The following is a 57671-nucleotide window of genomic DNA, read 5'->3' as shown; positions in this document are numbered from 1 at the left end:
GCTGAAGCTCGGCACCTCCCTGCATGCGCTCGGGGCCAAGGCCCAGGCCTGCGCCACGCTGGCCGAGGTCGAGCGGAAGTTTCCGAGCGCCGGCGCCAACGTGCGCCAGGGCGTCGAGCGCGAGCAGAAGCGCGCCCGCTGCGCCGCTTGAGCGCGACGCTCCTCGACGAACGCCTCGCCCGCGCCCTCGCACCCTTCCTCGACGATTCCGCTCGCCCGGCGCTGCTCGCCGTCTCGGGCGGCCCCGATTCCACGGCGCTGATGCACGCGGCGGCCCGATCGGGGAACGACCGGGTCTGCGTCGCGACAGTGGACCACGCCCTCCGACCGGGTTCGGTCGAAGAGGCGATCGGAGTCGGGCACCTCGCCGCCGAACTCGGCCTCATCCACACGATTCTGACCTGGGATGCGCCGCGACACGGCAGCCGTATCCAGGCTGCCGCACGCGGCGCCCGCTACAGGCTCCTTGCGGACCATGCCGCGCGGATCGGCGCCCACCTCGTTCTCACGGCTCACACGCTCGACGATCAGGCCGAGACCGTGCTGATGCGTCTCATCGCCGGAAGTGGGCCCTCCGGTCTCGCCGGGATGCGGAACGAGCGCCCGCTGGCACCGGGCATCCGATTGGCGCGGCCCTTCCTCAGCATCCCTAAGGCCGACCTCGTGGCCTATTGCGAGCGGCACCAGCTTCCGTTCTTGCGCGATCCCTCCAACACGGACGAGCGCTTCACCCGAGCCCGGTTGCGCCGCCTTCTACCGCTGCTCGCGGAGGAGGGCCTGAACGCAGCGCGACTCGGCCGCCTTGCCGCTCGGGCCGGGCGGGACGACGCGGCGCTGAGGCAGCGTGCCGAGGCCGTGTTGTCGCGGATCACGCGCACCGATGAGCGGAGCCTGCGACTCGACGGCGATCGCCTGCGCCGCGAACCAAGCGCCATCGTCTTACGCGTCATCGACGCAGCGTTCGATATGGTCGCGCTAGCGCACGAGCCACCCGTCCCGAAACGCCTGGAACGGCTCGAGACCCTCGTTCTTGACGCGCTGCTGCCGGCTCTGGCCGAGGGGAGGGCGGTGCGTCGCACCCTCCGCGGCGTGCTGATCGCGGCGGACGGGGAGGGGACGATCCGCCTTGCCGCGGCACCGCCGCGAAGGGCGCCGGACCGCCGCCGCTAACGTTATGCGGTCGCCCTCGCCGCAGGTGAAGCCGATTTACTTGGCAACCGGTGGGGCGCCGCCTACATTGGCGGGGAGTGCGTGGGGTATGCCGCGACATTGCGGGACGACGCTCGCACGCCTCCCAGGACCGATCGATGAACCCGAATTTCCGCAATTTCGCCCTGTGGGTCGTCATCTTCCTGCTGGTGCTCGCCCTCGTGACCCTGTTCCAGAACCCGGGTCACCGTGGCGGCGGCAGTGAGATCGCCTACAGCCAGCTCCTGAACGATGCCGACGCCGGCAAGATTCAGTCCGTCACGATTTCCGGCCAGGACGTGAGCGGCACCTATGTGGGCGGCGGCAACTTCACCAGCTACGCCCCGAACGACCCGAGCCTGGTCTCGAAGCTCCAGGGCAAGGGTGTGCAGATCACCGCGCGTCCGCCCTCCGACAACACGCCCTGGTTCATCCAGCTTCTCGTGAGCTGGCTGCCGATCCTCGTGTTCATCGGCGCCTGGATCTTCCTTTCGCGCCAGATGCAGTCCGGCGCCGGGCGCGCCATGGGCTTCGGCAAGTCGAAGGCCAAGCTCCTCAACGAGGCGCATGGGCGCGTCTCCTTCGACGACGTGGCCGGCGTCGAGGAAGCCAAGGAGGACCTTCAGGAGATCGTCGAGTTCCTGCGCGATCCCCAGAAGTTCCAGCGCCTCGGCGGCCGCATCCCGCGCGGCGTGCTGCTCGTCGGCCCGCCCGGCACCGGGAAGACCCTGATCGCCCGCGCGGTCGCGGGTGAGGCCAACGTGCCCTTCTTCACGATCTCCGGTTCGGACTTCGTCGAGATGTTCGTTGGCGTCGGCGCGAGCCGTGTCCGCGACATGTTCGAGCAGGCGAAGAAGAACGCGCCCTGCATCATCTTCATCGACGAGATCGACGCGGTCGGCCGCCATCGCGGCGCCGGCCTCGGCGGCGGCAATGACGAGCGCGAGCAGACCCTCAACCAGCTCCTCGTGGAGATGGACGGATTCGAGGCCAACGAGGGCGTCATCATCATCGCGGCGACCAACCGCCCCGACGTGCTCGACCCGGCCCTGCTGCGTCCCGGCCGTTTCGACCGCCAGATCATGGTGCCGAACCCGGACGTGACGGGCCGCGAGCGCATCCTGCGCGTTCACGTCCGCAAGGTGCCGCTGGCGCCCGATGTCGATCTCAAGGTCATTGCCCGCGGCACGCCCGGCTTCTCGGGTGCCGACCTGATGAACCTCGTCAACGAGTCGGCCTTGCTTGCCGCACGCCGCGGCAAGCGCATCGTCACGATGCACGAGTTCGAGGACGCCAAGGACAAGGTGATGATGGGCGCCGAGCGGCGCACCCTGGTCATGACCGAGGACGAGAAGCGGCTCACCGCCTACCACGAAGGCGGCCATGCCATCGTCGCCTTCAACGTCCCGGCCACCGATCCCGTGCACAAGGCGACAATCATTCCCCGCGGTCGGGCGCTCGGCATGGTCATGCAGTTGCCCGAGCGCGACAAGCTGTCGATGTCGTTCGAGCAGATGACCTCGCGGCTGGCGATCATGATGGGCGGCCGCATCGCCGAGGAGATGATCTTCGGCAAGGATAAGGTGACCTCCGGCGCCCAGTCCGACATCGAGCAGGCGACGCGGCTGGCCAAGATGATGGTCACCCGCTGGGGCTTCTCGCCGGAGCTCGGCACCGTCGCCTACGGCGACAACAACGACGAGGTCTTCCTCGGCATGTCGATGGGCCGCCAGCAGACGGTCTCGGAGGCCACCGCCCAGAAGATCGATGCGGAAGTGCGCCGCCTCGTCGAGGCGGGCCTGGAGGAGGCGCGCCGCATCCTCGCGGAGCGCAAGGATGATCTCGAGGCGCTGGCGCAGGGCCTGCTCGAATACGAGACCCTGTCCGGCGACGAGATCCGCAAGCTGCTCCAGGGCGAGCCGCCGGTGCGCGACTCGGGCGACGTCCCGCCGACCCCGGCGCGCGGTTCGCCGGTGCCCTCGACCGGCCGTGGCCGCCCGCGCGGCAGCGACGGCGGGTTGGAGCCGAGCCCGCAGCCGCAGGGCTGATCGCCAGACCCAAGTTGGAGAAGGGGCGCTGCGAGGCGCCCCTTTTTCGTGGCCATCGCGCAGCAACGCACCGACAGGCCGTTCCTCAAGACAAGCGTGTAGCGACCCGGCGCATGTCGAGTTCGGTCTATCTCATCGTCGCCTTCGGCGCGGCCATCGCCGGCTTCGTGCAAGGATTGTCGGGCTTCGCGTTCGGCCTCGTCGCCATGTCGATCTGGGCTTGGGTGATCGACCCACAGCTCGCAGCGGCGTTGGCCGTCACCGGCGCCCTCACGGGGCAGATCATCGCTGCCGTCACCATGCGCCGGGGCTTCGAGATCCGCCTCCTCGCGCCGTTCGTGCTCGGCGGTCTGGCCGGTGTGCCGCTCGGGACGCTCCTGCTGCCGCAGCTCGACATGCACTGGCTCAAGACGATCCTCGGCGCCCTTCTCGTGCTCTGGTGCCCCGCGATGCTCCTGTCGAAGGAGCTGCCACGGATCACCGTCGGCGGCCGGATCGCCGACGCCGCCGTCGGCCTCGGCGGCGGCATCCTCGGCGGTCTCGGTGGCTTCACGGGCACGCTGCCGACGCTCTGGTGCACGCTCCGCGGCTACGAGCGTGACGTGCAGCGCGCCGTCATCCAGAACTTCAATCTGTCGATGCTGGCCGTCACGCTGACCCTCTACGTCGCGTCCGGGATCGTCACACGAAGCACGCTGCCGATGCTTATGGTGGTGCTGCCGGCGATGCTGATCCCCACCATCATCGGCACGCGTGTCTATATCGGCTTGAGCGAGACCGGGTTTCGCCGGCTCGTCCTCGGCCTCCTCACCGTCTCGGGCATCGCCCTGCTGCTCTCGGGCCTGCCGCACCTTCTTCGATAGAGATGATGCTTTCGCCGCCGGCTAAACAGGCTGGGCCGCCGCATTTCGACCGCCTTTGTCGCGGAGCAACCGGTTCACGATACCCGCGATCCGCCCAGCCGGCCGGGTTCCATTCTGATAATGTGCCTGGCTGCGAACCACGCCGAGCGCGGAGAAGCGACGTTGCGCAAACACTTCGGAACCGACGGCATCCGCGGACGGGCCAACGGCGTCATCACGCCGGAACTGGCCCTCAAGGTCGGGCAGGCCGCGGGCGTGATCTTCCAGCGCGGCGACCATCGCCACCGCGTCGTGATCGGCAAGGATACCCGACTCTCGGGATACATGATCGAGACCGCGCTCGTCGCCGGCTTCACCTCCGTCGGCATGGACGTGCTGCTGCTCGGGCCGATGCCGACCCCCGCCGTCGCCATGCTGACCCGCTCGATGCGTGCCGATATCGGCGTGATGATCTCGGCCTCGCACAATCCGTTCGAGGATAACGGCATCAAGCTGTTCGGCCCCGACGGCTTCAAGCTCAACGACGAGCTCGAACTCGAGATCGAGAGCCTGATCGACGGCGACATGCGCAACCGCCTCTCCGCCTCGCGCGACCTCGGCCGGGCCAAGCGGATCGAGAGCGTGCATGCCCGGTACATCGAGTTCGCCAAACGCACGCTGCCGCGCCACGTCACCCTGGACGGCCTGCGGGTCGTCGTGGATTGCGCCAACGGCGCGGCCTATCGCGTCGCCCCGGAGACCCTTTGGGAACTGGGCGCCGAAGTGATCTCCATCGGCGTCGAGCCGGACGGGTTCAACATCAATCACGATGTCGGCTCGACCGCACCCGAATCCCTCGTTCAGAAGGTGCGGGAGCTGCGCGCCGATGTCGGGATCGCCCTCGATGGCGATGCCGACCGTGTGCTGATCGTCGATGAGAAGGGCCAGAAGGTCGATGGCGACCAGCTCATGGCAGCCGTGGCCCGCTCCTGGCAGGAGGATGAGCGCCTGACCCAGCCGGGGCTGGTCGCGACGATCATGTCGAATCTCGGCCTCGAACGCTACATCAACAGCATCGGTCTCACGCTCGCCCGCACGGCGGTCGGCGATCGCTACGTGCTCGAACATATGCGCCAGCACGGCTACAATCTCGGCGGAGAACAATCCGGCCACATCATCATGTCGGACTACGCGACCACGGGCGACGGACTGGTGGCCGCGCTTCAGCTCCTCAGCGTCGTCAAGCGCCGCAACCTCCCGGTGAGCGAAGTGTGCCACTGCTTCGAGCCGCTGCCGCAGATCCTCAAGAACGTCCGCTTCCGCTCCGGTGAGCCCCTGCGCGCGGATTCGGTCGTCACCGCCATCGCCCATGCCAAGGACCGGCTCGGCCAGTCGGGCCGCCTCGTGATCCGCCCCTCCGGCACCGAGCCCGTCATCCGGGTGATGGCCGAGGGAGACGACCGTGATCTCGTCGCCGAGGTGGTGGACGAAGTCGTGGACGCCGTCACCCGCGCGGCGGCCTGAAGGCGCCCGCCGCCGATCTCCGGCAAAGCCGGACCCTCCCACCCGTCGCCGGACCCGGAATCGGTTCGGCGACGGGTGAGACCGAACCGTTACCAGCGGCAGCACAAGCAGCGATGGTACTGATTTTCCGACAGCTTTGCCAATCACGGCAATAGATCGGCAAGGCTAACTTTTTACGTTAAGGCCGACTTAACCTTCCTCGATCATCCTTGCCTTCGCATCTCGGGCCGGCCTGCAACTTTCGGCGCGCTCGATGGGTCAAGGAAATCGTAATGCGCCGCCGCACCAAAATTCTCGCATTGGCGCGCTCCCTCACGCTCCTTGCGAGCGTCGGGGTGCCCTGCCTCGCACAAGCCGCCGACCTGCTGCCGCCTCCGCCGCCCATGCCCGAGCCGCTCCCCGAACCGGAGGTGTTCGCGGGCGGGTGGTATCTTCGGGTCGATGGCGGCTACGGGTCGCTTGACCTGCGCAAGAGCATCGCCGAAGACGTCTCGCATCCGCCCAAGCCGTACGACTACGCCGTCCTGCAGGACAAGGTCTCCAACCAGTACTTCGTCGGCGGCGGCGTCGGTTATCAGATCAATCCCTGGCTGCGCGTCGATGCCACCGGTGAATACCGCTTCCGCAGCAAGTGGTCGTTCGTGGCAGAGGACAAGACCTTCGGCGAGACCGGCGGCTACAACGTCACCAGCGGGAAGTTCGATTCCATCGTCGGCCTCGCCAACGGCTACGTCGATCTCGGCACCTGGTACGGCGTGACGCCGTTCGTCGGCGCCGGCGTCGGTGTCGCCCATCACAGCTTCGGCGGCGTGACCGACAAGGGCTTCGGTGCCTATGAGGGCGGCTACGGCATCGGTCGCCACAACGAGCGGACGAACTTTGCCTGGGCGCTTCATGCCGGTCTCGGCTACGCCGTGACGCAGAACATCCGGTTCGAGGCGGCCTATCGCTACCTCAACATGGGCGAGGCCGCGACCGGCGTCGTGACCTGCGCCCCGGATTGTCCGAAGACCGTCTACCGCGTGAAGGAACTGGAAGCCCACGACGTCAAGGTCGGCCTGCGCTACCTGTTCGGCGCCCCGGTCGCCGTCGCGGCGGTCGACTATGCACCGCCGCCTCCGCTGGTGCGCAAGTACTGATTTATTTAAACCTTCGATTGCATTACGACGGCGCGGACACTTTCCGCGCCGTCATTGTTTTCAAGGGCTGAATCTCTGCAACCGGCCGGTTAAGGTTAAGCCGTTCATAACCTTTATCGGGAAAACTGCTGGTCAATCGAGGCGCGGGCCCCTCCTGCCGCCGCCTCCGACGAGGCTTCCCATGATCGTATCGCATCGTCTGGCGCTGGCGGCCACGCTCGCGACCGGCACCCTCTTCGGGGTTCTGACCGGCTCCTTCGCGTCCCCTGCCGCCGCCGCGGATCTGCTTCCGCCGCCCCCGCCGCCGCCCGTCCAAGTCGAACCGGTGGCCATCGGCAGCGGCTGGTATCTGCGCGGCGACTTCACGAAAAGCTGGTACGACCACCCGCGCGACGACGCCATTCTCGACCCGAACGACCCCGGCATGCCGCCGCTCGTCGGGCTGCGCCTGAGCTCCGAGGCCGGTTACGGCGGCGGCGTCGGTTATCAGATCAATCCGTGGCTGCGCGTCGATGCCACCATCGACCATCGCGCCACCTCGTCCTTCCGAGGCTATTCCTCGCGCTCGGTGTTCGAGACCGGCTACAATGTCGAAGCCGGCAAGGTCGATGTGCTGACCGGCCTCGTCAACGTCTACGCCGACATCGGAACGTGGTACGGCTTCACGCCTTACGTCGGCGCCGGCGTCGGCTTCGCCGACAAGCGCATGAGCCGCAACTACACCCAGACCACCTGCCTGATCGACGGCTGCGACGGGTCCGACGGCACGGGACCGCGCAATGCCGCCTTCCGCGCCAACCACTCGGTCATGACCTTCGCCTGGGCTCTGACCGCCGGTCTGTCCTATGACATCGGCGCCGGCTTCAGTGTGGATGCGGCCTACCGCTACATCGATCTCGGCCGGATCCGCAGCGGACTGGACGAGTTCGGCGGTCTCACCCGCGTGAAGGATTTGGCCGCCAGCGAATTCCGGGTCGGCCTGCGCTACCGCTTCGCCGACGGCCTGCTCGCTTCGCCCGCTCGAAGCTTCGGCCACTGAGTCGATCCAAATCGTTCCTCAGGAACGTGACGGCGTCCGGGCTTGCCCCCGGGCGCCGTTCTCGTTTGGAGCGTCGCCAAAGGCGCCGAAGGCTCGCTCATCGCGTCAGGACCGGTGTGCAGGGGCCTGAACTACCGATCTCGGGACGCCATCCAATGTTGGTCCGGCACGAAAAATTAAGGTTACTGAATTAGGACAAAGGGGTCAGCCCGGCGCAGCAATGGCCCGGTGCGTGAGGACGACGACGATGCGTATCGCGACCCTGGCTCTTCTGACTACCATTCTCGCGTCACCCGCGCTCGCCGCCGATCTCGATTACGGCGTGCTGCGCGGCTACGACGATGATTACCCGGCACCGGCTCCGGTCATTGATTGGAGCGGGTTCTATGTCGGTGGCCATGGCGGATACTCTTCGGCCTCGATGGGGTTCACAAACGTCTTCTCGAAGCCTTACAGTCAATATTTTCGCGCCCGAGACATCGAGACAGAATTCGGTGTTTCATCACTTCTGAGCTTCCCGTCCCAACGGGTGCATGGCCTTACATACGGAGCCTTTGCCGGCTACAACATTCAGATCGACGATGCTATTTTTGGCGTGGAAGTCGATTACACAAGATTTAACAAGGCCGGAACATCGTATAACGAAATCAGCCGCTTTGTAACGACCAAAGGAAATATGTTCGAAACCGTGTACTTACGTGGGTTTTCAAGGACTGAACTGGAGGATTACGGGACGATCCGAGGCCGTGCGGGCTATGCGTTTGGCAGCTTCCTTCCGTTCGTTACTGCAGGTTTAGCCATTGGCCGAGCAACCATCTTGGACCAGCCTGAAGTCCAAAACTATGGCTATGACACAACAGCCGCCGCGGCTTACCAAATTAATCCGAAAGCCGGGACCCCAGTAACTCACCACGGTTACGCCAACGGCAATACTGCCTTCGATCCAGGCGCGCCTCAGGATCCGCAGAAATCGATACCTGACGGATTCTATCAGATCCCGGCGAAACCGAAGAGCAAAGCTATGGCCGGCGTCGCCCTTGGTGCAGGCCTTGAATATGCAATCACGCCAAACTTCCTTCTACGCGGAGAGTACCAATACGTCCTCTTCGATGATTTTGACGGGCATAAGGTCAACGTGAACACCGTCCGCGGTGGCGCCGCCATCAAATTTTGACGCGCCCTCAAACCCAAAGGGCAGACATGCGCCATCTGCTTCCGCTCGTCGCCGTCGGTCTCGCCATCACACCCGCATACGCAGAAGCCGATGAGCACCATCGGCGCTTGGCACCTCGCCCCACCGTCACGACACTCCCACCGGACATGCCCTACCGCGATCCGCGCCCGCGCTTCCGCGCGGCGCCGCCGGGCGAGCGGTTCGCCGTCCGGGCCTACGTGCCGCGGTCGACCAACCAGCCGATGTTCAACGAGCCGCCGCAGCCGTTGCGCTGAGGCGGGGTCAACTGTCGAGCTCGCTGTCCCAGTAGAGATAGTCGAGCCAGGTGTGGTGATACTGGCGGTGGTCGAATTCCGGTTGGCGGCGGTGCAACTCGTGCCGCGTCGGCCGGTGCGGTTCGTTGAGCAGGGGCATCTCGGCCTCGTGCGGCGTGCGGTTGGCCTTGCGCAGATTGCAGGGCGAGCAGGCCGCCACGACGTTCTCCCAGGTGGAGAGGCCGCCGCGGGAGCGGGGAACGACGTGATCGAAGGTCAGCCCCCCCGAGGGGAGACGCAGGCCGCAATATTGGCATGAGAAGGTGTCGCGCAGGTAGATGTTGTAGCGGGTGAAGGCGGGGCTGCGGGCCAGGGCCACGTAGCTCTTGAGGGCGACCACGCTCGGCACCTTGAGGGACCGGCTGGGACTGTGCGCCTCGACATCGTAGTTCGCGACCAAGGTGACGCGGTCGAGGAACAACGCCGTGAATGCGTCCTTCCAGGACCACAAGGACAGCGGGTTGTAGGAAAGCGGCCTGTAATCCGCGTTGAGCACCAGGGTCTGCAGATCGATCATCGACGCCACTCACTGCTCGTGACGGCGCCCCTCGGGCGCCTCGGCCTCGGACGTCGAAGGTCCGAAGGGCCATGCCGTACCCGCGACAGCCGGAGCCCAGGGGGCGCCTCGGAACCGTGCCGGTGGGCATGACGCCCCGGCACGGCCACGAGTCCACGGGCTGTTGCGCGCGCTCGCGCCGAACCCGCAGCCTCAGCGCGTCGCGCTCGGGCAGGTCGGCGGGAATCGAAAAGCGGAGAGGGATCTTGACGCCAACAGCTTCCCCGACCGGCGAATCCTGCCGGTTCGATCCGAAGCGTGGCGGGGCGGACGATCAGCGCCGCCTCCTCGCTGCGTGAGGATATGGCCAAGTCCATCGCGGCTTAGTGTAATATCAGCGTGACAAGCTTGTGAAGGCGAACCGACCGTCCGTGACGTCGCGGCCGGTGATTTTCCTTTGAATTGGCCTCCATCGCGCCCTTCCGCACGCTTTTGCCCCATTACACGGGCAAACAGCGTGAGCCAGCGCGCCGTTGTGCGTTGCAAAAAGTCACGCGGCGCGCCTCTCGGCAAGCCGTGCCATGGCCCTAGCTCAGGGGCGGCGCGGGATGCCAAGTCTATTGAGCGCGGCCCAGACGGCTGCGGTCGCGCGACGCCATCCGCGAACCGGCCGGCCAGTTTGCCCTGGCGCCGATCACCCGACGCGATCCCATTCCCCCGCGAAGGACGACGATGTTACGAGACTCTCTTCTCACCCGTGTCCGCCACATGGTTCGCAGCAAGGCCCTGATCGCGGCGCTGACCGCGGCGGCCCTGCTGCCGAATGCGGCCATCGGGCAGGGGAGTCCGCCCGGAACGCAAGCGCCGGCCGCGCACACGTCACCGGCCGCGAAGCCGAATGCGGCGCCGCCGCCGGCGAATGGACAGCCGGCTGCGACCGAGGGCCAGGCGGCGCCCAAGCCGGCAGCGCCCAAGGTCCCCGTCTCGGAAGCGCTGCAAACGCTTCGCGACCGGCTCGACGCCATCAAGGCGGATCTCGAAGCGCGGGAAAAGGCGATCTCCGGGCAGAATGTCGGCCCGGGCGACCTGACCCGCGCCCGCGACGGGCTCGACCCGCTCGCCGACCGGCTGCGCTCCGTGATCGAGCTGCTCGGACCGCGGCTCGAGGCGGCGCGCGAGCGCCTGACGCAAATCGGCCCCAAGCCGAAGGAGGGCGAGGAGAGCGAGGAGGTCGCCCGTGAGCGGGCCGAGCGCGAGCAGGCCGTCAACGATATCGACGGCACCCAGCGGCTGGCCAAATCGCTGCTGGTGCAGAGCGACCAGATCGTCGATCAGATCTCGAATCGCCGCCGCGCCGCCTTCACCCGCGGCTTGTTCGAGCGCAGCTCCTCGCTGTTGAGCCCGGACCTGTGGATGCGGGTTGCCGCCGACATACCGCGGGACATCAGCTCGCTGCGCAGCGGTGTCGACGACACGGTCTCGCTGTTCCGCCGCAACGGCACCCTGTGGAACCTGCTGGTTCTCGGCCTCGCTTTCGGCTTGTCCTTCGCCCTGTATTTCGGACGCCGCAACATCGCCCCGGCCCTCGGCCGCCGGGACATCAACGTCACCGCGCCGTCGAAGCGGGCCAAGCTTCTGGGGGCGTGGCGCGTGCTCCTTCTCGGCACGCTGCCGGCCGTCGCGGGCAGCTACGCGGTCTATTACGCCCTCGACGTCACCGAGTTGCTGCCCGCCCGGTTCCTCCCGGTCGCCAGCATCATTCTCGGCGGCATTGCCTTCATCGCCTTCGTCGAGGCAACCGCCGACGCGTTGCTCGCGGTCAACAAGCCGGCTTGGCGTCCGGCGCCTGTCTCGGACGCCGCCGCATGGCGGATCAACGCGCTCGCCGTCAGCATCGCCGTGGTCATCACGGTGTCGAAATCGACGGAGGCGCTGAATTCGGCGATCTACGCCGCGCTGCCGATCTCGATCGCCACCCGCGGAATCGGCGCCGTCACGGCCGCGCTGCTGCTCGCCATCGGCCTCCATCGCTTCGCCGACACGGCGGAGAAGGAGGAAGAGTGCTTCGGTCCCTATGTCGGCACCGATACCACGGCCAATGTTGGCGGCCCGTTGCGACTGCTCGGCTGGGCCGCGGTCGCCGTGATCGCGGCAGCCCCCCTCGTGGGATACGTCGCCCTCTCGGCCTTCCTCGTCGATCAGCTGATCTGGAGTGCGAGCGTCCTCGTCCTGCTCTGGCTCCTCATCATGAGCGTCGATGTGCTGATCGGCGGCTCGCTGTGCGAGGAGACCCGCCTCGCCACCACGCTCCAGGCCAATACCGGGCTGCGCAAGCGCTCGCTCAACCAGATCGCGGTGCTGGTGACGGGCTTTGGCCGGGTCGTGCTGATCGCCGTCGCGGCGCTCCTGACGCTCGCGCCCTGGGGGCTCGATTCGACGGACGTGTTCTCTTCGATCCGCACGGCCTTCTTCGGCTTCAAGATCGGCGACGTCACGATCTCGCTGTCGTCGATCGCCTACGGCGTCGGCATCCTCGGGGTCGGCGTGTTCATCACCCGCGGCGTACAGCGCTGGCTGGAGAACACCTACCTGCCGGCGACCGATCTCGATGCGGGCCTGCGCAACTCGATCTCGACGGTCGCGGGGTATGTCGGCTTCCTGCTCGCCCTGGCCCTGTCCTTCTCGTATCTCGGCTTCAGTCTCGAGAAGCTGACCATCGTCGCCGGTGCGCTTTCCGTCGGTATCGGTTTCGGTCTTCAGTCGATCGTCAACAACTTCGTCTCGGGCCTGCTGCTGCTCTGGGAGCGCCCGATCCGGGTCGGCGATCAGGTGCTGATCGGCGACAGCGAGGGCATCGTGAAGCGGATCTCGGTGCGCTCCACCGAGATCCAGACCTTCGACCGCTCGGCCGTGATCGTGCCGAACTCGAACCTGATCTCGGGGATCGTGAAGAATCGGGTGCGCGGCGACCGCACCGGCCGGGTCATCCTCTCGGTCAACGTCCTGCGCAGCAAGGATCCGGTCGGCGCGGCCGAGATGATGGTCGCCTGCGCCAAGGCCCATCCCGACGTGCTCAAGGAGCCGCCGCCGCGGGTGGTGTTCAAGAAGATCGGCGATCCCTTCCTGGAGTTCGAGCTGATCGCCATGGTGGTCGACGTCAATCTCGGCCAGAAGGTGCAGAGCGACCTCAATTTCTCGGTGTTCAAGACCCTGGCCGATGCCGAGTTCATCCCGCCGATGGGCCCGCCTTCGAGCTTCATCACCGTTCAGGGACTGGAACCGGTGCGCGACGCGCTCGGACAGATCGCGCACGCGGTCGGCAGCTCGGCCACGCAGGTGCTCGCACCCGCGGCCTCCGGGGCGGACGCCGACAAGAAGAGTTCGGCGGCCGACGAAACCGCTCCTCGCAGCCCGGCCAACGAATCGCAGGATGTGACCCGTCGGCGCCACGGATAGGCGGGCGCAGCCTTCGGAAAAATCCGCGCCGGCCCTGAGGATATCGGGGCCGGCCGCACCGATACACTTGAGTTTACCGGGGGCAGGGGCCACCTCATCCTTCTGCTCACCGGAAAGCCGTTGTCGTGCTCGGACGTCAGACCCTCGGACACAAGACTTTCGTCGCCGCTCCGGCGGTCCTCGCGCTCGTTGGCCTGCTCCAGGGTTGCGCGGGGAAGATGACGCCGGACACGACCGGGCTGCCGAGCATGTACCTGCCGCTCACCACCGGCAGCACCGCGGTGGATACGGCGGAGGCGCGCGACATGATCTCGGCCTATCGCCGCAACAACGGCGCCGCCCCGCTCGTCATCGACCCCGAATTGCAGCGGCTCGCTGAGACCGAGGCCGCCGCCATGGCCGCCTCCGACCGGCCGAGCAAGAGCCAGACCGTGCGCGCCGCCGTGACCCGGCTCGGCTATGACGGGGCGGATGCCAACCTATCGGCGGGCTACCATACGCTTGCAGAAGCGTTCTCGGGCTGGCGCGACAGCCCTCCGCACCGGGCCGTGATGCTGTCTCCGGAAGCGACGCGGATGGGGATCGCCACCGCCTACGCGCCGGGCTCGAAATACAAGGTCTATTGGGCGCTGCTGGTGGCCAAGTAAACGCGGACGGCGAACGCGGCCTTAGGGCAGGACTTTGCCGTTCGGCGTCGGCGGAGGCTCAGAAAGCAGCGTGACCGTCACCCGGCGGTTCGCTGCGAGATAGGGGTTGTCGGGAAACATCGGCTCGGTATCCGCCTTGCCCGTCACCGAGGCGAAGCGGTCGTCCGGCAGGCCGGCGCCGGCCAGGACGTCGCGAACGCTCAGGGCGCGGTTGGCCGAGAGTTCCCAGGGCGGGGCGGTGTCGCGCGTGCCGGGGCGGGCGGTCGCGGTGAAGCCGGTGACGGCGATGCGGTTCGGCAGCTTCATCAGCGTCGGCGCCAGCCGTTCGAGCAGCCGGCGGGTGCGGTCGTTGGGGCGGCTCGATCCTTCGGGGAACATCGAGCGCCCGTCCTGATCGACGATGGAGACGTCGAGCCCCTTCCGGGTCGGTGCGATGACGACGTTCTTCGACAGTTCCGCCACTTCCGGCATGTCCTGCATCGCCTGCCGCAGGGAAGCGGCGGCCTGCCCGAAGGCATCGGGATAGCCGCGGTCGGGGATGCCGTCGTCGAGGCCGCTGTCGATCTGCGGCGGCGTCGTGCGATCGGTGGCGCGCTCGGGCGGCACGTCACGCAGGTGCTTGAACTTGTCGGCGCTCGGGATCCCTTCGCTTTCCAGGATGCCGGCGAACTTCGATTCCTTGTTCACGCCGAAGGCGTCGCGCATCGAGCCGGCGACGACCTGAAGCTTCTTCTGATCCTGCGTCGAGTAGGCGGCGATCATGACGAAGAAGCTCATCAGGAGCGCCATCAGGTCGGCGAAGGTCACGAACCAGCCGTGACCGCCGTGGGCGCCGCCGCGCTTCTTCTTGGCCACCGCTCAAGCCCCCGTTACGCCGCTTCCGCAGCGAGTTCTTCGCGGTGGTTGGCGGGCAGGTAGGCGATGAGCATCTCGCGCACCAGCGAGGGGCTCTTCTGATCGCGGATCAGCAGGATGCCGTCGATGATGAGGGAGCGCGACACGTCCTCCTCCTCGAGCTTGACGTGCAGCTTGTCGGCGATCGGCAGGGTGATCATGTTGGCGATCAGCGCGCCGTAGAGGGTGGCGAGCAGCGCGGTCGCCATGGCGGGCCCGAGCTTCGAGGGGTCGGACATGTTGGCGAACATGGTCACCATGCCGAGGATGGTGCCGATCATGCCCCAGGCCGGGGCGCAGTCGCCGAAGGCGCGGTAGATCTTCGAGCCCTCGTCGAGATGCATCAGGAAGTTGTCGCGGTCGCGCTCCATCGTGTCGCGAATGAAGTCGCGATCGTAGCCGTCGGCGATGTAGCGCGCGCCCTGGGCGAGGAACGGATCGGAAATCTCCATGTTTTCCAGGGCGATCGGGCCGGACTTGCGCACGACGTCGGCGATCTTGGTGATCTCTTCGATCAGATCGTGCGGCTTCACCGAGCGCATGGTGAAGGCGTAGCGCAGGCCCATCGGCAGGCCGTGCAGCATGGTCGAGAACGGAAAGCGGATCATCGTCGCGGCGATGGCGCCGCCGAAGATGACGATCACCGCGTGTTTGTCGAAGTAGGCGGCGAAGTTGCCGCCGTCGATCATGATCAGCGTGAACACCACGCCGACCCCGCCGACAAGCCCGATACCGGTTGCGAGATCCATGACGCCGATGTCCGAAGCCCGGCCCATCCATGCAGGCCGTCCCCAACTTCTAAAAAAACAGGCTGAAGGAACGGTAAAGGGGCTTGGAGGAAGCGACCGTTCCCCGTCATGTGCCGTTCAGGGGCGAGGAGCCATAAGTCCCCGTGCCGATTGACCGAGTGACCCTGCGCGGAGAACCGCAGGCTCTCGGTGGGGCGGCGCCGGGACGTTCCGGTTCCAACGTCGAGATCCCCACGGCTTGTGGCCGGACGGGGCGGGGAGCGAAAGCACGATGTCGATGATTCGCCTCTATGCGCGGGTGCTCGGCCTGCTAGGAGCGGAAAAGCGGCTGGCCGCCGGCTTGATCGCGGCCAATGTCGCGCTCGCGGTGGCAGCCTTTGCCGAGCCGCTGATCATGGGCCGCATCATCGACGGCCTGACCCATCTCTCCAAGGACGCGCCCGCCACCGCGCTGGCGCCCTGGATCATCGCATGGGTCGTGTTCGGCCTTTTCACCATCGGAGCGGGCGTCGCGATCGCCCTGCACTCGGACCGGCTCGCCCACCGCAACCGGCTCTCGACCATGGCGAACTTCTTCGAGCACGTGCTCGAACTGCCGATCGCCTTCCACTCGTCCAACCATTCCGGCCGCGTGCTGAAGGCGATGCTGGAAGGCACGAGTGCGATGGCCTGGGTCTGGCTCAACTTCTTCCGCGAGCATTTCTCCGCGCTGCTCTCCGTCGGCGTGCTCCTGCCGCTGACGCTGTTCGTGAACTGGCGGCTCGGCGCGATCCTCGTCGTGCTGGTTCTCGCCTTCACGGCCCTCGCCAGCTACGTCCTGCGCCGGACCGAGACGCTCCAGGGCGAGGTCGAGGAGTTCCAGTCGGGGCTGGCCGCCCACGCCTCCGACGCGCTCGGCAACGTCGCGGTGATTCAGTCCTTCACCCGTGCGCGCGCCGAGAAGGAGGCGATGCGCACCATCATCCACGACTTGCTCCGGGTGCAGATCCCGGTTCTGTCGTGGTGGGCGCTGGCCAACGTCGCCACCCGCGCCTCCGGCACGTTGACCATGACCGCGATCTTCATCACCGGCATCGCCCTGCACCAGAAGGGTGCGGCCACGGTCGGCGAGATCGTCGCCTTCATGAGCCTCGCCACCATGCTCGTGACCAAGCTCGACCACGTCGTGACCTTCGTGAACGGCGTGTTCATGCAGGCCCCGAAGATGCGCGAGTTCTTCGAGGTGTTCGACACGGTGCCGACCGTCCGCGACCGGCCGCATGCCAAGCAGGTCGCCCGGTTCGAGGGCGAGGTGATCTTCGACGAGGTCGCCTTCTCCTATGACGGCCGTCGCAGCGCGCTGGACGGCGTGTCCTTCGCGGCCCGCCCGGGCGAGACCGTGGCGCTCGTCGGCACCACGGGTTCGGGCAAGTCCACCACGCTCGGCCTGCTGCACCGGACCTTCGATCCGGATGCCGGCGCCATCCGCATCGACGGCATCGACATCCGCGACATCGGCCTCTCGAGCCTGCGCCACAACATCGGTGTCGTTTTCCAGGAGCCGATGCTGTTCAACCGCTCGATCCGCGAGAACCTCCAGGTCGGCCGCCCCGATGCGAGTGATGCCGAGATGCTCGACGCCCTCGAGCGCGCTCAGGCCAGCGAGTTCATGGCGCGCCAGCCCGATGGGCTCGACACGATCATCGGCGAGCGCGGCCGCTCCTTGTCGGGTGGCGAGCGCCAGCGGCTCTCGATCGCGCGGGCGCTGCTGAAGAACCCGCCGATGCTGATCCTCGACGAGGCGACCAGCGCCCTCGACGCGGCGACCGAGCGCAAGCTGCAGCAGGCGCTGGAGACGGTGATGGAGGGGCGCACTACCTTCGTGATCGCCCACCGCCTCGCCACGATCCGCAACGCCGACCGCATCCTCGTGTTCGAGGACGGCAAGATCGTCGAGGCCGGCAATTTCGACGAACTCGTCGCGCTCAATCAGCGATTCGCGGAGCTTGCTCGGGCTCAGTTCATGGCCGCAGAGGCCGAGGACGACATGCCGCTGGCCGCCTGAAGCGCGCTAGACAAAAACGAAAAGTCCGGCGCGATCGAAGCGCCGGACTGAAGACGGTCAAACGAATTCGCCCCCGCTCGCATCACGATCGGGGGCGTTCTTGTTTCAGGCTCGGATTTTACGGCCCCGCCAGCGTCCGCGTGCCGGCGCGGGCGGGGTTCTCCGAAACCGGAGGCTGCATGGCGTCGAACGTCGTCTCGTCGAGTTCCAGAATCGGCAGCGCGCCGAGTTCGGCCGGAGGGGCGGCGACGGGCTTCGGAGCCGGCGCAACCGCCACGGCGGCGGCCGGTGGCGACTCCTCGGAATGCTCAACGATGGGCGCCGCCGGGGAGGGCGTTTCGACCGCAAGCGGCCGTTCGGGCGCCGGCGCGACCTGCGGTGCCAGCGCGGCGCCGACGATGCGGACAGGCTGCGAGACTTCCGCAACCGGCTCGGCGGTCGGCGCAGCGGCGATGGGCGGCGCATCGACGGGGTTCGATCGGATCTGCGAGGCGATCGCCCAGGTCGCGACGAGCGAGAGGCCCACCACGCCGACGCTTACGGCCCAGACCGGCCTGCGGCTGCGCCGTTCGAGCGATTTGAGCGGCCCAGGCAGGATACGGCCACGCCGCAGAACGGGGCGCGGCTGACGAAGCTGCGGCCAGGAATCCCGCATCGTGGCGTGGTCGGCTCCTACCATCGGAGTACTCCGGTTGATCGAGGTCGGCCGTTCATACACGGGTAAGTTCGACGTCGGAAATGAGGCGGAAGCGCCGGCCTCCAGGGACGTCGCGCGACCGAGCGGGTTCGGCATGCCGAGCGGCAGCCGACCTATTCCGCAGCCGCTCAGGCGGCGGCCGCCTCGCGATCGATGTACCACGTCACTCGCCCGGCACTGGCGACGTGCCGCGCCGGCAGATCCTCGCCGTCGGCGAGCCGTTGCAGCGGTTCGCGCTTGCTGGCGCCGTTAACGAGAAACAGCACCGAGCGCGACGAAGCCAAAGCCGGCAAGGTCAGGGTGATGCGCGGCACGAACGGTTCCATTCCCGCTTCGGGGACCGGCGCGACCCAGGCCTTGCGTTCAGCGAGAGCTGGCTTGCCCGGAAACAGCGAGGCGGTATGGCCATCGCTGCCGAGGCCGAGCAGCACGAGATCGAATAGCGGCCGGTCAGGGTCGAGGTGGTCAGCCCCGTAGAACTCGCGCAGCGTCTTCTCGTAGGCGCGGGCGCCAGCCTCGGCCCCGTGATCGGAGGGGATGAAGTACAGATGCGTCGCCGGCACCGGCGCGGCATGGCCGAACGCCTCGCGAACCATGCGGACATTGCTCAGCGCATCGTCCCACGGCACTACGCGGTCGTCGCCGAAGAACCAGTGGATGCGCGCCCACGGCACCCGCTCGACAAAGCCGGGGGAGGCCAGCAGCGCGTAGAGCCGCTTCGGGGTCGAGCCGCCGGAGAGGCAGATCGCAATGCGCTCGCCCTCCGCACGCTCGGCCATCGCCAAAAGATGCTCCGCCGCCGCACGGGCCGTCGCCTCGGCATCGGCCATCAACTCGGTGTTCGGCGGAAGCGCAATCATGGCGCGGGCCCCCGGCGCGGCGGCTCCTTGTGGCCGCCGAAGCCCTGGCGCATCGCCGAGAGCAGCTTGTCGGCGTAGCTCTCGTCCTCGCGGGAGCGGAAGCGGCGGTAGAGAGCACTCGAGAGCACGGTGGCCGGCACGGCCTCCTCGATCGCGGCGTTGATGGTCCAGCGGCCCTCGCCGGAATCCTCGACGTAGCCCGAAAACCCTTCCAGGCGCTCGTCGCCCGCCAAAGCCGAGGCGGTGAGATCGAGCAGCCAGGAGGAGACCACGCTGCCCCGCCGCCAGACCTCGGCGACGTCGCCGAGATTGAGGTCGAACCGGCGTTCCTCGGGAATGTTGGGGGCGTTGGCGTGGCGAAGGATGTCGAAGCCCTCGGCATAGGCCTGCATCAGACCGTACTCGATGCCGTTATGGACCATCTTCACGAAGTGACCGGCGCCGCTCGGACCGGCATGGATGTAGCCCTGTTCGGCGCGCGGATCGCGATCCTCCCGGCCGGGGGTGCGCGGAATCTCGCCGATACCCGGCGCCAGCGTGCGGAAGATCGGGTCGAGCCGATCGACCGCCTCCTTATGGCCGCCGATCATCATGCAATAGCCGCGCTCCAGGCCCCACACCCCGCCGGACGTACCGACATCGATGTAGTGGATTCCCTTGGCGTCGAGGTCGCGCGCCCGGCGTACATCGTCCTGATAGAACGAGTTACCGCCATCGATGATGCAGTCGTCGGCACTCAGGAGGCCGCCGAGGGCGGTCACGGTTTCCTCGGTGATCTGGCCGGCCGGCAGCATCACCCAGGCGGTGCGCGGCGCTTCGAGCTTGGCGGCGAGATCTTCCAGGCTGGAGGCGCGCGTTGCGCCCTCGGCGGCCAGGGCCTCCACCGCTTTCGGATCGCGGTCGTAGACGACGGCCGTGTGGCCGTCGCGCAGGAGGCGGCGGACGATGTTGCCGCCCATCCGGCCGAGGCCGATCATGCCGAGTTGCATAGGCTCGCACTCCCATCGAGGCTTTTGCATTTGCATCATTTTTTTCCGAAAGCCGGCAACCACCTTTCGGGACGATGCTCAATCAGGATCCGTCGTGCGAACCCTCGCGGTTCACCGTCCGCGCGTGACGGAACGGTGAACCGCACTCGGCAATGGTAGTGCGGAAAAACCGGAATCAAGGCTTCGCCGGTGTCGTCCCCGTGGCCGGCGGCTGGCCGGGCATGGCTTCCACCCGCTTCTCCGGGTTCTTGACCTGACTATAGGCGACGTTGCCGAACGTACCGATGGTCACCGACCAGGGCAGCGGCTCCACATCCTGGTCGTTGCGATTTGCCTTGCAGAAGGTCGAGAGCAGCCCGTTGACCACGGCGTCGTCACCGGCCTCGGGCGCGGCGGCCTTCACCTTCGATGCGACGCGGGCGAGGACCGGAACGAAGTCGCTCTGCTTCAGCCCCTTCAGCGCATCACCGCCGGTGGCCTCGTCGATGCTGGCCTTCAGCCCCTCGTTCTCGATGGTCGAGCAGGGCGCATTGCCGGCCATCATCGTCTTGATCTTCCCCCGCGCGGCCGCGACGACACCGGCTTCCGACACGACCGGCGCCTTGTTGCCCCAGGAGTTGCGGATGTAGTCGGTGACGTCCTTAATCTGCTGGTCGGTCATCTCCTGGCCGATGGCCGGCATCGGCGCGTAGCCGCTCTGCGCCGAAAGACCGCCGACGATCACGTTAATGATGGTCTCCGGGCCGCCGGACTGGATCGAGGTGTTGCCGGCGAGCGCCGGAATCGCGCCCTCGACGCCCTTGCCGTCGGGCTGGTGACAGGAGGAGCAATAGGTGAGGTAGGTGTCCGCCCCCGGCGCGCCGGGCTGGTTGAAGGCCTGGAGATCCTTCTCCTTGTAGGTCTGCTTGGCGGGGATCGTGCGCAAATAGGCGACCATCGCCTTCAGGTCGGCATCGGTCATCTTGGAGAGCGATTCTTCGATGGTCTGGCGCATCGGGCCGGCGGCCACGCCCGGCCGGTTGCCGGGGGCCGTGCCGGTCTTGAGGTAGCTCACGACCTCCGCGTCGCTCCAGGCGCCGATGCCCTGATGCCCGTCCGGGGTAATGTTGGGCGCGTACCAGCCGTCGATGACGCCGCCGCCGAACCGGCCGGCCAGACTCGAATTGCCGACGAGCTTGCGCTCGTTGTGGCACATGCCGCAATGGCCGAGGCCTTCGACCAGATACCCGCCGCGGTTCACCTCCGCGCTGGCCTTCGGATCGGGCTCGAAGCGCCCTTCGGTGAAGAAGGCCGTGCGCCACGTGATCAGGGCAGTGCGGACGTTGAAGGGGAAGGGGATCTCGTTGTCCTCCCGCTTCTCCTTCACCGGCGTCAGAGACTTGAGGTAGGCGAAGATCGCCTTCGTGTCGTCGTCCGAAACCTTGGTGTACCAAGAGAAGGGGAAGGCCGGGTAGAGATACTCGCCCTCGTCGCCGATGCCGTGGCGGAACGCCTTCTCGAAGGTCTCGTAGCTCCACTTGCCGATGCCGGTCTCGTCGTCGGGAGTAAGATTGGGGGTCTTGATCGCCCCGATCGGCGTATCGAGCTTGAAGTTGCCCGCCATGAACTGGCCGCCGGCCTTGGTATGGCAGGCGGTGCAATCACCCGCCGTCGCCAGATATTCGCCGCGCTTGATCAGATCGGCGTCAGCCTCCTGCGCTTGGGCCGTGCCGACCGAGAGGAGGGCGGCAAGGGCGAGCCAACCGGAGCCCAGGGCAGTGAGGCGTGTCATGAACCCGATCTCCAGATGTCGAAGGCCTCGATAAAGAATAGTTCTAAGTCATCGGCGGACGCGCACCGAACGTTCGCCACTTTCGGTTGTTCCATGCCAGCTTGTCACAGCCTGGCGAAGCCGCGGCGCCCGCACGACGAAAGCGGATCACCATCTCGGTGAGATGCGCCGCGAGCGCCGCAGCCAGCCAAGCCGCGACGCCGGGCCACGCCGTGCCGGTGAGCGCCGCCCGCAGGGCCAGCATCAGCGCCGCACCGGAGGCGAGGTTGCTCAGCAGCGCCCCCGGTGCCGGGCCGCGTCCCCAGCGGGCGCGCATGCCGAGCAGCACCAGCGCCTCCAGGGCCACCAGAACGAGGATGACATCGATGATCCGCCCGGAGGCGAAGAGCGGGGCGAAGAACCCGTCCACCGCTCACGCGCTCCCGAAACGCGGCCCGAAGCGCGGATTGAGCCGGACGATGGTGAGGTTCAGGAGGGCGGCGACGCTGACCCAGGCGAGATAGGGAAGGTTGAGCAGGGCGGCGGGCGTCGAGACCTGACCGACGGTGACCATCACGGCGAGGATGGAGAGCCACAGCAGCAGCACCTCGGCGAAGGCCCAATCGGGCCGCTGCAGCCGGAAGAAGATCACGCTCCAGGCGATGTTGAGCACGCCGTTGACGGCAAGGACCGCCACGAGCCGGCCCCGCGCGGCCGGGTCCGGATCGGCGTTCCAGGCGATGATCGCGGAGGCGGTGGTAAGGACGAAGATGATGGTCCAGACCGGACCGAACGCCCAATCCGGCGGCTTCCAACCGGGCACGCGCAGGCGGCGATACCAAGCGTCCGTCCGGGTCGCGACGCCGCCCGCCGCCGCGACAGCGAGGGCCACCAGGGCGGCGACAATGGGCGGTCCCCAGCCGCCGGCCAGCAGGCCGCTCACGGCGAGACCCAGCGGAACAGATGCGCGAGATCCTTGAAGAAGATCCGTGCATGCGCGGCGGGTTTGGCGCGCACCAGCTCCTTGTTCATGTAGGCGTCCCAGGTGAGCTGCTGGACGTCCTTGTCCTTGCAGATCGAGACGAAGCGCTCCCGCAGGGTGTCGCTGCGATACCAAACCCACTGCATCATCCCGAGGATCCAGAAGACGCGTCCGTGCAGCCGCATGAACCGCTTCCGCGCCTGGGCGAGGGCGCGGGCATCGCCGGTTGCGAGGAAGGCGCCCGCAGCCTCGGCGGCGAGGCGACCACCGAGCATCGCGTAGTAGATGCCCTCGCCGGAGGCCGGCGCGACGACGCCCGCCGCATCGCCCGCGAGGAGCACGTCGCGTCCGTTGTCCCAGCGCCGCAGCGGCTTGAGCGGCAGCGGCGCGCCTTCCCGGCGGATCGTCTCGCAGGCATCGAGGCCGGTATCGGCGCGCAGATCGCGGATCGCGGATCGCAGGGAGAAGCCCTTGCGGGCGCTGCCGGTGCCGACGCTGACGGTGTCGCCATGGGGAAAGATCCAGGCGTAGAAATCCGGCGAGAGGCGGCCCTGGTAGTAGACGTCGCAGCGCGCGCCGTCGTGCCCGGCCTCCGCTGGGCGCCGGATGATCTCGTGATAGGCGAAGACCTGGCGCATCCGGGCATGCCCCGGAATCTCGGCGCGTCCGACCGTGGAGGTCGCCCCGTCGGCACCGATGACAAGGCGGGCCTGCGCCCGGTGTTCCGCGCCGCCTTTGCCGGAGCGGTAATGCACCGTGGCGGAACCTGTGCGATCGCGGGTGATGCGTTCGAACAGGCCGTCGCGCAGATCCGCCCCGGCGAGCGCGGCCCGCTCGCGCAGATACGGATCGAAATGCTCGCGATCGACCATGCCGACGAAGCCGTCGCCGACCGGCATATCGACCGCGCGGGCGCTCGGCGCCACCATCCGGGCGCACCGGATGCGGGCGACGAGTTGCGCGTCGGGAATCGCGAAGTCGCGGATCAGCCGCGGCGGGATCGCGCCGCCGCAGGGCTTGATCCGCCCCGCCTTGTCGAGGAGCAGCACCCGCCGCCCGGAGGCGGCAAGGTCGGCGGCTGCGATCGACCCCGCGGGGCCGCCCCCCACCACCACGACGTCGAAGGTTTCGGAAGCGTCGTGGTCTGTCATGGCGTTACCGCGCCTCGAAGCCGGGGTTGAGCTGGAAGGAGGCCGTCTCGGTCAGCGGGTTGTGCCGCCGGCCGACGGTGACATGCTCGACGCGCAGGCTGATGAGCAGGGCGACGAGGAACAGGACGCCTTCCGCCGCGAACACCGTGGCGTAGGCGTAGACGGGTTCGGCGGTGACGAGGCGGGCGAGATCGACCGCGAGCGTGCCGAGGAAGCCGCCGGCACCGAAGGCCACGCCCTGAGCCGCACCCCAGACGCCCATGCGGGTGCCGCGCTCGGCCTCGCCGCCGCGCCCGGCCAGCGCCATCATCGAGCCGATCGCCGCCACGGCGTAGACGCCGTTGCCGAAGCCGAGGCCAGCCACCGCCGCGCGCAAGGGGAAGTCGGGCCCGACCGGACCGCCAAGGGCGATCGTCCCGAGCGCCAGAGCCGAGAGCCCGCAGCCGATGGCCGTCCAGAGCTTCAGCGAACCCAGCACCGGCCCGCCGATGAATACGGTGACGCCGGCCACGAACAGCATGCCGGCGAGCACGCCGCCGTGCTGGAGCCCGGCCAGCTTGGTCGTCGCCCCCGGCGTCATCGCGAAGACGAGGCCGGCATAGGGCTCGAGGATCAGCTCTTGGGCGCTGTAGGCGAGCATCGAAACGAAGATGAAGACAGTGAAGCGCCGGGCCGCGGGCTCGGCCAGCACCTGCGCCAGCACCGCGCGGAAGGGCGGCTTCGTCTCGGCCCGGCCGGCAGCGGCCTCGCGGCGGCGCGGTTCGATGCCGGCCACCGCCAGCACAGCCACGGCGAAGGCGATGAGGGAGACGGTGCCCGACACGGCGACGAGCCGCGCGCCCGAGAACGGATCGAGGAAGTGGCCGGCCAGCGGCGCGGTGACGGCAAAGCCGGCGATCATCAGCACCCAGACGATGGTCGCCGCCGCGCCCCGGCGCGCGGGTTCCACCCCGGTCGCGAGCAGGACGAGGAGCAAGGTGCCCGCGGCCCCCGCGCCCATGCCGACGAAGAGAAAGGACAGGACGGCGAGCGCGAGGCCGGCGGCGAGGTGGCTTGCCGCGAGCGCGGTCGCCGCCGCGGCGCCGAAACCGCCGAGGCAGAGCGCGGCCATGCCGCCGACGATCCACGGCGTGCGACGCCCCCCGACATCGGAGCCGTAACCCCAGCGCGGACGCAGCACCTGCGTGGCGTAGTGCAGGGCAACGAGGGCGCCGGGCACCATCGCGGGCAGCGCCAGCTCCACCACCATCACCCGGTTGATGGTCGATGTCATGAGAACCACGACCGCCCCGAGCGCGGTCTGGACGAGGCCGAGCCGGACGATCTGGAGCCACGAGAACGATCGAGAAAACGATCGAGAGACGGCGGCGGGCGCGTGGGTCATGGCGCCAGCCCTTGCACGAGCGGGCGAAGGGCGAAAGCCGAGGCCAACATGCCGAAGACGTAGAGCGTCGTGCCGGTGCCGTTGTACCAAGCGGCGCGAGCGCGGGGCGCCTTCAGGAAATGCGTCATCAGGACGAGTTGCCCGACGAGCAGGACGCCGATCAAAGCCGCATGCCAGGGACGCTCCCAATGGAGGAGGAGCGCGACCACCACCATCTGCGGCAGGGCCATGACGAGGCAGGCGAAGCGCGCCGCGCGGTCGGAGCCGAGTTGCACCGGCAGCGAGCGCAGGCCCATGGCCCGGTCCCCCTCCACCGACTTGAAGTCGTTGAGGGTCATGATGCCGTGCGCGCCGACCGAGTAGAGCAGGGCGACGAGAAGCACCCGCCGGTCGGGCATCGCGGCGGCCATCACGGCGGCGCCCGTGAACCAGGGCAACCCCTCGTAGCAGAGCGCCACCGCCGAATTGCCCCACCAGCCGTTCTGCTTCAGCCGGAACGGGGGCGCCGAGTAGATCCAAGCGAGCACGAGGCCGAACAGGGCCGCACCGAGGATCCAGGGACCGAGCATCGCGGCCACAGCCAGCGACAGGACCGTCCAGCCGGCGGCGAGGTAAAGGCCCCAACGGCCGGGAATGCGCCCCGAGGGGATCGGCCGGTGCGGCTCGTTGATCGCATCGACATGGCGGTCGAACCAATCGTTGGCCGCTTGGCTCGTGGCGCAGACCAGGGGCCCGGCGAGCAGCACACCCGCGGCAATGACCAACCACTGCCCGGAGGGCGTCTGACCGGAGGAGACCACCCCGCAGCCGAAAGCCCACATCGGTGCGAACCACGTGATGGGCTTGAGGAGCTCGAGGATGGCGCTCGGCGCGGGGGTTGCCATGCCCGAAAGCTATCGGCGCCCCGCCGCGTGTGTCAAGCAAGCTTTACACACGACCTAAAATAAGAGGGTGGTGTCAGCCTTTTTTGCTCGATGCACTATAGCGCCGATCACCGAAAAATGACCTAGGACGTCAACTCAGGGTCGTTGCCGTCGAGGTCGCCGATACCGTAGCGGCGCATCTTCGCGTAGAGGCCCTGACGGCTCAGGCCGAGCATCTCCGCCGCCGAAGCGCGGTTGTCGCGCGTGATGCGTAGCGCCGCCTCGATGCACAGCTTCTCGATGAGGTCGGTCGTCTCGCGCACCAGGGCCTTCATGGACACGCGGCCCACGAGTTCGGTCATCTGCTCGACCGAGCGGGGCAGGTCGTGCCCGCCGCTGGCGTGGACCGGGGCCGCCCGCCGCGGCGTCGCGCGGACGGTGAAGCCGAAACAGGGCTGATCGGCGTGAGAGGTGGAGACGGCGGCAACCTCCACCTCCTCCACGGAGCCGTACTGGCCGCGCATCGCCGTCGAGAAATGGCGCACCGAGCCGTGATCGCGCAGCATCGCGAACAGCGCGAGCGCATCCGTTTCCCCACGGCCGAGCCAGTTGTCGAGGGTCCGGCCGCGGACCTGCTCCTCGGTGGCGTGCTGGGTGAGATCGAGGAAGGCGGTGTTGGCGGTGAGGATACGGCGCGAAGCGTCGGTGACGACGAAGCCCTCCGGCATCCGCTGGATGATATCGAGTGCGCCCCGTCCGAACTCGATGCGCTCCGGCGCCGCCGCAACGAGCGTGGCGAGGCGCAGCAGCACCGAGGTCGTGCCCTCGCCACGGAACAGGGAGGCGGAGACCCGGACGTCACCCCGGCCGCCGGCCAAGGGCGCGACGAGATCCGTCGCCTGCCCGGTGACGCGCAGGCCGGCAAACAGGTTCTGCAAATCCCGCAGGCTGCCCGCGTCGAACAGGTCCGCCGCATCCTGGCCGATCACGCGCTTCTGCGGCCGGCCGAGCAGCCGCATCGCCGCCGGGTTGATCTCCGTCACCCGCCGTGTGCCGGCATCGACCACCAGAACCGGTTCACCGGAGAGCTGGAACAGGAGTTTGTAGCGGGTCTCGGCGGTGCGCAGCCGGTCGTAGTCCCGCTCCAACGCCTGCTGCGTCTCGGCCAGACGCCGCTGCAACGCCGCGATCGTCCGCAGATCCTGACCGACCACGATGATCGGCCCATCCTGGCGCGGACGCAAAGTGGCGTAGCGAATCGGCAGGTCGGTGCCGGTGGGGGAGGGATGGTTGACCTGCCGCCAGCGGGTCATCGTGCCGGGCGCCGCATCGCGCAGCAGCGCATCGATCTTGGGCCGGCTCTCGACCGTGACGGTGTCGATCCAGGGCTTCCCGAGCCAGGTTTCGATGCCCTGTCCCTCAAGGTCGGCCCGGCCGGTCATCGTATCGCGGATGATCCCGTGATGATCGACCACGAGGGAGAGATCGGAGGTTGCAGCAATCAGCAGCCCGGCCGCCTCGCCATCGAGGAGACCGGCTGCCTGTTGCAGCGCCGGAGAGGGGCGCCGGGGAGAGGGGCTCGCCAAGCTGCTCAAGGTCAACACTTCGTAATGGCGCTGAAAGCGCCCTTATCAACAGGCTCGCGTCCGCATTTCAAGCAAGCTTTCCGCAATGAGCGGTGCAAGACGCCCATCTTCCGCTGTGCCATCCGCGCCGACAAGGCGGACGTGATCAGGATTCCGGGCAAAATAGGGGCCGCCGACCAAGACTTTGATCCGCGTGTTGCACGAAGCGGCGCGCAGGGCACGAATCCGGTCGGTGAGGGCGGGCAGGAATACGTCGCAGGACAAAGTCAGCCCGAGGATGTCGAACCATTCCATGCGGACGAGATCCGCCGCGTCGAGGCTCGATTGAGTGCCGGTAGTGGTCACGTCCCACCCCGATTCGCGGAAGATGGTGGCGACCAGCGACAGGCAGAACACATGTGTCTCCCCCGGCCCCGGCAGCAAGAGGATGCTCCGCCCCGCGGGATCGACCGCATCGCTCTCGAACCGCGCGCACAGGTCGCGCGTCGCCGCCTGGAGGCGCCCGAGGGCCACGGTCACGTCGACGAAATCGCAGGCATCCTCCTCCCAGAGCCAGCCGAGATGCCGCGCCACCGGCGCCAGCAGATCGACAAGCATGCCTTCGAGGGTCAGCCCCTCGTCGAGGATGCGTAGGAGATGGGGGGCGAGGTCCGTATCCGTGCGGGCGAGCAACAGGTCGCTGAGCCGCTGGACTTCTTCTGATGTCGGCTGGCGACCGGCGACCGGGGGCCGAGGCGCCGCCCGATCCCGGTGAGCCAGCATCAGCCGGGGCAGGATCTCCGCCTCGACCACGCTCGCCAATTGTCGGCGCATCCCGACTCCATCGGGCTGCAGCTCGAACGCTGAGGGGACAAGCGGCTCGGCCACGACACCGCATTCCGGTGACACGGCAGGATATTCGAGACGCTCGCCGAAATGCCTCCAGTCGCCCATGGGCGTCTCCCTGAGGATGCGGCTCGGTGGATGCAGCGTGCAATTTAATGCGCTGAATCGGCACCAGGGCAACGGACGCGTGTAGCACAACGATACGCTTCCGCTCACGATTGGCAATCCCCGGCCCCATCGACCCAATGAGAAATGTAATCTGGAACGACCGTCAACTTGGATTGACACTTTTAGGCGACGCGGCCTAGGCTCAGGGCGTCGAGGTCTCCGAAGACGGGGCCGAAGGGCGAGCGAGGGCGGACGCCATGCGTCAGCACCAGGGCCGGCAACAACCGCTCTACACGAGCGCTCAGCGTCAGCGCCGCGACGCGTCGCGCTGGACGCTGGTGCAGGGGATCCTGGCGCCGCTGCAATTTCTCGTCTTCGCGGTGAGTCTCGGCCTCGTCCTGCGCACGCTCGCCACCGGCGAGGGGGCCGAGGCCGCCAACGCCTCCGTCGTCGCCAAGACCCTCGTTCTCTACGCGATCATGGTCACGGGCTCGATCTGGGAGAAGGTCGTGTTCGGCCGCTACCTGTTCGCGCCGTCCTTCTTCTGGGAGGACGTGTTCAGCATGCTCGTGCTGGCGCTGCACACGGCCTATCTCGCCGCGCTCGGTTTCGGCTGGCTCGATACGCAGGGATTGCTGGTCCTCGCGCTCGCCGCCTACGCCACCTACCTCATCAATGCCGGCCAGTTCCTCCTGAAGCTTCGGGCGGCACGGCTCGAAGCCCCGGCCTCCCTCTCTTTCGCAGGTGAGGTGGCCCGGTGAACGCCCACGCGCCCCTTCCTTCCACCGAATGCGGCGTCTCGGTCCGCGCCGAGCACGGCCAGCGGGCGGTGTTCTGCGGCCTCACCGGCATCGTCTGGCTCCACCGGAAGATCCAGGACGCGTTCTTCCTCGTCGTCGGCTCACGCACCTGCGCCCACCTGATCCAGTCGGCGGCGGGCGTGATGATCTTCGCCGAGCCGCGCTTTGCCACCGCCATCATCGACGAGCGCGATCTCGCAGGCCTCGCCGACATGAACGAGGAACTCGACCGGGTGGTGACGCGGCTGATCGAGCGGCGGCCCGACATCCGGCTGCTGTTCCTCGTCGGCTCCTGTCCCTCGGAGGTGATCAAGCTCGACCTGTCGCGGGCGGCCCTGCGGCTGTCGCGGCGACTCGCCCCGGACGTGCGGGTGCTGAACTATTCGGGCTCCGGCATCGAGACGACCTTCACCCAGGGCGAGGATGCCTGCCTCGCCTCCCTGGTGCCGGAACTGCCGGAGGCGGCGACGACGGACGAACTCCTCGTCGTCGGCGCGCTGGCCGACGTGGTCGAGGATCAATTCGCCCGGTTGTTCTCCGATTTCGGCATCGCCGCCCGCTTCCTGCCGGCGCGGCGCGCCGGCCAGATGCCCCCGGTCGGGCGCGGCACGCGCTTTCTCCTCGCTCAACCCTTCCTCGCCGACACCGCGCGAGCCTTGGAAGAGCGCGGGGCCCGGCGCATCGCCGCCCCGTTCCCGCTGGGGGCTGAGGGCACGACCGAGTGGCTCCGCGCGGCGGCCGAAGCCTTCGGCGTCGATCCCGCCCGGTTCGAGGCTGTGACGGCGCCGGGCCTGCGCCGCTCCCGTCAGGCGCTGGCGGCCTATGCCGAGAAGCTCGCGGGCAAGCGGGTGTTCTTCTTTCCCGATTCGCAGCTCGAAGTGCCGCTCGCCCGCTTCCTGTCGCGGGAGATGGGCGCGGAGCTGATCGAGGTCGGCACGCCCTATCTGCATCGCGGCCACCTCGCCGCCGAACTCGAATGGCTCCCCGACGGCACCGCCGTGGTGGAGGGCCAGAGCCTCGACGACGGGCTCGACCGCTGCCGGCTCGCGCGGCCGGACCTGACGGTGTGCGGCCTCGGCCTCGCCAACCCTCTGGAGGCGGAGGGGCTGACGACGAAGTGGTCGATCGAGCTGCTGTTCACGCCGATCCAAGGCTACGAGCAGGCGGGCGACCTCGCCGAATTGTTTGCGCGCCCGCTTGAGCGGCGCGCCCGGCTGGAGGTGTAGCGGCCATGCAGCTCACCGTCTGGACCTATGAGGGACCGCCGCATATCGGCGCCATGCGGGTCGCCACCGCGATGGAGGGGCTGCACTACGTGCTGCACGCTCCCCAGGGCGACACCTATGCCGACCTGCTCTTCACGATGATCGAGCGGCGTGCCAAGCGCCCGCCGGTCACCTACACCACCTTCCAGGCCCAGGATCTCGGCCGCGACACCGCGGCGATCTTCAAGGACGCGGTCGCCGCCGCCTACGCGCGCTTTCAGCCTCAGGCGATGATCGTCGGCGCCTCCTGCACCGCCGAGCTGATCCAGGACGATCCGGGCGGCCTCGCCAAGGCGCTCGCCCTGCCGATCCCGGTGATCCCGCTGGAATTGCCGGCCTACCAGAAGAAGGAGAACTGGGGCGCCTCCGAGACCTTCTACCGCCTCGTGCGCGCCCTGGCCGGCGCTCCCGGCGAGCGCGCCCCGCGCGACGGGCGGCGCCCCGCCTGCAACATCCTCGGCCCCACCGCCCTCGGCTTTCGCCACCGCGACGACCTGATCGAGGTCCGGCGCCTCCTCGAAGGCCTCGGGATCGCGGTGAACGTGGTGGCACCCCTCGGCGCCACGCCCGCCGATCTCGTCCGGCTCGGCGAGGCCGACTTCAACATCGTGCTCTATCCCGAAGTGGCGCGCAGCGCCGCGCAGTACCTCGAAAAGTCGTTCCGGCAGCCATTCGTCGATGTGGTGCCGATCGGTGTCGGTGCAACGACGCGCTTCGTCGAAGCGGTGGCGGCATTGGCCGGCGTCGATCCCGCGCCCATCCTCGCCAACGCGCCCTCGCGCCTGCCCTGGTACAGCCGGTCGGTCGATTCGACCTATCTCACGGGTAAGCGCGTTTTCGTGTTCGGAGACGCCACCCACGCGCTGGCTCTCGCCCGCGTCGCCGCGCACGAACTCGGGTTCAAGCTCGTCGGGCTCGGCACCTATACCCGCGAATTCGCCCGCGAGGTCCGGGCGGAAGCCGCCCTCCACGGGATCGAGGCGACGATCACCGACGACTACCTCGACGTCGAGGCGGCGATCCAGGCGGCGGCCCCCGAACTCGTGCTCGGCACGCAGATGGAGCGCCACATCGCCAAGCGGCTCGGCATCCCCTGCGCGGTGATCTCGGCGCCGATCCACGTCCAGGATTTTCCCGCCCGCCACTCGCCGCAGATGGGTTTCGAGGGCGCCAACGTCCTGTTCGACACCCTCGTGCACCCCCTGATGATGGGGCTGGAGGAACATCTCCTCGGGATGTTCCGCGAAGATCCCGAATTCCACGATGGCGCCGCCCCGTCTCATCTCGGCCGCGGGCCGAGCGGAATCGCGGACGCCGTGGAACGGGCGCCGAAGACTCCCCCCCTCGCGTCCGCGCCCGTTCCATCCCCCATCCAGATCCAAGGTTCCGACGCGGTCCGCACCGCGCCGTGGGCGCCCGATGCCGAGAAGGAGCTGAAGAAGATCCCGTTCTTCGTGCGCGGGAAGGCCCGCGCCAACACCGAGCGCTTCGCCCGAGAGCGGCAGCTCCCGCTCATCACTCTCGAGACCCTTTACGATGCCAAGGCGCATTTCGGCCGATAGGCCCACCATCCGCGTCGCCATCGTCACGCTCGACAATCACTTGGCGAGCGCGGTGGAACGGGCGCGCCTGCGGCTCGCGGCTGAGATGCCGGGTCTCGCATTGAGCTTCCACGCCGCCGCGGAGTGGGAGACCGACAAGGCCGCGCTCCGGGCCTGCGAGGCGGAGATCGCGCGGGCCGACATCGTCGTCTCGGCGATGCTGTTCCTCGACGAGCATGTCCGGGCGATCCTGCCGGCGATCCTGGCACGCCGCGAGCGCTGCGACGCAATGATCGGCTGCCTCTCGGCCTCGGAGATCGTGCGCACGACCAAGCTCAACCGCTTCGACATGAGCGGGACCAAGCGTTCGGCCCTCGACTTCCTGAAGCGGCTGCGCGGCAAGCCGGGCGCCGAGGGCAACGCCGCCCGCCAGATGGCGCTGGTGCGCAAGCTGCCGAAGATCCTGCGCTTCATCCCCGGCTCGGCGCAGGACGTGCGCGCCTATTTCCTCACTCTGCAATACTGGCTCGCGGGCTCGGACGAGAACGTGGCGAGCCTCGTGCGCTTCCTCGTACAGCGCTACGCCGCCGGCCCCCGCGCCGTGTGGCGCGAGATCGCCGCCGCGCCCGCGCCCCAGCATTATCCCGAGACCGGCCTCTACCATCCGCGCATGGCGGAGCGCGTCGGCGAGAGCCTGTCCGCCCTGCCGACCGTGGCCGGCGCCCGGGGCCGCGTCGGCCTGCTGCTGATGCGCTCCTACGTGCTGGCCGGCAACACGGCGCATTACGACGGCGTCATCGCCGCCCTGGAAGCCAAGGGTCTCTCGGTCGTGCCGGCCTTCGCCGCCGGCCTCGACAACCGCCCGGCGGTGGACGCCTACTTCACGGCGAACGGCCGGCCGGCGATCGACGCGCTGGTCTCGCTCACCGGGTTCTCGCTGGTCGGGGGCCCGGCCTATAACGACGCGGCGGCGGCCGAGGCGACGCTGGCACGGCTCGACGTGCCCTATCTCGCCGCCCACGCCCTGGAGTTCCAGACGATCGAGCAATGGGAGGCGGGCAGCCGCGGCCTGTCGCCGGTCGAGGCGACGATGATGGTCGCGATCCCCGAACTCGACGGCGCCACCGCACCGATGGTGTTCGGCGGCCGTTCCTCGGCTTCCGGACCCGGCAATGCCCGCGACATGCGCGTGCATCCCGAGCGCGCGGAGCGACTCGCCGCCCGGATCGATCGGCTGGTCTCCCTGCGGCGGCGGCCGAAGCGCGAGCGGCGCTTGGCCGTCATCCTGTTCAACTTCCCGCCCAATGCCGGCGCAACCGGCACGGCCGCCTTCCTCTCGGTCTACGCCTCGCTGCTGAACACCCTGCGCGGCCTCAAGGCCGACGGCTACGACGTCGCGGTGCCCGACAGCGTCGATGCGTTGCGCGAGACGATTCTCGGCGGCAACGCCACCCGCTACGGCACGCAGGCCAACGTCCACGCCCGCGTCTCGGCCGAGGATCACGTCCGCCGCGAGACCTACCTGCCGGAGATCGAGGCGCAGTGGGGCCCCGCGCCCGGCCGCCACCAGAGCAACGGCGCCGACATCCTCGTGCTCGGCGCGCAGTTCGGCAACGTCTTCGTCGGAGTGCAGCCCGCCTTCGGCTACGAGGGCGACCCGATGCGGCTGCTGTTCGAGCAGGGCTTCGCGCCGACCCACGCCTTCAGCGCCTTCTACCGCTGGCTGCGCGAGGATTTCTCCGCCGACGCCGTGCTGCATTTCGGCACCCATGGCGCGCTCGAATTCATGCCGGGCAAGCAGGCCGGTTTGTCGGAAGCCTGCTGGCCCGAGCGGCTGATCGGTGCACTGCCCAACATCTACCTGTACGCCGCCAACAACCCGTCCGAGGGCACGCTCGCCAAGCGCCGCTCCGCTGCGACGCTGGTGAGCTACCTCACGCCGAGCCTCGCCGCCGCCGGGCTCTATCGCGGCTTGAGCGACCTCAAGGCCTCGGTCGAGCGCTGGCGCGGTCTGGAGCCGGAAGCGACCGCCGAGCGGATTGCGCTCGCCGCGGTCATCCAGGCCCAGGGCGCGGCCGTCGATCTCGTTCCGGCCGAACCCGCCTGGGAGGGGAATCCCGCCCCGCATGTCACCGCGCTCGCCGCCGCTTTGTTCGAACTCGAACAGACGCTGATCCCGCACGGCCTGCACGTGATCGGCCAGGGGATGGTCGGCGAGGAACGGGTCGATCTGCTGCTCGCCCTGGCAGAGGCCTCACACGGGCTCAAACCGGCCCGCGCCGGGATCGAGCTTCTGATCGAGGGCGCGTCCCTCAGCGAATCGCTGGCCGCCGCGGGTCTGCCGGCCGACGAGACCCACCGGGCCGCCTTCGCCGACCTCGCCCGGATCGATGCCGACCTCGCCCGCGACAGCGAGTTGCCAGCGCTGATGCGGGCGCTCGATGGACGTTTCATCGCCCCGGTCGCGGGCGGCGACCTTCTGCGCAATCCCGGCATCCTGCCCACGGGGCGCAACCTGCATGGCTTCGACCCCTACCGCCTGCCGACAGCCTTCGCGCTGGCCGACGGCGCCAAACAGGTGGCGCGAGTGCTGGAGCGTTACCTCGCCGAGGGCCGGGCCCTGCCGGAGAGCGTGGCGCTCGTCCTGTGGGGCACCGACAATCTGAAGAGCGAGGGCGGCCCCATCGCCCAGGCGCTGGCGCTGATCGGCGCAGCGCCCCGCTTCGACGGTTACGGCCGCCTCGCCGGGGCCGAGCTGATCCCACTCGAACAGCTCGGCCGCCCGCGCATCGATGCGGTGGTCACGCTCTCCGGCATCTTTCGCGATCTGCTGCCCCTACAGACCAAGCTGCTTGCGGAAGCGAGCTTCATGGCGGCCAGCGCCGACGAGCCGATCGAGCAAAACTTCGTGCGCAAGCACGCTTTGGCGATCCAGGCCGAGCAGGGCTGCGACTTCGAGACGGCGGCCCTGCGGGTCTTCTCCAATGCGGAGGGAGCCTACGGCGCCAACGTCAACCATCTCGTCGAGTCCGGCCGCTGGGACGACGAGGACGAACTCTGCGAGACGTTCTCGCGCCGCAAGAGCTTCGCCTACGACCGGTCGGGCCGTCCGGCGCCCCAGCGCGACCTAATGAAGGCGGTGCTGTCGCGGGTCGATCTCGCCTACCAGAACCTCGATTCGGTCGAACTCGGCGTCACATCCGTCGATCACTACTTCGACGGGCTCGGCGGCATGGGCCGGGCGGTGGCCCGCGCCCGCGGCGCGGCGGTGCCGATCTACATCAGCGACCAGACCCGCGGGGAGGGGCGCGTGCGCTCCCTCGACGAGCAGGTGGCGCTGGAAACCCGCACCCGCATGCTCAACCCGAAATGGTACGAGGGCCTACTCGGCCACGGCTACGAGGGCGTGCGCCAGATCGAGGCGACCCTGACCAACACCGTCGGCTGGTCCGCCACCGCCGGCGCGGTGCAGCCCTGGATCTACGAGCGCATCACCGAGACCTTCGTCCTCGACGACGTGATGCGCGATCGTATGGCGACCCTCAACCCCACGGCCTGCGCCAAGGTCGCGAGCCGCCTGATCGAGGCTCACCGCCGCGGCTTCTGGACTCCCGACCCGGCGATGCGCGACGCGCTCGACCGGGCCGAGGAGGAACTGGAAGACCGGCTGGAGGGCGTCACACCCGGCCTCACCGCAGGAGTCGCGGCATGAACATCGCCATCCGAAACCCGGTCCCGATCCGCCGCGAGGAAGGCAGCCTGCAAGTCTCGCTCGACCCCGACGACCGGATCGAGACCGCCAAGGTCTTCGCGGTCTACGGCAAGGGCGGTATCGGCAAGTCCACCACCTCCTCGAACCTGTCGGTGGCCTTCTCGAAGCTCGGCAAGCGCGTGCTCCAAATCGGCTGCGACCCGAAGCACGACTCGACCTTCACCCTGACCAAGCGCCTCGCGCCGACCGTGATCGACGCGCTCGAATCCGTGAATTTCCACTCCGAGGAGCTGCGGCCGGAAGATTTCGTGGTCGAGGGCTATAACGGCGTGAAATGCGTCGAGGCCGGCGGCCCGCCCGCCGGCACCGGCTGCGGCGGCTACGTCGTCGGGCAGACGGTCAAGCTCCTGAAGGAGCATCACCTACTGGAGGATACCGACGTCGTCGTGTTCGACGTCCTCGGCGACGTGGTCTGCGGCGGCTTCGCCTCGCCGCTCCAGCACGCCGACCGGGCGCTGATCGTCACCGCCAACGACTTCGACTCGATCTTCGCGATGAACCGGATCGTCGCGGCGATCCACTCCAAGTCGAAGAATTACGGCGTGCGGCTCGGCGGCGTCATCGCCAACCGCTCGGCCGGGACCGACGAGATCGACCGCTTCAACGCGGCGGTGGGCCTGCGCCGTCTCGCGCATTTCCCCGACCTCGACGTGGTGCGGCGCTCGCGCCTGAAGAAATCGACCCTGTTCGAGATGGACCCGACGCCGGAACTGAAGGCCGTCACCGACGAGTACATGCGGCTCGCCGAGACGCTCTGGGCCGGTGCCGATCCCTGCGAGGCCGCGCCGATGAAGGACCGCGACCTGTTCGAATTTCTCGGATTCGACTGATGAGCACGCCCTACCTCACCCGCCGCTCCCAACTCGAAACCTACTTCGACCGCACCGCGGTCGAGGCGTGGTCGCGCCTCACCTCCGACGCACCGGTCTCGAAGATCCGCGCCACGGTGCGGGCCGGGCGTGACACCATGCGCGCCAACCTGCTCGGCTGGCTGCCCGCGGATCTGACCGGCCGGCGCCTGCTCGATGCCGGTTGCGGCACCGGGGCACTCGCAGTCGAGGCCGCGCGCCGGGGGGCGGAGGTGACGGCGATCGATGTCTCGCCGACATTGATCGGGCTCGGTCGCGAGCGTCTGCCCGCGATTCCCGGCCCCGGCTCGGTCACGTTCCGGGTGGGCGACATGCTCGATCCCTGGCTCGGTCGCTTCGACCATGTCGTCGCGATGGATTCGCTGATCCATTATCAGGCGCCGGACATCGTGCGGGCGCTCGCCGAACTCTCCCTGCGCACCGACGGCAGCCTGCTCTTCACCGTCGCCCCGCGCACGGCGCTGCTGACGCTGATGCATGCGGCCGGCACGCTGTTCCCGAAGGCCGACCGGGCGCCCGCCATCGTGCCGATCACCGAGAGCGGCCTGCGGCGGCGCATCGCCGGGGAGCGGGCGCTGGCACGTTTCACGGTCGCGCGAACGCAAAGGGTCAACAGCGGGTTCTACCTCTCGAACGCGATCGAGATCCGAAAAAACCCTCCCCCCTCTGCGGGGGAGGGTGCCTGCGGAGCGGGCGGGAGAGGGGCTGGCTCAGGTCTCTCCGGAAACGGCGCTCCCCTCTCCCGACCCCTGCTGACGCAGGAGCCATCCTCCCCCGCAGAGGGGGGAGGGCAATTTCAATGAGATCCGGCCTCGCCATCACCCAGGCGCTGCTGCGTCTCGGCCCGGCGATCCTTCCCTTCGCCGACGCGGCGACGAAGGAGCTGCCGCTCGGGCGCCTGATGCGGCTCGCGCTGTTCCAGGTCACGGTCGGCATGGCCGCCGTGCTGCTGATCGGCACGCTCAACCGGGTAATGATCGTCGAGCTTGCGGTGCCGGCCTGGATCGTGGCGGTGATGCTGTCGCTGCCGCTGCTGTTCGCCCCGCTGCGGGCGCTGGTCGGCTTCCGCTCGGACACGCACCGCTCCGTGCTCGGCTGGCGGCGGGTGCCCTACATCTGGTTCGGCACGCTGCTTCAGTTCGGCGGGCTGGCGATCATGCCGTTTGCCCTGCTGATCCTGTCGGGTGACACCACCGGCCCGCTCTGGGTCGGCCATGTCGCCGCCGCGCTCGCCTTCCTGCTCGTCGGCGCGGGACTCCACACCACGCAGACCGTCGGGCTGGCGCTGGCCACCGATCTCGCCCCGGCCCACGCCCGCCCGAAGGTGGTGGCGCTCCTCTGCGCGATGCTGCTCGCGGGCATGATGGGCAGCGCGGTGCTGTTCGGGCTGGCGCTGGCGAATTTCTCGGCCGTCCGCCTGATCCAAGTGATCCAGGGCGCGGCGCTGGTGACGATCGTGCTCAACGGCGTCGCCCTGTGGAAGCAGGAGCCGCGCGATCCGCACCGCACCGACCGGGCAGCGGCGCGGCCGAGCTTTTCCCAATCCTGGCGCGGCTATGCCGGGGAGCGCACCGCACGGCGGCGGCTCGCGGCGATCGCGCTCGGCACCGCAGCGTTCTCGATGCAGGACATCCTGCTCGAACCCTATGGCGGCCAGATCCTCGGTCTCACGGTGGCGCAGACCACGGCGCTCACCGCGATGCTCGCCGCCGGCGGCGGGCTCGGGCTCATCGCGGCGGCGCGCTGGCTCAACCGCGGCGGCGACCCCTACCGGGTCGCGGCGACGGGCGCGGTGATCGGCATCGCCGCCTTCTCGGCGGTGATCTTCGCCGCACCCCTTGCCTCGGCCCGGCTGTTCGCGGCCGGCGTCACCCTGATCGGCATCGGCGGCGGGCTCTTCGCCCACGGCACGCTCACCGCCTCCATGGCCAAGGCCGGGCCGGACGATACCGGTCTCGCGCTCGGCGCCTGGGGCGCGGCGCAGGCCACCGCCGCGGGCCTCGCCATCGCCGCCAGCGGCATCCTGCGCGATCTCGGCGCCGCGGTGGCGCAATCGGGGGCACTCGGCGAGGGCATGAACGAGCCGGCCATCGGCTACCTCATCGTCTACCACGTCGAGATCGCGCTGCTCTTCGCCACGCTGGTCGCGCTCGGCCCGCTCGTGCGCGCGGACGCCCCCGGCTCCATCCGTCCGGACGAGCGGCGCTCCGGTTCGTTCGACCCCCTCGTCAACCGTCCCACCTGATCGGAGGCCTGCCATGCCCAGAGGCGAGATCACCGGTTACATCGATGTCGCGCAGGTCACGCTCTACGCGTTCTGGATCTTCTTCGCAGGGCTGGTCTTCTACCTGCGCCGGGAAGATCGCCGCGAGGGCTACCCGTTGGAGAACGAGGCCGCCGGCCGGCTGAAGAACCCGGACCCGATTCTCATCCCGACGCCGAAGGCCTTCCACCTGTCGAGCGGCCACACGATGTACGCGCCGCAGACCAACATCGCCTACGACACCAACGTGCCGAGTGCCCGCCGCGAGGTCTTCCCCGGCGCGCCCTACTTCCGCACCGACACCTCGCTGCAGGCCGGCGTCGGCCCCGGCTCCTGGGTGCCGCGCCACGACGAGCACGACCGGACCTGGGACAACGCGTACCGCATCGTCCCCTTGCGCGTCGCCGACGCCTTCGTGGTCCACGAGGACGGGCCGAACCCGATCGGCATGTCGGTCTTCGGCGCCGACCGGCAGGTCGCCGGCACCGTCGTCGATCTCTGGCTCGATCGCGGCGAATCCTTCGTGCGCTACTACGAGGTCGAACTCGGGGCGGGCGGGCGCCGGGTGCTGATGCCGGTGACCTTCTGCACCACCGGCCGCTTCTCCCGCACGGTGAAGACCGAGGCGCTGCTGGCGGCGCAGTTCGCCGACATCCCCGGCACCAAGGATCCCGATTCCGTCACCCTGCTCGAGGAGGAGCGGATCATGGCGTATTTCGGCGCCGGCACCCTCTACGCCTCGCCCGCCCGTGCGGAGCCGATCCTATGAGCGACTCCGACTTCCTCCCCGAAGGGACGTTGCGGGGCCTGCCCGGTCCCCTGCCGCCCGGCGAGCGCATCCTGTGGCGCGGCGCCCCCAGCCTCTCCGGCGTGCTGCTGCGCGCCTTCCACGCCCGGCTCGTCATGCTGTGGTTCGCCGGCACCGCCACAGTGCTGGCCATCGGCGCCGCCGCGAGCGGGGGGCCGGCGCGGGCGCTGGCTGTGGCGGGCCCGACCCTGCTGATCGGCGTTGCGGCGCTCGGGCTGTTGAGCTTCCTCGCGTGGCTTGTCCACCGAACGACGGTCTACACGCTGACCGACCGGCGCATGGTGCTGCATGTCGGCATCGCCCTGCCGATCACCCTCAACCTGCCGCTCACCCGGATCGAGTCGGCGGACCTGCGGCTGTTCTCCGACGGCACCGGCGACATCCCCCTGCGCCTACCGCCGGGCGAGCGGGTCGCCTACTTGCATCTCTGGCCGCATGCCCGGCCCTGGCGGGTGGGCCGGCCGGAGCCGATGCTGCGCTCGGTGCCTGAGGCCCGGAGCGTGGTGGCCCTGCTCGCACCGGCGCTCGCGGCGCAGATCGAAGGTTCGGGCGAGGGCGTCGCCAAAACTTCGACGCGTGCCGTCGAACCCGCCGCGACCGGACGCGCGAGCGCGGCCCCCGGCCGTCTCGCCACCGCCGGGGCCCGATAGCGGAGAGGGAAACCGATGCCCGTCGAGCTGAACTTCCGCCGCCCGCCGCAAAAGCCGCAATCCCAGCGGCCGGCGCTACTGGCCGTCGTGGCCCTGCTCACGGTGGCGATCGTGGCCGTCGCCCTCGGGCGCGGGCAGGAGGCGGGGCCGCAGAGGCCGGCGGCCCATCCGATCCAGACCCTGGCCTTCCACGCCGAGGACCAGCCGGACGGCGCCATCGACCTGCGCGCGGCGGAGAGCGGAACGCTGGTCGCCCGGATCGAGCCGGGACAGGACGGCTTCATCCGCGGGACGCTGCGCGGGCTCGCCCAGGCCCGGCAGCGGGAGGGCCTGAGCCGCGAGCCGCCGTTCACCCTCACGCGATTCGACAACGGGACGTTGTCGTTGGAGGATGGAGCCACTGGGCGGCAGGTGCCGCTGCTGGCCTTCGGTCCTTCGAACGCGAAGGCCTTCGCCCGCCTGCTGCCCGGCACGGAGCTGCGGTGATGAGGGAGGGGGCGGACATGGCCTGGATCGGCAAGACGGTCGTCGAGGTGCCCTGCACCGTCGAGATCGAGCAGACGCCGGAGAGCCTGCACGCGCATGTGACCCTCGATGGCGGGTTCGAGATCGAGCCCGGCGACGAGGTTCAGGTTCACGATGCGCCGACCGAGGTGCCCTACGGCGAACGCCTCACCGTGCGCCGCACCGCCACCGTCACCCGCGCAGGCCGGCTGGAGCGGGCCTGGACCAAGCTGATCGCCCATCTCGAGCTGACCGAGCTTTACGAGGTGAGCTTTTCCGAACGGAGGAAGCTGTGAACGCCAACGTCCAGCCCCAAGCCGCTGCCGGAACGCCTTTCCCGCGCCAGCCGCTCAACGAATCGACCAAGAGCGCGCAACAGACAACGTTCCTGAGCCCGCGCTTCTACACCACCGATTTCGACGAACTCGACCGCACCGATGTCGAGCCCGTGCGCCGGGAATGGGACATCCTGATCGAGGAGCTGCGCTCGGACCCGAACAAGCGCCATTTCGTGCGCAACGAGGAGTTCGACTGCGACCTCGCCGAGATGGACCCGGAGCTGCGCAAGGAATTCCTCGACTTCCTCGTCTCCTCGATCACCGCCGAGTTCTCGGGCTGTGTGCTCTACGCGGAGATGCGCAAACGCGCCAAGAACAAGGACATCAAGGAGCTGTTCGGCTTCATGAGCCGTGACGAGGCGCGCCATGCCGGCTTCATCAACGACACGCTCAAGGATTTCGGCGTCGGCGTCGATCTCGGCTTCCTGACGAAGGCGAAGAAGTACACGTTCTTCAAGCCCAAGTTCATCTTCTACGCGACCTACCTCTCGGAGAAGATCGGCTACGCCCGCTACATCACCATTTACCGCGAACTCGAGCGCCATCCCGAGCGGCGCATCCACCCGATCTTCAAGTGGTTCGAGAAGTGGTGCAACGACGAGTTCCGCCACGGCGAGGCGTTCGCGCTACTCATGCGCGCCAACCCGAAGCTGACGACGGGGGTCAACCGCTACTGGATCCGCTTCTTCCTACTGGCCGTGTTCGCGACGATGTATGTCCGCGACCATTGCCGCCCGGCCTTCCACAAGGCGCTCGGGGTCGATCCGACCGACTATGACTTCAAGGTCTTCCGGATCACCTCCGAGATCTCGAAACAGACCTTCCCGATCACGCTGGATCTCGATGACCCGCGCTTCAAGGCGGGGCTCGACCGTCTGCTAGTTTGCGCCGACAAGATCGCCGCCGCCAAGGCGGAAGGGGGCCTGTCGGGCAAGCTGAAGCACGGGGCCCAGACCCTCGTCGCGGCGGCGACCTTCGTGCGGCTCTACCTGCTGCCGGTCAAACAGAACGCGATGCCGGCCGACATCCGCCTCGATCCGGTCTGGTAGCATGGGCGTCTACGCCGCTCCGGCGCTTTACGCTGTCCTGCTGTGGTGGTCGGCCACCGGGCTGGTGCTGGTGCTCCAGCACCTGCCGCGGCGGACGCATGCCCGCAGCATGGTCGCGGCGAGCGCCGTCCTGGCCGGCGCGCTCTGGACCATCCGCGCCGTCGCGGACGACGACACGGAGACCGGCGCCTATCTCGGCTTCACCGCCGCGGTCATCGTCTGGGGCTGGCAGGAGATGAGCTACTATATGGGCTTCGTCTCCGGCCCGAAGCCCGCCGCCTGCGCGCCGAACCTGCGCGGGTTCGACCGCTTCTTCGCCGCGCTCGCCACCAGCCTGTGGCACGAATTCGCGATCCTGATCGGCGGGCTCGTCATCCTCTGCCTCACCTGGGGGGAGGGGAACCGGGTGGCACTCTGGACCTACGCCCTGCTCACCTTGATGAACGCCTCGGCGCGGCTCAACCTGTTCCTCGGGGTGCGCAACCTCCACGCCGAGTTCCTGCCGCCGCATCTCGGCTATCTCGCCTGCTACCTCAGCCGGCGGCCGATGAACCCGCTGTTTCCGTTCTCGGTGACACTGGGCACCGCCGCGACCGTTCTGCTCGCCCGCGGCGCCCTCGGGGATGCCGCCGCGCCGCAGACGGTGACGGGCTTTGCCCTGCTCGCGACGCTCGCGGCGCTCGCCACCCTCGAACATTGGTTCCTGATGCTGCCGCTGCCCTCGGCGGCGCTCTGGAACTGGAGCCTTCCCGGCCGCGCCGCACCCACGGCCGCCGAGATGCCCGAGACCCGGGCAGTGCACCGCGAATGAGGTGAGGCGGACACGAGATCCGCCCACCGACATCATCTTCTTCGGGGAGGACGGCATGGATTACGAAGCGTTCTTCGGCAATGCGATCACCGGGCTCCACCGGGAGGGGCGCTACCGCGTCTTCACCGATCTGGAGCGGCAGGCGGGGCGGTTTCCCTACGCGACGCATCACCGGCCCGGCGGCGCGCGCGAGGTTACCGTCTGGTGCTCCAACGACTATCTCGGCATGGGCCAGCACCCGTCCGTGCTGCAAGCGATGCACGAGGCGATCGACCGATGCGGGGCGGGCGCGGGCGGCACCCGCAACATCTCCGGCACCAACCATTACCACGTGCTTTTGGAGCAGGAACTCGCCGACCTCCACGGAAAGGAAGCGGCGCTGATCTTCTCCTCGGGCTACGTCTCGAACTGGGCAGCGCTCGGCACACTCGCCTCAAAGCTGCCGGGCTGTGTCGTCTTCTCCGACGAGGGCAACCACGCCTCGATGATCGAGGGCATCCGTTCGAGCCGCGCCGAACGCCAGATCTTCCGCCATAACGATCCGGAGGATCTGGACCGCAAGCTCGGGCTGATCGAGCCCGGCCGGGCCAAGCTCGTCGCCTTCGAATCGGTCTATTCCATGGATGGCGACATCGCCCCCATCGACGAGATCTGCGACGTCGCCGAGGCGCACGGGGCGCTCACCTATCTCGACGAGGTGCACGCGGTCGGCCTCTACGGCGCGCGCGGCGGCGGCATCTCGGAGCGGATGGGGTTGGCCCACCGGCTCGACGTGATCGAGGGAACGCTGGGCAAGGCGTTCGCCGTCCATGGCGGCTACATCACCGGCTCGACGCAGCTTTGCGACTTCGTGCGCAGCTTCGCCTCGGGCTTCATCTTCACGACCTCGCTGCCACCCGCGGTCGCCGCCGGCGCCGCCGCGAGCATCCGCCACCTCAAGGCGAGCAGTATCGAGCGGGCGCGGCATCAGGAGCGGGTGGCGCGGGTGCGGCAGGCGCTGGACGCGGCGGGCATCCCGACTTTGGCCAACCGCAGCCACATCGTGCCGGTGATGGTCTGTGACCCCGTGTTGTGCAAGGCGATCAGCGACGCCCTGCTCGACGAGTTCGGCATCTACGTGCAGCCGATCAACTACCCGACCGTGCCACGCGGAACGGAGCGCCTGCGCATCACGCCCTCGCCGCTGCATTCCAACGCCGATATCGACCACCTCGTGGGCGCGCTGAGCACGATCTGGCAGCGGATCGGGCTGAGCAAGGCGGCTGCGGAGTAGGGATGATGGAGGGATGGCGCCCGCTGGCTAACAGTATCGAAAATCGATACTAGATGAAGCTGAGTGGGAAGCATCGAGCAACGCTCGAAGCGGTTTTCGCCGATCCTGTTCGCTCCGGCATCGCCTGGACCGACATCGAGAGCCTTTTGGCGGCTTGCGGTGCGGCGATCGAAGAGGGGCGGGGCTCTCGCGTCCGGATCGCGTTGAATGGTGTGCGGGCCGTGTTCCACCGCCCGCACCCGAAAAAGGAAACGGACAAGGGTGCGGTGAAATCCGTCAGGCGCTTCCTGAGCGAAGCAGGACTGCGACCATGACCGTCATGCACCACAGGGGTTACGAAGCCTTCGTCGAGTATGACGAGGAGGCCGAGCTGTTCCATGGGGAGGTACTCAACCTCCGCGACGTGATCACCTTTCAGGGTCGTTCGGTCGATGAGCTGAAACAGGCGTTGGCCGACAGCATCGACGACTATCTGGCCTTCTGCGCCGAGCGCGGCGAGGAACCTGAAAAGCCGTTCTCAGGACAATTCGTCGTCCGAGTTGATCCTGGGCTTCATCGCGCCGTGGCGTCCGCCGCGCGCCGCGCCGGGCTTAGCCTCAACAAGTGGATCGCGCGGACGCTGGAGCAGGCGGCTAGCTAACCACTCTGATGCCGGCGGAGTAGGGCGCCCGCGCCCTACACCCTCTTCTCGAGCGCGGCCTTCACCTGCATGAGCTGATCCCACACCACGCCGGGGCTGGTGCCCATGGCCTCAAGCACCGCGTTCACGCCCCAGAACAGGCCGAACAGGATCACCGGCACCAGGATCCAGCCGAGAATCTCCTCGCCGCGATGACGGGCCTTGCGGCGGCGGCGGCGTCTCTCGCGGGACGTCAACGGCTTTGGCCGCGCCGGAGCCGGCTGTGGCGCGACAGGCGTGAGGGGTTCCTCCTGCGCGTCGCTCGTCATGTGACCCCCATTGCTGGCCGATGCCCGGCTCCCTAGCGAAGCGCGGCGCCGCCCATATCCGGGAGCCGGCGCAGGAACGCAACCCGCGCCGGCCTCGAAGAGCGGTCACTCTTCCGAGCGACCGCTCTCCCATGCGTTCAGACCTTCAGCGGGACCTTCGGCACGGTGCGGACGGAGCCGCCACCGGACGAACCGCCGCCGGAGGGACCACCATCACGCTTGGCTGCCTTCTTCCGCGGCGCCGAACGCGGCTTGGAGCGCTTGCGCTTGGCCGCGTTGGCGACATCCGTCTCCGGCTTCGGCGTGACCGGTCCGGCGGGGAATTCGAAACCGAGTTCCGCCTTGCCCTTGCCGTCCTCGGCCTCCGGCTTCTTCAGCACCACCTTGACGGCACCGCCGTCCTTGAGGCGGCCGAACAGCACCTCGTCGGCGAGCGGCGTCTTGATCGTGGACTGGATCAGACGGGCCATGGGGCGAGCGCCCATCGCGTCGTCGTAGCCGTTCTCCACGAGCCACTCGCGGGCCTCGTCCGAAAGCTCGATCGTGACGTTGCGGTCGGCGAGCTGGGCTTCGAGCTGAAGCACGAATTTGTCGACGACCTTGGCCACGACCTCCTTCGGCAGGTGGCCGAACGAGATGATCGCGTCGAGGCGGTTGCGGAATTCCGGCGCGAACAGCCGGTTGATCGCCTCCACATCATCGCCCGTGCGCTTCGACTGCGTGAAGCCGTAGGCCGACTTAGCCATATCGGAGGCGCCGGCATTCGACGTCATGATGATGATGACGTTGCGGAAATCGACCTGCTTGCCGTTGTGGTCGGTCAGCTTGCCGTGATCCATGACCTGCAACAGGATGTTGAACAAGTCCGGATGCGCCTTCTCGATCTCATCGAGCAGGAGCACGCAATGCGGGTGCTGGTCGATCCCGTCGGTGAGCAGGCCGCCCTGATCGAAGCCGACATAGCCAGGGGGTGCGCCGATCAGCCGTGAGACCGTGTGGCGCTCCATGTATTCCGACATGTCGAACCGCAACATCTCGACGCCGAGCGAGGCCGCGAGCTGCTTGGCTGCTTCGGTCTTGCCGACGCCGGTCGGGCCGGCGAACAGGTAGGAGCCGATCGGCTTGTCGGGATCGCGCAGGCCGGCCCGGGCGAGCTTGATCGCCGAGGTCAGCGCCTCGATGGCGTTGGTCTGGCCGTAGACGACCCGCTTCAGGTTCTCGGTCAAATTCTTGAGAACCACCGCGTCGTCCTTCGACACGGTTTTGGGCGGGATGCGCGCCATCGTGGCGATGGTGGTCTCGATCTCCTTGACGCCGATGGTGCGCTTGCGGCGCGCCTCCGGCACCAGCATCTGCGACGCACCGGTTTCGTCGATCACGTCGATCGCCTTATCGGGCAGCTTACGGTCGTTGATGTAGCGCGCCGACAGCTCCACCGCCGCCTTCACCGCCTCGGTGGTGTATTTGAGCTTGTGGAATTCCTCGAAATACGGCTTCAGCCCCTTGAGGATCTCGATCGTGTCCGGGATCGACGGCTCGTTGACGTCGATCTTCTGGAAGCGGCGCACCAGGGCGCGATCCTTCTCGAAGTACTGGCGGTACTCCTTGTAGGTGGTCGAGCCGATGCAGCGCAGCGCACCGGAGGCCAGCGCGGGCTTCAACAGGTTCGAGGCATCCATCGCGCCACCCGACGTGGCACCCGCACCGATCACGGTGTGGATCTCGTCGATGAACATGATGGCGTTGGGATGCGCCTCGATCTCCTTCATCACCTGCTTGAGGCGCTCTTCGAAGTCGCCGCGGTAGCGGGTGCCTGCGAGCAGCGTGCCCATATCGAGGGAGAAGACGGTCGCGTCGGCCAGAACTTCCGGCACCTCGTGCTGGATGATCTTGCGCGCGAGACCTTCGGCGATGGCGGTCTTGCCGACGCCGGGATCGCCCACCAGCAGCGGGTTGTTCTTCTGGCGGCGGCAGAGCACCTGGATCGTGCGCTCGACCTCGGAATGGCGGCCGATCAGCGGATCGATCTTGCCGTCGCGCGCCTTCTTGTTGAGGTTGACGCAGTAGGCATCGAGCGCATCGCCCTTCTTCTTGGGCCGCGCTTCGTTCTCCTCGCCGCTGGGACGCTCGGACGCGGTCTCGTCCTCGGCCCCACGCACGGGCTTGGCCTCGGAGGCGCCGGGGCGCTTGGCAATGCCGTGGCTGATGTAGTTCACCGCGTCGTAGCGGGTCATGTCCTGCTCTTGCAGGAAGTAGGCGGCATGGCTCTCGCGCTCGGCGAAGATCGCGACGAGCACGTTGGCCCCGGTCACCTCCTCGCGGCCCGAGGACTGGACATGGATCACCGCGCGCTGGATCACGCGCTGGAAGCCGGCGGTCGGCTTGGCGTCCTGGCGCCCGTCGCCCGTGAGGTTCGAGAGTTCGGTGTCGACATACTCGACGAGATTACGGCGCAGCACGTCGGTCTCGACGTTGCAGGCTCGCATCACCGCGGCGGCATCCTGATCATCGACGAGGGCGAGCAGGAGGTGTTCGAGGGTCGCGTATTCGTGGCGGCGCTCTCCGGCCAGGGCCAGGGCGCGGTGGAGGGCTTGCTCGAGGCTACGTGAGAAGCTGGGCAATGCTCTGGCCTTCGCTGGATGCCTATTTCTTTTCCATAACGCACTGAAGCGGATGTTGGTGCTTGCGGGCGAAATCCATCACCTGCGTCACTTTCGTTTCCGCGACCTCGTAGGTGAACACGCCGCACTCCCCCACACCATTGTGGTGGACGTGCATCATGATCTGGTAGGCGTCGTCGTGGCTCTTGTTGAAGAACCGCTCCACGACATGCACGACGAATTCCATCGGCGTGTAATCGTCGTTGAGCAGCAGCACGCGGTACAGGCTCGGCCGCTTCGCCCGCGGCTTGGTGCGGGTGATGATCGCGGTGCCCGAACGGTCATCGTCGCCGGGGCTGCGCGGGGTCGAGGCCGCACGCACCGGAACCCGTCCCCGACCCGCCTCCTGCACGTTGTCCTGTATCAGCTTAGAAGACATCTGAATCGAAGCGACCTTGGTCTGGCAGCCTTCGGCGCCGTCGTCCCGGGAAGGGGCGCAACGCTCATCAGGCAATCTATAGGCCGATCGGCGACTGCGCCAGTGAGGTGCGTGAAACTGTCCTTACCGAATGAACGCGCAGCCGGCCTGCGCTCACGCGCGGAATGCGGCTCGACCGCCATTGGATCCAATGACGAAACGCCGCATCGCGGACCGGAAGCCGTGAGGCCGGCCGCGCCGAGCGGATCGCGTCAACATCGGCTTAACCCCTGTGGCGAAAGGACGATCTCGCGCCCAGATCGGTCGGCATTAACGGCCGCGTAACCGCGTTCATCCTACCGTCTTCGCCAGAGATTGCGGACCCGATGGCGGCGTCCGTGCAGGGTGCCAGCCGGGCTCAAGCGTCCGGTTGTCGAGGCGAAGGTTTCGAGATGCGTCGCGTAGAAGGCCGGCCCACCACAGGGTCCCGCGCTGTCGCCGTGCTGCTCCTGGCGACGAGTTTTCTCGTCGCCGTGGCCGACCCGGCCGAGGCAAAACGCCGAGGCCACGCCCGCAAGGCGGTGAGCGGGTACAACCCGCCCTACGCCGCGATGGTCGTGGACGTGAAGTCGGGCCGCACGCTGCACGCGGTCAACGAGGACGCCCTGCGCCATCCGGCGTCGATCACCAAGGTGATGACCCTCTACATGCTGTTCGAGCAGCTGGAGAAGGGGCGCTACGACCTCGACTCGCCGCTCAGCATCTCGGCCAACGCCGCCGCCCAGGCGCCGTCGAAGCTGGGCTTGCGCCCCGGCTCGACCGTCACGGTCGAGGAGGCGATCAAGGCGCTCGTCACCAAGTCGGCCAACGACGTGGCCTGTGCCATCGGCGAGAACATCGCCGGCTCCGAGCCGCGCTTTGCCGAGATGATGACGCGCAAGGCCAAGGCGCTCGGCATGAGCCGCACCCACTACGCCAACGCTTCGGGCCTGCCCGACCCGGACCAGATCACCACGGCCCACGATCTCACCCTGCTGGCCCGTGCGATCCAGGATCGCTTCCCGCGCTACTACCGCTATTTCCAGACCCGCTCCTTCGCCTTCCGCGGCCGGACCATCGGTAACCACAACCGGCTGCTCGGCAATGTCGAGGGCGTGGACGGGATCAAGACCGGCTACACCCGCGATTCCGGCTTCAACCTGATGACCGCCGCCAAGCTCGGCGACCGGCAGATCGTCGCGATCGTGCTCGGCGGCAAATCGGGCGCGAGCCGCGACCGGATCATGGCCGATCTCGTCCGCGCCAACCTGCCCCGCGCCTTTGCCGGCAGCCGTCAGACGGCGCCCGTGGTCGAGGTGGCCGAGCGCGGCCGCCCGGCGGTGATCGCCGAGGTCGATTCTCGCACTCGCACCGTCGTCGCCTCGGCGGATGACGACGAGATCGAGACGACGAGCTCCACCAGCAACGCCCCGCTCGACATCCGGCCGGCCACCACGACGCCGGGATCGCGCCGCACCGCCCTTCAGGCTCTGCCGGGTGCCGCCCAGGCCTATGCCGGCTCGGCAGCGCAGGCGCCGTTCCCCGGCACGGCCGGCAAGTCGACTGCCCGCCTGCCCGCCGTCGAGGGTGTCGCCTCCCGGGCCGAGGGCCCGCCGAAGGATGCCCGCAGCGACAGCGCCAAGTCCGTCACGCCGAGTCCCTGGGTGATCCAGCTCGGCGCCATGGACGACGAGGACAAGGCGAAGTCGATCCTCGCCGATGCCCGCAGCCGCACCGGCATGCTCTCCAAGGCCGCGCCCTACACGGTGCGCGTCACCCATGGCGGCACCACGCTGTTCCGCGCCCGCTTCTCGGGCTTTGCCGAACAGAGCACCGCGCAGGATGCCTGCGCCGCGCTGAAGAAGAACGGCTTCAACTGCTTCGCGACCCGGAGCTGATCCGCTCCAACAGCCTTCCTCGGGCGGCTGCCGGCGCGTTCGGCCGGTCGCTGCCCGAGGAGAAAAGCCGCGACCAGAGCGCTTTCCGACGAAGTGGATTCCGGTTCGTCGAAAGAAAGCGCGGCAAAACAAAAAGCTAGAGACGCCGACCTGATGCCATCAGGTCAGCGCCTCTAGCGACTTTGACGACCTTCGACACATCGACCCTGACAACGCGCGTGGAGTTCTAGCGATGTCGGTTCACCAGTCTGTCACGCGCCGCGTTCACGCGCGCCGCTCGCTCGACGCTGCCGCCCTGGTCGGGATGCAACCGCTTCATCAGCGTCCGATGAGCCGTGCGGACGTCCTCCAGGGACGCCCCGCGCTCAAGCCCCAGGACCTGATAGGCCTCCTCCTCCGTCATCGACCCTGGCTTCGCCGCGCCGCCCGGCCGCGGGTCTCCGTTGCCATCAGCGTCTACACGCCAGCCGGGCTGCCGGCGGTCGAGATACGCCTCTAGCCCGCGGGCGCCCTCGGGGTCGTTGCCGCTCAGCAGCGCGGCCAGCTCGATCAGCGCCTCCGCCGGCACCGCCGACAGGCGGCGTCCGGCGAAGGGCCCGACGAGCACGGTCCCGTCCACCGGCGCACCGTCGGTGCCGAGGTCGAGATCGAGGGCGGCCGTCCGCACCTGCCGGGGCTCCCGGTATCCGCGCCACGCGCGGACCCGCCGGATCACGCCCGCTTCGCCCTCCGACAGCCAGAGCCCGCCCGCGCCGAGCAGCAGGGCCGGGATGAAGCTGCCGCGCAGCGACAGCATGAAGGCCGTCGCCAGCAGGGCGTAGCCGGCGAGCAGACGTGCTGTCAGGCCGAAGGGCAGGCGCCCATTGCGGCGGCCGAGCCACCAGAATCCGAGGAGCGCCAGAAGGCCGAGGGCAATGAGCATCCCGCGGTCATCGGCCGGTTCGGTGCGCGCGTAAAGCGCTCATCCGGTGCACGCCGACGGGGAGCGGGATTACAACCGCGTCTGCGCCACGTCCGCGGTGTTCACCCGCACCGACCGCACCCGGCCGTCACGCTCCACCAGCAGGTTCACCGGGCGGTCGAGACCCGCTTCCTCGACCACGGCGGTCAGATCCGACAAGCGGTGGACTGGGCGGCCGTTGGCGCCGACGATGACATCGCCGATCGTGCCGGTGCGGGGATCGACGCCGCGCAACCCGGCCTGCGCCGCGGGCGAGCCGGGGAGCACCCGCAGCACCACGACCCCGTCGATGCCGAGCCGGGCGGCGGTGGCCTCCTGGCCGGCGATGATGCCGATGCCGGGATTGCGCACGCGCCCGTTCTTGATGAGGTCCGGCACCACCCGGTTCACGACATCGACCGGCACCGCAAAGCCGATGCCGGCGCTGGCGCCCGAGGGCGAGAAGATCGCGGTGTTCACGCCGATCAGGCGCCCGGCGGAATCGAGCAAGGGCCCGCCGGAATTGCCCGGATTGATCGCCGCATCCGTCTGGATGACGCCCGACAATTCGCGGCCCTCTTGCGTCGGCAGCCGTCGCTGAAGCGCGCTGATGACCCCGGTGGTCAGCGTGTGATCGAGGCCGAACGGGTTGCCGATGGCGAAGGCCGATTGCCCGACCTTGAGGTCGGCCGAGGTTCCGACCGCCAGGGGAGGGGGCATCTTGGCGACGCGCCCGAGTTGGAGCACGGCGAGATCGTAGCTCGGCGCCGTGCCAACGACCCGCGCCCCGACCACTTCACCGGAGGCGAGCCGCACGGAGATCGAGCCGCCGCCCTTCGTTGCGGCTTCGACGACGTGGTTGTTGGTGACGACGTGGCCGGCCGCGTCCCAAACGAAGCCGGTGCCGGTCTGGGTGCCCGAGCCCTGCTGCTGCTCACCCTGGCCGAACTCTTCGTCCGGCTCCATCAGCGCGCGCCCCTGCGCCGCCGCCTGGGCGAAGACGTGGACGACGGAGGGCGAGGCGCGGGCGAACAGATCGACGGTGGTCTTCTCCGCCGCCGCGAGATCACCGCGCGCCGTCACCGAGCGCGGCGCATCCGCCGAATAGAGGAAGGCGAGGATGTAGGGCTGCGCCACGAAGGCGATCAGCAGGCCCAGGGTCACGCCCAGGGCAATGCGCACGAAGCGATCCGGCACCGACAACCTCAGCTCTTGCCCAGCCCTGAACCACGCGACCCGCGCCGCGGCGGCGGTACGGGCTACGTTCAGGTTCTCTCCACCAAACTCCTGAGAGTCAGGTCCGTCGCGCCGACAGGCGCCCGCGTCCGGTGATTGAGACTTAGCTGTGTCCGGTGTGGCGTCCAGTCAACAAATCCCCGCTTTCCTACACAGGGAAGCTGGGTGCGGCACCGCACCGAGGGATGCCCCTACGAAGAGTAACCAATTGCATACTGTTTCATACGCAGTGTCATCGGACTGATGAAAAGGCGTCGGTGGGTGGGTCTGGACCAATTCTTGGCGAAACCAAGGCAAGGTTCAGATGAGGAACTGCGACGAAACGGTGATCGATTGGCTATCGAGCACTCGAATTGATCGCAAAGCCGCCCCAGAGATGCTTCGATCGCCCTAGAACTTTGTACATACCGGCCCAGCGGCGCCCGTCGTCGCCGCGATCCTTTCGCGAATGGTCCCGGTTCGAACAGGAAGAGCAAGAGATGGAAACCGAAGCTCTCGAACGTCCTGCCGATCTGACGATCTGGCGCACCCTGCCGGCCTCGTCTCCCCTGGCCCAGCCGGAGCGCTACGGCACCCTGCGCGAGGCGCTCCTCGCCGCGAAGGGCGCCCTCGGCGATCCCTCGAAGCAGCCCTGGATCATCACCGAGGAGGGCGAAATCCTCTCCCCGAACTGGATCCGCACCTACGTCAACTGATCGCGGCCTTGATGCGCATTCCGACGAAGCGGTCGCCGGTTCGTCGAAAGAATGCGCGTCAGAACAAAGACCGAGAGACGCCGGCCTGATGCAATCAGACCGGATACGGCTCTAGCGCGCGGGACGCGGCTCAGCCGGATCGGCGGGCCGCGCGGGTACCGTCTCGGGGTAAGGCTCCGGCCGGTTCACCAGCGTGACCCGCACGTAGGACACGATCATCAGCAGGAACCACGAGCCGAGCTTGGCCGCCGAGACCGGCGACCAGCCGGCCGCCTGGTTCGGGTAGAGCCAGACGCGGCTCGCCGTGCCGATATTCTCGGCAAGCCAGATGAACCCGGCCACGAGGACGAAGCCGAGCAGCAGCGGCATCTTCCGGTGCACGTGCCAGACCTTGAAGTGCACGACCGTGCCGCCGAACAGCAGGCCGGTCGCGATGAACAGCATCGCGCGCAGGTCGGCCACGTAATGGTGGCTGAAAAAGTTGAGGTAGATCGCCCCCGCCAGCGGGAGCGTGAAGGTCAACGGCGGGTGCCGGGTGAAGCGGAAGTCGAACAGGCGCCAGACGCGGGCGATGTAAGAGCCGATGCTGGCATACATGAAGCCGGTGAACAGCGGCACGCCCATGATCCGCAGCAGGCTCGCCTCCGGGTAGATCCAAGAGCCGACGCCGGTCTTGAAGATCTCCATCGCCGTCCCGACGACGTGATAGAGCGCGATGACCTTGGCCTCCTCCCAGGTCTCCATGCCGAGCGCCAGCAGCGCGACCTGGATCAAGATCGCGGCGAGCGTCAGGAAATCGTAGCGCGAGAGCGGCGCATCGGCGGGGTAGAACAGATGCGTGCCGATGAGCAGCGCGCAGATGAGGCCGCCGAACAGGCAGGCCCAGCCCTGCTTCACCCCGAACCTCAGAAATTCGTAGGCGAAGGCCGGCAGCCGGCCCGCGGCCTGGGCTCGCTCGCCGAGCCGGCGCTCGGCCGCGACGAAGCCCGCCAGGAACGGCCAGTTCCGCGCCGCACTCGGTGCCCTTCGCCCTGTCCCCATTCCGTCCAACCTTCCGCCTCGCGCTCCTTTCGACCCGAGATGCGGAAAGCGGCGGTTTGACGGTCACGCTTGCCTCGCCACACATTCATCGCGGCAAGCGCAAACGGGGAGGGGGCGTGCAAGCGAACGCGGTGGAGGATCGGGCGCAGGCCCGGCGGCGGCTGGAGCGCGAACTGCGCCGGCTCGAAGCGCTCGTCGCGCGCAAGCGTTTCCGCAGGTGGACCCTGCGCGCGCTGCGCGGATCGGCCGGCGCGGCGGCGACCTTCGGCGCTCTCCTGAACGTGAAGGTGGTCGGAACGCTGGCAGGCAAAGCCGCCATCGCCGTCCTCGTCGGCCTCGGCTTCGCATGGCCGGCGCTGGTGATCGGCGTGATCGGCGTCCTCGGGATCGTGGTGGCGTTGCTCAGCCTGTTTTCCGGCGAAGGCGGCCCCCACGGCTTCGACCCCGATTGCGCCTGCGACTGCGCGCGCAAGGAGAAGCGGGTCGAACGGCTCAAGGCGCTGATCGCGCAGCGACGGGCGCGGCTCGCCGCACCATCGGGGCCGGCGCCGAGCCTGCGCTGGGATGCGCACGGGCGCCGTCACATGACAGGCAGCCAGCGCAAGCGCGGCCGGCAAGCCCGGCCTTATGGACAGTAGCCGCGTTTGGTGGCTTGCCTATAATGCTCAAAAAAAATCATCGTCTCCGCCGACGCCGAGACTGACGCCAGGAACAGACGCACGATGAGCTCCCGTATCCCGGATTTCGCCTCCGTCGCCTACGCGGCCGACGGCTTCAAGGCGCCGCCCCCGCCGGCCGGGGAGCCGTGGATGACGCCCGAGGGCATTCCGGTGAAGGGCTTCTACGGACCCGAGGACCGCGAGGGCTGCGAGGGCATCGACTCGTTCCCCGGCCTGCCGCCCTACCTGCGCGGCCCCTATCCGGCGATGTACGTCACCCAGCCCTGGACGATCCGGCAATATGCCGGCTTCTCGACGGCCGAGGATTCGAACGCCTTCTATCGGCGCAATCTCGCCGCCGGCCAGAAGGGCCTCTCGGTCGCCTTCGATCTCGCCACCCACCGCGGCTACGATTCGGACCACCCGCGCGTCTCGGGCGATGTCGGCATGGCGGGTGTCGCGATCGACTCGATCTACGACATGCGCACGCTGTTCTCCGGCATTCCGCTGGACGAGATGACGGTGTCGATGACGATGAACGGCGCGGTGCTGCCCGTGCTCGCGCTCTACATCGTCGCCGCCGAGGAGCAGGGCGTGCCGCCGGAAAAGCTCGCCGGCACGATCCAGAACGACATCCTCAAGGAGTTCATGGTCCGCAACACCTACATTTATCCCCCCAAGGGATCGATGCGGATCATCTCGGACATCTTCGGCTACACCTCGAAGAACATGCCGAAGTTCAACTCGATCTCGATCTCCGGCTACCACATGCAGGAGGCCGGAGCGACGCAGGATCTCGAGCTTGCCTACACTCTTGCCGACGGCGTCGAATACATCAAGGCCGGCCTCGCCGCGGGCCTGACGATCGACCAATTCGCACCGCGCCTGTCGTTCTTCTGGGCGATCGGGATGAACTTCTTCATGGAGATCGCCAAGATGCGGGCTGCGCGCCTGATCTGGGCCAAGCTCGTCAAGGAGTTCGAGCCGAAGAGCGATAAGTCGCTCCCCTTGCGCACCCACTCCCAGACCAGCGGCTGGTCGCTGACGGCGCAGGACGTGTTCAACAACGTCACCCGCACCTGCATCGAGGCGATGGCGGCGACGCAGGGCGGCACGCAGTCACTCCATACCAATGCGCTCGACGAGGCTTTGGCGCTGCCGACCGACTTCTCGGCCCGCATCGCCCGCAACACCCAGCTCTTCCTGCAGCAGGAGAGCGGCACGACGCGGATAATCGATCCGTGGGGCGGCTCCTACTATGTCGAGCGCCTGACCCGGGACATCGCCGACCGCGCCTGGGAGCATATCCGCGAGGTCGAGGCTCTCGGCGGCATGGCAAAAGCCATCGAGGCCGGCATCCCGAAGCTGCGCATCGAGGAGGCGGCGGCCCGCGCCCAGGCACGGATCGATTCCGGGCGCCAGACGATCGTCGGCATCAACAAGTACAAGCCCGACGACGAGATGAAGATCGACCTGCTGCGGGTCGACAACGCCGATGTGCGCGCCAAGCAGATCGACAAGCTCAAGCGCCTGCGCGCCGAGCGCAACCAAGCCGACGTCGATGCGGCTCTGGCCGCCCTGACAAAGGCCGCGGACGGCGAGGGCAACCTGCTCGAACTGGCGGTGAACGCGGCGCGGGCCAAGGCCACGGTCGGCGAGATCTCGGAAGCGCTGGAGAAGGCCTGGGGCCGTCACCGCGCCGAGATCCGCTCGATCTCGGGCGTCTACAAGCGGGAGGTGGGCGGCATGTCGCCGGTGGTGGAGAAGGTCCGCGGCCTCGTCGAGGCCTTCGAGGAGAATGACGGGCGCCGCCCGCGCATCCTGGTCGCCAAGATGGGCCAGGACGGGCACGACCGCGGCCAGAAGGTGATCGCCTCGGCATTCGCCGATCTCGGCTTCGACGTCGATATCGGGCCGCTCTTCGCCACACCCGACGAGGCGGCCCGCCAAGCGGTGGAGAACGACGTGCACATCGTCGGCGTGTCCTCGCTGGCGGCGGGCCACCTGACGCTGGTGCCGGAACTCAAGGCCGCGCTGAAGCAGGAGGGCCGCGACGACGTGATGATCGTGGTCGGCGGCGTGATCCCCCCGGGCGACTACGACGCCCTCTACGCCGCGGGCGCCTCGGCGATCTTCCCGCCGGGCACCGTGATCGCGGAAGCGGCGGTGAAGCTGCTCGGCGAACTCAACAATCGCTTGGGCTACGGCGAGCGGCAGGCGGCCGAGTAGCGTTTCGGAAAGGCCGGGCGGAGGCGCATGCCTCCGCCGTTCCTCATCCGCGTTTCGAGAGCATCATCCCGAAAGGTGGCCTCCGGCTTTCGGGATGATGCAAAAACGAGAGGCGAACGCATCGTCCCGGATTCGATACTCAAGACGATGCTTTCGCGGATTCACCTGAATCGCAGGCCGCACGGCCTGCGTCGTGGTGGCGTGCGGGTGGATCGGCTAAGACGGCAGGGTCACTTTTCGCGCCCGCCGCTCCCGCATCTGTGTCCGACCGGCTGG

Annotated in this window: 52 protein-coding genes (1 of these 52 running past the window's edge); 32 read left to right on the top strand and 20 right to left on the bottom strand. The window is 68.2% G+C overall.

What is annotated here, in order from left to right; all coding sequences use genetic code 11:
• From ybgF to ASF53_RS12330, 9 genes are all read left to right on the top strand, one after another.
• Positions 1-151, top strand: the final stretch of a protein-coding gene (gene ybgF / locus ASF53_RS12370; RefSeq protein ID WP_056198304.1) for a tol-pal system protein YbgF. The gene continues 875 nt to the left of window position 1, outside the view; the window shows 151 of its 1026 coding nt (coding positions 876-1026); the start codon falls outside the window, past its left edge; it ends in the stop codon at positions 149-151.
• Positions 148-1170 carry a tRNA lysidine(34) synthetase TilS gene (tilS, locus tag ASF53_RS12365; RefSeq protein ID WP_056198302.1) on the top strand — a complete coding sequence of 341 codons (1023 nt, stop codon included), beginning with the start codon at positions 148-150 and terminating at the stop codon, positions 1168-1170. Before ybgF ends, tilS begins: the two co-directional genes overlap by 4 nt.
• 137 nt (positions 1171-1307) lie before the next feature.
• Positions 1308-3236, top strand: a complete 1929-nt coding sequence (gene ftsH / locus ASF53_RS12360) for an ATP-dependent zinc metalloprotease FtsH (RefSeq protein WP_056198300.1) — start codon at positions 1308-1310, stop codon at positions 3234-3236.
• A gap of 113 nt (positions 3237-3349) precedes the next feature.
• Positions 3350-4099, top strand: coding sequence for a sulfite exporter TauE/SafE family protein (locus tag ASF53_RS12355; protein WP_056198297.1), 750 nt, complete (start codon positions 3350-3352; stop codon positions 4097-4099).
• A gap of 162 nt (positions 4100-4261) precedes the next feature.
• A complete protein-coding gene (gene glmM, locus ASF53_RS12350) occupies positions 4262-5602 on the top strand; it encodes a phosphoglucosamine mutase (RefSeq protein ID WP_056198516.1) in 1341 nt (446 codons plus the stop codon).
• Between the two features lie 272 nt (positions 5603-5874).
• Entirely contained in the window at positions 5875-6741 is an 867-nt protein-coding gene (locus tag ASF53_RS12345; RefSeq protein ID WP_056198295.1) for an outer membrane protein, read from the top strand.
• 181 nt (positions 6742-6922) lie between these two features.
• Positions 6923-7780 (top strand): outer membrane protein, encoded by an 858-nt coding sequence (locus ASF53_RS12340; protein ID WP_056198293.1) that lies wholly within the window; start codon positions 6923-6925, stop codon positions 7778-7780.
• 247 nt (positions 7781-8027) lie between these two features.
• Positions 8028-8954 (top strand): outer membrane protein, encoded by a 927-nt coding sequence (locus ASF53_RS12335; protein WP_056198514.1) that lies wholly within the window; start codon positions 8028-8030, stop codon positions 8952-8954.
• A gap of 26 nt (positions 8955-8980) precedes the next feature.
• Positions 8981-9229, top strand: a complete 249-nt coding sequence (locus tag ASF53_RS12330) for a hypothetical protein (RefSeq protein WP_056198290.1) — start codon at positions 8981-8983, stop codon at positions 9227-9229.
• A gap of 7 nt (positions 9230-9236) precedes the next feature.
• Here ASF53_RS12330 and ASF53_RS12325 read toward each other — a convergent pair whose 3' ends face one another.
• Entirely contained in the window at positions 9237-9785 is a 549-nt protein-coding gene (locus tag ASF53_RS12325) for an HNH endonuclease (protein WP_003601528.1), read from the bottom strand.
• 711 nt (positions 9786-10496) lie between these two features.
• On the opposite strand from ASF53_RS12325, the gene ASF53_RS12320 reads away from it, so the two are divergent.
• Together ASF53_RS12320 and ASF53_RS12315 are read left to right on the top strand one after the other, a co-directional pair.
• Positions 10497-13220, top strand: a complete 2724-nt coding sequence (locus ASF53_RS12320; protein ID WP_056198288.1) for a DUF3772 domain-containing protein — start codon at positions 10497-10499, stop codon at positions 13218-13220.
• A 218-nt stretch (positions 13221-13438) separates the two neighbouring features.
• Positions 13439-13867 (top strand): CAP domain-containing protein, encoded by a 429-nt coding sequence (locus ASF53_RS12315; RefSeq protein ID WP_056198509.1) that lies wholly within the window; start codon positions 13439-13441, stop codon positions 13865-13867.
• 21 nt (positions 13868-13888) lie between these two features.
• On the opposite strand, the gene ASF53_RS12310 is transcribed toward ASF53_RS12315, so the two are convergent.
• Both ASF53_RS12310 and ASF53_RS12305 read right to left on the bottom strand, forming a co-directional pair.
• Complete coding sequence (locus ASF53_RS12310) at positions 13889-14722, bottom strand: OmpA/MotB family protein (RefSeq protein ID WP_056198285.1); 834 nt, start codon at positions 14720-14722, stop codon at positions 13889-13891.
• Positions 14723-14736: 14 nt separating this feature from the next.
• Positions 14737-15510 (bottom strand): motility protein A, encoded by a 774-nt coding sequence (locus ASF53_RS12305; protein WP_056198506.1) that lies wholly within the window; start codon positions 15508-15510, stop codon positions 14737-14739.
• Between the two features lie 271 nt (positions 15511-15781).
• On the opposite strand from ASF53_RS12305, the gene ASF53_RS12300 reads away from it, so the two are divergent.
• Entirely contained in the window at positions 15782-17554 is a 1773-nt protein-coding gene (locus ASF53_RS12300; RefSeq protein WP_056198284.1) for a glucan ABC transporter ATP-binding protein/ permease, read from the top strand.
• A 118-nt stretch (positions 17555-17672) separates the two neighbouring features.
• Here ASF53_RS12300 and ASF53_RS12295 read toward each other — a convergent pair whose 3' ends face one another.
• The 11 genes from ASF53_RS12295 to ASF53_RS12245 form a co-directional block, all read right to left on the bottom strand.
• A complete protein-coding gene (locus tag ASF53_RS12295; protein ID WP_056198282.1) occupies positions 17673-18233 on the bottom strand; it encodes a hypothetical protein in 561 nt (186 codons plus the stop codon).
• Positions 18234-18379: 146 nt separating this feature from the next.
• Complete coding sequence (gene pgl / locus ASF53_RS12290; RefSeq protein ID WP_056198280.1) at positions 18380-19111, bottom strand: 6-phosphogluconolactonase; 732 nt, start codon at positions 19109-19111, stop codon at positions 18380-18382.
• Positions 19108-20100: a phosphogluconate dehydrogenase (NAD(+)-dependent, decarboxylating) gene (gnd, locus tag ASF53_RS12285; RefSeq protein WP_056198278.1), complete on the bottom strand. Its 993-nt coding sequence runs from the start codon at positions 20098-20100 to the stop codon at positions 19108-19110. The genes pgl and gnd overlap by 4 nt, the downstream gene beginning before the upstream one ends.
• Positions 20101-20275: 175 nt before the next feature.
• Positions 20276-21871, bottom strand: a complete 1596-nt coding sequence (locus ASF53_RS12280; protein ID WP_056198276.1) for a c-type cytochrome — start codon at positions 21869-21871, stop codon at positions 20276-20278.
• 43 nt (positions 21872-21914) lie between these two features.
• A complete protein-coding gene (locus ASF53_RS12275) occupies positions 21915-22280 on the bottom strand; it encodes a hypothetical protein (RefSeq protein WP_056198274.1) in 366 nt (121 codons plus the stop codon).
• A gap of 3 nt (positions 22281-22283) precedes the next feature.
• Complete coding sequence (locus ASF53_RS12270) at positions 22284-22793, bottom strand: TspO/MBR family protein (RefSeq protein WP_056198272.1); 510 nt, start codon at positions 22791-22793, stop codon at positions 22284-22286.
• Positions 22790-23983 (bottom strand): geranylgeranyl diphosphate reductase, encoded by a 1194-nt coding sequence (locus ASF53_RS12265; protein WP_056198270.1) that lies wholly within the window; start codon positions 23981-23983, stop codon positions 22790-22792. Before ASF53_RS12265 ends, ASF53_RS12270 begins: the two co-directional genes overlap by 4 nt.
• A gap of 4 nt (positions 23984-23987) precedes the next feature.
• Complete coding sequence (locus ASF53_RS12260) at positions 23988-25367, bottom strand: BCD family MFS transporter (RefSeq protein WP_056198268.1); 1380 nt, start codon at positions 25365-25367, stop codon at positions 23988-23990.
• Entirely contained in the window at positions 25364-26251 is an 888-nt protein-coding gene (chlG, locus tag ASF53_RS12255; protein ID WP_056198266.1) for a chlorophyll synthase ChlG, read from the bottom strand. Before chlG ends, ASF53_RS12260 begins: the two co-directional genes overlap by 4 nt.
• Before the next feature lie 122 nt (positions 26252-26373).
• Positions 26374-27834: a transcriptional regulator PpsR gene (ppsR, locus tag ASF53_RS12250; RefSeq protein ID WP_056198263.1), complete on the bottom strand. Its 1461-nt coding sequence runs from the start codon at positions 27832-27834 to the stop codon at positions 26374-26376.
• 27 nt (positions 27835-27861) lie between these two features.
• A complete protein-coding gene (locus ASF53_RS12245) occupies positions 27862-28749 on the bottom strand; it encodes a cobalamin B12-binding domain-containing protein (protein ID WP_056198261.1) in 888 nt (295 codons plus the stop codon).
• Positions 28750-29006: 257 nt separating this feature from the next.
• Between ASF53_RS12245 and bchF the strand changes: the two genes are divergently transcribed.
• From bchF to ASF53_RS12170, 16 genes are read left to right on the top strand one after another with little or no spacing between them, the layout of a single operon-like run.
• Positions 29007-29510, top strand: a complete 504-nt coding sequence (gene bchF / locus ASF53_RS12240) for a 2-vinyl bacteriochlorophyllide hydratase (protein WP_056198259.1) — start codon at positions 29007-29009, stop codon at positions 29508-29510.
• Positions 29507-30775: a ferredoxin:protochlorophyllide reductase (ATP-dependent) subunit N gene (locus ASF53_RS12235; protein WP_056198257.1), complete on the top strand. Its 1269-nt coding sequence runs from the start codon at positions 29507-29509 to the stop codon at positions 30773-30775. The genes bchF and ASF53_RS12235 overlap by 4 nt, the downstream gene beginning before the upstream one ends.
• Before the next feature lie 5 nt (positions 30776-30780).
• Positions 30781-32376 carry a ferredoxin:protochlorophyllide reductase (ATP-dependent) subunit B gene (gene bchB, locus ASF53_RS12230; protein WP_056198255.1) on the top strand — a complete coding sequence of 532 codons (1596 nt, stop codon included), beginning with the start codon at positions 30781-30783 and terminating at the stop codon, positions 32374-32376.
• Entirely contained in the window at positions 32351-36067 is a 3717-nt protein-coding gene (locus tag ASF53_RS12225; protein WP_056198253.1) for a magnesium chelatase subunit H, read from the top strand. Before bchB ends, ASF53_RS12225 begins: the two co-directional genes overlap by 26 nt.
• Positions 36064-36957, top strand: coding sequence for a ferredoxin:protochlorophyllide reductase (ATP-dependent) iron-sulfur ATP-binding protein (bchL, locus tag ASF53_RS12220; RefSeq protein WP_056198251.1), 894 nt, complete (start codon positions 36064-36066; stop codon positions 36955-36957). The genes ASF53_RS12225 and bchL overlap by 4 nt, the downstream gene beginning before the upstream one ends.
• A complete protein-coding gene (bchM, locus tag ASF53_RS12215; protein ID WP_056198249.1) occupies positions 36957-37799 on the top strand; it encodes a magnesium protoporphyrin IX methyltransferase in 843 nt (280 codons plus the stop codon). Before bchL ends, bchM begins: the two co-directional genes overlap by 1 nt.
• The gene (locus ASF53_RS12210; RefSeq protein ID WP_056198248.1) at positions 37796-39241 is read left to right on the top strand and encodes a BCD family MFS transporter; all 1446 of its coding nucleotides are present in this window, start codon (positions 37796-37798) and stop codon (positions 39239-39241) included. The genes bchM and ASF53_RS12210 overlap by 4 nt, the downstream gene beginning before the upstream one ends.
• Before the next feature lie 13 nt (positions 39242-39254).
• A complete protein-coding gene (gene puhA, locus ASF53_RS12205; protein WP_056198247.1) occupies positions 39255-40028 on the top strand; it encodes a photosynthetic reaction center subunit H in 774 nt (257 codons plus the stop codon).
• Positions 40025-40717: a photosynthetic complex putative assembly protein PuhB gene (gene puhB, locus ASF53_RS12200; RefSeq protein WP_056198246.1), complete on the top strand. Its 693-nt coding sequence runs from the start codon at positions 40025-40027 to the stop codon at positions 40715-40717. The genes puhA and puhB overlap by 4 nt, the downstream gene beginning before the upstream one ends.
• A gap of 15 nt (positions 40718-40732) precedes the next feature.
• Entirely contained in the window at positions 40733-41203 is a 471-nt protein-coding gene (gene puhC / locus ASF53_RS12195) for a photosynthetic complex assembly protein PuhC (protein ID WP_056198244.1), read from the top strand.
• Positions 41204-41220: 17 nt separating this feature from the next.
• Positions 41221-41517, top strand: a complete 297-nt coding sequence (locus ASF53_RS12190) for an O2-dependent cyclase accessory protein (protein ID WP_003600930.1) — start codon at positions 41221-41223, stop codon at positions 41515-41517.
• A complete protein-coding gene (gene acsF, locus ASF53_RS12185; RefSeq protein WP_056198243.1) occupies positions 41514-42608 on the top strand; it encodes a magnesium-protoporphyrin IX monomethyl ester (oxidative) cyclase in 1095 nt (364 codons plus the stop codon). Before ASF53_RS12190 ends, acsF begins: the two co-directional genes overlap by 4 nt.
• A 1-nt stretch (position 42609) precedes the next feature.
• Positions 42610-43419, top strand: a complete 810-nt coding sequence (gene puhE, locus ASF53_RS12180; protein WP_056198241.1) for a putative photosynthetic complex assembly protein PuhE — start codon at positions 42610-42612, stop codon at positions 43417-43419.
• A gap of 55 nt (positions 43420-43474) precedes the next feature.
• Positions 43475-44692, top strand: a complete 1218-nt coding sequence (gene hemA / locus ASF53_RS12175; protein ID WP_056198503.1) for a 5-aminolevulinate synthase — start codon at positions 43475-43477, stop codon at positions 44690-44692.
• A 53-nt stretch (positions 44693-44745) separates the two neighbouring features.
• Positions 44746-45006 carry a type II toxin-antitoxin system HicA family toxin gene (locus ASF53_RS24950; protein WP_082482659.1) on the top strand — a complete coding sequence of 87 codons (261 nt, stop codon included), beginning with the start codon at positions 44746-44748 and terminating at the stop codon, positions 45004-45006.
• On the top strand, positions 45003-45332 hold the full coding sequence (locus ASF53_RS12170) for a type II toxin-antitoxin system HicB family antitoxin (protein WP_056198239.1): 330 nt from the start codon (positions 45003-45005) through the stop codon (positions 45330-45332). The genes ASF53_RS24950 and ASF53_RS12170 overlap by 4 nt, the downstream gene beginning before the upstream one ends.
• 35 nt (positions 45333-45367) lie before the next feature.
• Here ASF53_RS12170 and ASF53_RS12165 read toward each other — a convergent pair whose 3' ends face one another.
• From ASF53_RS12165 to clpS, 3 genes are all read right to left on the bottom strand, one after another.
• Entirely contained in the window at positions 45368-45640 is a 273-nt protein-coding gene (locus ASF53_RS12165) for a hypothetical protein (RefSeq protein WP_056198237.1), read from the bottom strand.
• Between the two features lie 137 nt (positions 45641-45777).
• Complete coding sequence (clpA, locus tag ASF53_RS12160; RefSeq protein ID WP_056198233.1) at positions 45778-48261, bottom strand: ATP-dependent Clp protease ATP-binding subunit ClpA; 2484 nt, start codon at positions 48259-48261, stop codon at positions 45778-45780.
• Positions 48262-48283: 22 nt separating this feature from the next.
• Positions 48284-48679, bottom strand: coding sequence for an ATP-dependent Clp protease adapter ClpS (gene clpS, locus ASF53_RS12155; RefSeq protein WP_003600922.1), 396 nt, complete (start codon positions 48677-48679; stop codon positions 48284-48286).
• Positions 48680-49110: 431 nt separating this feature from the next.
• Here clpS and ASF53_RS12150 point away from each other — a divergent pair, with 431 nt between their 5' ends.
• Positions 49111-50595, top strand: coding sequence for a D-alanyl-D-alanine carboxypeptidase (locus ASF53_RS12150; protein ID WP_056198231.1), 1485 nt, complete (start codon positions 49111-49113; stop codon positions 50593-50595).
• A 226-nt stretch (positions 50596-50821) separates the two neighbouring features.
• On the opposite strand, the gene ASF53_RS12145 is transcribed toward ASF53_RS12150, so the two are convergent.
• A complete protein-coding gene (locus ASF53_RS12145) occupies positions 50822-51517 on the bottom strand; it encodes a J domain-containing protein (protein ID WP_056198229.1) in 696 nt (231 codons plus the stop codon).
• A 69-nt stretch (positions 51518-51586) separates the two neighbouring features.
• On the bottom strand, positions 51587-52732 hold the full coding sequence (locus tag ASF53_RS12140; RefSeq protein ID WP_056198500.1) for a S1C family serine protease: 1146 nt from the start codon (positions 52730-52732) through the stop codon (positions 51587-51589).
• A 518-nt stretch (positions 52733-53250) separates the two neighbouring features.
• Between ASF53_RS12140 and ASF53_RS12135 the strand changes: the two genes are divergently transcribed.
• Complete coding sequence (locus ASF53_RS12135; protein ID WP_056198227.1) at positions 53251-53466, top strand: hypothetical protein; 216 nt, start codon at positions 53251-53253, stop codon at positions 53464-53466.
• Between the two features lie 111 nt (positions 53467-53577).
• On the opposite strand, the gene ASF53_RS12130 is transcribed toward ASF53_RS12135, so the two are convergent.
• Positions 53578-54507, bottom strand: coding sequence for a DUF817 domain-containing protein (locus ASF53_RS12130; protein ID WP_056198225.1), 930 nt, complete (start codon positions 54505-54507; stop codon positions 53578-53580).
• Between ASF53_RS12130 and ASF53_RS12125 the strand changes: the two genes are divergently transcribed.
• Positions 54486-55145, top strand: a complete 660-nt coding sequence (locus ASF53_RS12125) for a Coa1/Tim21 domain-containing protein (protein WP_286134357.1) — start codon at positions 54486-54488, stop codon at positions 55143-55145. The genes ASF53_RS12130 and ASF53_RS12125 overlap by 22 nt on opposite strands.
• An 84-nt stretch (positions 55146-55229) precedes the next feature.
• Positions 55230-57395 carry a methylmalonyl-CoA mutase gene (gene scpA, locus ASF53_RS12120; protein ID WP_056198221.1) on the top strand — a complete coding sequence of 722 codons (2166 nt, stop codon included), beginning with the start codon at positions 55230-55232 and terminating at the stop codon, positions 57393-57395.
• Positions 57396-57671 lie beyond the last annotated feature (276 nt).

The sequence above is a fragment of the Methylobacterium sp. Leaf123 genome, from assembly GCF_001423405.1.
GTDB lineage: Bacteria > Pseudomonadota > Alphaproteobacteria > Rhizobiales > Beijerinckiaceae > Methylobacterium.
This window is presented reverse-complemented; position numbering and strand designations above follow the sequence as displayed.

Coding starts and splice junctions, on each gene's coding strand:
- ASF53_RS12355 (WP_056198297.1), top strand. CDS start 3,350: ATGTCGAGTTCGGTCTATCTCATCGTCGCCTTCGGCGCGGCCATCGCC.
- ASF53_RS12245 (WP_056198261.1), bottom strand. CDS start 28,749: ATGGGCGACTGGAGGCATTTCGGCGAGCGTCTCGAATATCCTGCCGTG.
- ASF53_RS12320 (WP_056198288.1), top strand. CDS start 10,497: ATGTTACGAGACTCTCTTCTCACCCGTGTCCGCCACATGGTTCGCAGC.
- clpS (WP_003600922.1), bottom strand. CDS start 48,679: ATGTCTTCTAAGCTGATACAGGACAACGTGCAGGAGGCGGGTCGGGGA.
- ASF53_RS12145 (WP_056198229.1), bottom strand. CDS start 51,517: ATGCTCATTGCCCTCGGCCTTCTGGCGCTCCTCGGATTCTGGTGGCTC.
- ASF53_RS12130 (WP_056198225.1), bottom strand. CDS start 54,507: ATGGGGACAGGGCGAAGGGCACCGAGTGCGGCGCGGAACTGGCCGTTC.
- bchL (WP_056198251.1), top strand. CDS start 36,064: ATGAACATCGCCATCCGAAACCCGGTCCCGATCCGCCGCGAGGAAGGC.
- bchM (WP_056198249.1), top strand. CDS start 36,957: ATGAGCACGCCCTACCTCACCCGCCGCTCCCAACTCGAAACCTACTTC.
- bchB (WP_056198255.1), top strand. CDS start 30,781: ATGCAGCTCACCGTCTGGACCTATGAGGGACCGCCGCATATCGGCGCC.
- pgl (WP_056198280.1), bottom strand. CDS start 19,111: ATGATTGCGCTTCCGCCGAACACCGAGTTGATGGCCGATGCCGAGGCG.
- puhA (WP_056198247.1), top strand. CDS start 39,255: ATGCCCAGAGGCGAGATCACCGGTTACATCGATGTCGCGCAGGTCACG.
- ASF53_RS12135 (WP_056198227.1), top strand. CDS start 53,251: ATGGAAACCGAAGCTCTCGAACGTCCTGCCGATCTGACGATCTGGCGC.
- ASF53_RS12300 (WP_056198284.1), top strand. CDS start 15,782: ATGTCGATGATTCGCCTCTATGCGCGGGTGCTCGGCCTGCTAGGAGCG.
- ASF53_RS12315 (WP_056198509.1), top strand. CDS start 13,439: ATGACGCCGGACACGACCGGGCTGCCGAGCATGTACCTGCCGCTCACC.
- ASF53_RS12305 (WP_056198506.1), bottom strand. CDS start 15,510: ATGGATCTCGCAACCGGTATCGGGCTTGTCGGCGGGGTCGGCGTGGTG.
- chlG (WP_056198266.1), bottom strand. CDS start 26,251: ATGGCAACCCCCGCGCCGAGCGCCATCCTCGAGCTCCTCAAGCCCATC.
- ASF53_RS12225 (WP_056198253.1), top strand. CDS start 32,351: ATGCCAAGGCGCATTTCGGCCGATAGGCCCACCATCCGCGTCGCCATC.
- ASF53_RS12340 (WP_056198293.1), top strand. CDS start 6,923: ATGATCGTATCGCATCGTCTGGCGCTGGCGGCCACGCTCGCGACCGGC.
- ASF53_RS12210 (WP_056198248.1), top strand. CDS start 37,796: ATGAGATCCGGCCTCGCCATCACCCAGGCGCTGCTGCGTCTCGGCCCG.
- ASF53_RS12165 (WP_056198237.1), bottom strand. CDS start 45,640: ATGACGAGCGACGCGCAGGAGGAACCCCTCACGCCTGTCGCGCCACAG.
- ASF53_RS12170 (WP_056198239.1), top strand. CDS start 45,003: ATGACCGTCATGCACCACAGGGGTTACGAAGCCTTCGTCGAGTATGAC.
- ASF53_RS12150 (WP_056198231.1), top strand. CDS start 49,111: ATGCGTCGCGTAGAAGGCCGGCCCACCACAGGGTCCCGCGCTGTCGCC.
- puhB (WP_056198246.1), top strand. CDS start 40,025: ATGAGCGACTCCGACTTCCTCCCCGAAGGGACGTTGCGGGGCCTGCCC.
- ftsH (WP_056198300.1), top strand. CDS start 1,308: ATGAACCCGAATTTCCGCAATTTCGCCCTGTGGGTCGTCATCTTCCTG.
- hemA (WP_056198503.1), top strand. CDS start 43,475: ATGGATTACGAAGCGTTCTTCGGCAATGCGATCACCGGGCTCCACCGG.
- ASF53_RS12295 (WP_056198282.1), bottom strand. CDS start 18,233: ATGGTAGGAGCCGACCACGCCACGATGCGGGATTCCTGGCCGCAGCTT.
- ASF53_RS12280 (WP_056198276.1), bottom strand. CDS start 21,871: ATGACACGCCTCACTGCCCTGGGCTCCGGTTGGCTCGCCCTTGCCGCC.
- bchF (WP_056198259.1), top strand. CDS start 29,007: ATGCGTCAGCACCAGGGCCGGCAACAACCGCTCTACACGAGCGCTCAG.
- ASF53_RS12330 (WP_056198290.1), top strand. CDS start 8,981: ATGCGCCATCTGCTTCCGCTCGTCGCCGTCGGTCTCGCCATCACACCC.
- scpA (WP_056198221.1), top strand. CDS start 55,230: ATGAGCTCCCGTATCCCGGATTTCGCCTCCGTCGCCTACGCGGCCGAC.
- ASF53_RS24950 (WP_082482659.1), top strand. CDS start 44,746: ATGAAGCTGAGTGGGAAGCATCGAGCAACGCTCGAAGCGGTTTTCGCC.
- ASF53_RS12260 (WP_056198268.1), bottom strand. CDS start 25,367: ATGACCCACGCGCCCGCCGCCGTCTCTCGATCGTTTTCTCGATCGTTC.
- ASF53_RS12265 (WP_056198270.1), bottom strand. CDS start 23,983: ATGACAGACCACGACGCTTCCGAAACCTTCGACGTCGTGGTGGTGGGG.
- gnd (WP_056198278.1), bottom strand. CDS start 20,100: ATGCAACTCGGCATGATCGGCCTCGGCCGGATGGGCGGCAACATCGTC.
- puhC (WP_056198244.1), top strand. CDS start 40,733: ATGCCCGTCGAGCTGAACTTCCGCCGCCCGCCGCAAAAGCCGCAATCC.
- ASF53_RS12190 (WP_003600930.1), top strand. CDS start 41,221: ATGGCCTGGATCGGCAAGACGGTCGTCGAGGTGCCCTGCACCGTCGAG.
- ASF53_RS12345 (WP_056198295.1), top strand. CDS start 5,875: ATGCGCCGCCGCACCAAAATTCTCGCATTGGCGCGCTCCCTCACGCTC.
- puhE (WP_056198241.1), top strand. CDS start 42,610: ATGGGCGTCTACGCCGCTCCGGCGCTTTACGCTGTCCTGCTGTGGTGG.
- ASF53_RS12325 (WP_003601528.1), bottom strand. CDS start 9,785: ATGATCGATCTGCAGACCCTGGTGCTCAACGCGGATTACAGGCCGCTT.
- ASF53_RS12335 (WP_056198514.1), top strand. CDS start 8,028: ATGCGTATCGCGACCCTGGCTCTTCTGACTACCATTCTCGCGTCACCC.